The organism is Blastocatellia bacterium, from assembly GCA_025054955.1.
Taxonomy (GTDB): Bacteria; Acidobacteriota; Blastocatellia; order HR10; family J050; genus JANWZE01.
This window is the reverse complement of sequence record JANWZE010000076.1, coordinates 1-46854: the sequence shown is the minus strand read 5'-3', so window position 1 is coordinate 46854 and position 46854 is coordinate 1. Positions and strand designations below refer to the sequence as shown.

The following is a 46854-nucleotide window of genomic DNA, read 5'->3' as shown; positions in this document are numbered from 1 at the left end:
TGTGGTTGGAGACGCAGTCGGTGACGTTGCTGGCGGCACTGGCCGTGCAGATCACGCGGTATGCCCGACGGCCGGTCTTCAGTGGGTTTGGCCGCTTCAGCTGCGAGCAGGCGTATTATTATTGTTGTCGGTGTGGGCAGGAGCAGGCGCCGTCGGATGAGCAGTTGCAGATAAGCCATCGGCAGATGAGTCCTGGCCGCAACGCGTCATTGAGTGGTCATCTGTCGTTTTTGGCGTGAGCCGAAGGTATGAGACGAAGGTAGGGGTGATCTATGAGTTGTCGGATCGGGTCCAGAGTCTGAGGGGTCGGCACGAGTTGCGGTGGAGGGTGGGCCTCGGCTCATTGGCTGGCGCACCAACGGGTGTGGTCGTCGCTGGAGCTTGGCCGGGGGCGATGCCATCGTGGCGCTGCGGGTCGCCGTGCTCAATGATCGGCTGGAACTCTTGCATCTCCGACCATCCTTCCAGGCCAAAATCGCCGCTTGATCTACCAACTTCTGGTTGGCGCACCCGGTCACACGCCAAGTTGTTGCATCTTTCATAGTGTTATGATAATTTGACCGGGCTTACGAGGTTTGTATGAATCTAAGACTTTTATATCAAGGGCAACGACTGGACTTGCTTGTCCGGTTTAGGAAAAGCTTTGATGCTTTATTTAATAAGAAAGTGATTAAATATACTATTTTAATATTTCTTTGTTGTTACATACCACCTCGTTTTGAGACAAGAAGTTTAAGAGAACAGTCACTAGATTTGAGGTCAAAATTCAGAAGCCTTTTTGTTGAACCCGAGCAACTAGTTTCCATTGCTCTACCTGAGGCCATTTTATTATCTCAAGAGTCAGAACTCTCACGAGCCAGCCAAGAAATCATCGAAGTAATCTCTGACGACATAAAGTTCGCTGGCATAGCTAAAGTGGTCGACAGAAGCTTGTATCCAAACATCCAAAAGAATTCTTCAAAAACTGATTTCTCTCTTTGGAGAAAACCCCCTCTGTCGCTCAACTTTCTTATTCAACTTTACCTGTCATCCACTTCCCAACACCTAAAAGTCAGTATGCAAGTAGTTAACATCCACAGTGAAAAAATAGTGTTAAACAAAAGTTATCAAGGCCATAAAGAAAAAATACGCGCGCTCTCTCACCTCATAGCCAATGATCTGATCAAGGCTATAGCAAACATTAACGGAATTGCTCACTCAAAAATTGCTTTCATTTCCCCTCCCCTTGGCGCTCGCGATATTTTTCAAATGGATTATGACGGAAAAAATGTGCAGCGACTCACATACGAGCATGCGATTATCCTTTTTCCAACACTTTCGCCAGTTACAAAAAAGCTAGCCTATATCACGCTCACTCAAAAGGGACCACTTCTTCAAATACGCTCAACTGCTAATGGGTTATTGCTTGGCTCGCTAAGTTTCCCGCGCGGATCAATCAGCTCCCCATCCTTCTCCCCAGACGAAAACTTTATTACCTTTGCTTCAAGCAAGGATAGCCATTCCATGCAGCTTTATACTATCAACCTACAAACTAACCAAATCAATCAAATCACTGACAAAAGTTCTGCAATTCACACCTCTCCGCGGTGGAACCCGCAAAACGGCCGTGAGATAGCCTTCATTTCGGACGAAAGCGGAACCCCTCAAATCCACATCATTGATGTTGACCAGAAAAAACAAAGGAGACTATTACAAAATGGTGGATCAGCAGACTCCCCTGCTTGGTCTCCAAATGGGCAATACATCGCATTTTGCTGGAAACCCGAGCGATCGCCCCGCTTTGATATTTTCGTGATGGACATCACAAGCGGAGAAATCGTACAATTAACCAGCAACGCAGGAAACAACGAGCGTCCATCTTGGTCACCAGATGGACGGTATTTGGCATTTCAGTCTGATCGAACAGGAAGATTTGAAATATACACAATGCGAATTGACGGAACAAACCAAAGGCAGTTAACTACCCAGGGAGCTATTTCGCCTATCTGGTTTGAGTAGATCGCTATGGTAATCCGAGCATTACTAGAACCACGTCAAAGCGCGATTAAGGAGATATAAGCATGGCACACCGCACCAACTACGCGTGGATATTTTTGGTCTTCGTTGTGGCTGCCACGGCCTCTTGCCGTCCGCAAGTCACATTGCGAGCAGATCGAAACAAGATTGAGCAAGGGGAAGCTGCAACGTTAAAATGGGCTTCAAAAAACGCGAAAACAGTCACATTAAACGGCGAAACTGTTCCACCAGCGGGTACAAAACAAGTCACCCCAAGGCAGACGGCAACGTACGAAATCGTGGCAAAGCGAGGAAAAAAAGAAGCACGCGACTTCGCTCGCATTGAGGTTACCATTCCCACACCAGCACCAACTTTGACGTTTACAGCAGAACGAGACCGGCTGGTAAAAGGAGAAAAAACTAGGCTCCAGTGGTCTTCCACACATGCCGAGAGAGTAACGATTGACGATATAGGGCAATTCCCCGCTGCCGGCTCAATCGAGGTGTCCCCAAAGCAAACGACAACTTACACTGCCACAGCCATTGGACCGAGTGGGACTGATACAAAAAGTACTCGCATCATTGTTATTGAACCTGAAGCACCGTCCCGTTTTGGAACGCGGACAAGGAACATTGCTTCGGAAATGGCTATGCATGTAAAGACGATCTATTTTGCCTTTGATAGCGCAGAGCTCACTCAAGAATCAAAAGAAAAATTAACTCAGGCGGCTTTGTGGTTAAATCAACCTGAAAACAAAACGATCCGATTCAAGATTGAGGGCCATTGTGATGAGCGGGGTAGCCAAGAATACAACTTCGCTTTAGGTGACCGTCGAGCTAATGCCGTACGCGAGTTTCTCATAAGCCACAATGTGTCGCCCGACCGAATCGAAACCCAATCTTATGGAGAGGAAAAACCTGTTGCTGAAGGCCACGATGAGGAAAGTTGGCGCCTTAATAGGCGGGCTGAGTTTGTTTATCTTGAAGGTGGAGAAAAAGAAGTACCGTTGGAGCAGGAGCCGTAAGCTAAGCCCTGTGGCTGAACGCATTGTTCAGCACATATTCTGTTTGGACGTGGAGGAAGTTATGTCGTTTAACAAAATTTTCTTGATTGGAAATCTCGGGCGTGATCCCGAATTAAGGTATACCCCACAAGGAACGGCAGTCTGCAATTTCTCAGTTGCTGTGAATGAACGGTGGCAAGATAGTGGGGGCAATCAGCAAGAAAGAACGACCTGGTTTCGTGTTACTGTCTGGGGGAAAAGAGCTGAAATAGCTAACCAATACCTGAAAAAAGGAAGCCAAGTTTTCGTCGAAGGTCGCCTTTCTGTGCGCGAGTACAACGACAAATCAGGAGCTGTTAGAACGTCTCTTGACGTTAATGCCTCTGACTTTCAACTCCTCGACCGCAAAGTGACAGATGTTCCATACGAAACTATTTCGGAGCCTGGGCCAACGGAACCTATTCCCTCACCAATACCATCGGATGATGATGTCCCCTTCTAGCTTGAGAGAGGGCCTCATGCCTGGTGAAACTGCCCAAGCCCAAAGTTGACATCCGCAGCTTCTCGGAGGGAACTGCCCGCGTAGTGACACACGCTACGAGAAGGATTCGTGAATGAGTTAGGGGGCACAGAGACACTCTTTGTCGCTGTGCAGCTTCTGTGGCTATGGGGGTCTTCGCACAAGTTTCTCGTGTACAAAGAGTCTATAAAGAGAGAAAAAGTTATCGGACGTGAGCAAGTCTCTCACTGAATCAATTGTCCCGCGAAAGACCACGTTTCACAAAGGACACAGGAGAGCAAGACATGGCCTTATACGACTTTCAAATGCCTTTACCCGGGTAGCCCCGACCTTGCGGGCTCATGCCCGCTGGAGTGCGCGCTCCCAGGGTAGATTGATTCGCAAACCGCTCTAGCGAGCGACCATCTGCTTCAATCCGCCATTGGCACAACACCAATTGCGAAGGAAAAGACCACGTTCATGGAGCCAAAAAGCGCGGCAGAACCTGAACTGACTGAGCACAAATCCCGATCTTCACTTGACATCTACTTGTTGTTGGGGGGCGGCACCACCCACCAGAGAGTAGTCAGACATGCAACGTCTGGGAGCCGTTACTCCCCAACCCATCGCGCTTTCAACAAGCACCACCGCTCCTGCATCGGCCCGTTCATACTCCCGCTGGCCACAACCGCGCTACTCCGGCGCTTGTGCAACGCGCCACTGCTGCTCACACTGCTGTTCCAGAGGTTGCACGTCCGGCCACCTTCTCATGCACCGCCTGCGCAGCTCAACACAAACGAGCGTAGCATGAGTAGTGATACCAAATGTGAACAGAAAATCGTAGCCGCTTGAGGTGCTCTGCTGCTGCTTCCATGTCGCTTCGTCAAATATGGCCCTTCGCTGGACTTGGTATATAGCGATTTGCAGTTGCATTGATACTGAGTAATGATTGATGCGAAGCCGTCTTTTCTCTGGCCAATTTCGATGCCAACTATGTGGACAGTATCAGTCCATGTACAAACGCCAAATACCAACCAGGAATGTAAAGACCACGTTCATGGTGATCCATGACCATCAAGCGCGGTGAGAGCAGGAGGCTATACCAATTGTGGAGGGGAAGACCCGTTCATCAAGCTAAAAAGCGTGGCGAAACCTGAGCTGACTGAGCAGCAATGTGACGAGCTTCACCGGTCATTTGGTATAAGGCCGTGTTCCTCAACCTCCAAGTCAGCATATCCAACAACGTTTCCCACATAGTTTCCTACATAGATTCCACCACTCAGGGTCCCAACAAAAAGTCGCTGGCTGTTTCTGAAATCAAAGCAAAATGTCGAAACTCTACTGCTAGCAAATCCTACATCAATTCGATCCCAGCTCCGCCCAGCATCACTCGAAAGAAAGAGACCTCCGTACCTCTGGTCTCCGACAATTAGTTCGTGGCGGTAATGAGGATTGACAGCTATAACCGAAACGCTGATCAGAGGGAGCCCGCCGCCAACTCGTGTCCACGCAGAGTTGTCCTGGCTAGTGTCTAACCGAAAGGCGCCCAAGGTTGTTCCTACATAAAGCAAGTCGGTCGCTTCATCTTCAGCAACAGCTTGAACCGGATAGGACGCTCCATGAATAGATAGCTCACGCCAGGTTTTCCCATCATCATAAGAAAGCTTTAACCCTCGATTGGTCCCCATGTACAGCACAGATGGTCTTTTCTTCGAGGGAACCAAACACATGAGGGTCTCGCCCACCTCAGCCCGGTAGATCACCTGCCAATCTCCTTGAAGAACACTCCCTTTGATAACTGAGGACTCTGTCAAGCAATACACCTGTTCTGTCTCCTCTTTCACTCTCGATTGAAAATCCAGTTCGATGACTTTCACAGACGAGTTCAACGGCGCTATTTGCTCGCCGACAGCATTCTGCGTTCTTTGACGACGTAGCCTTTGACGTAACTCTCGATTTGTCCTGGGCGATTGTTGATTGAAAGCAACGAGAGACCAGTTTTCCCCTCTGTCCTTAGACCGAAATAGCCCTTTATTTGTCCCGACCATCATGATTTCAGGCTGAGTCGAAGATTGCGCGAGGCAATAGACATCCACACCTTGCAAGCCGTTACCATACGGTTCCCATGTGGAGCCCGAATCATGGCTAACAAAAAGACCGCTATAAACTCCTGGTGAGAGCACGCCAGCATAGACCCGCGAGTGGTTCTCAACGTCAATCTTCACGGTAGAAACCGTCCAATGCGAAAAGCCAGTATTCGAGGCAGAAAAGGGGGAATTATCTCGGCTTGTCATAATACCCTGATTGGTAGCGAGCATAACAATGCTGGGTCGTAAATGATGCACGACGATGTCATTGACGACTAAGCGGCGATCTGTGACCAACCGCCATCTTTGACCGTGATCCGATGACATCCAAAGCCCCTGTGTCGTGCCAGCATAAATAACCGATGAATTCAAAGGATGCTGACGTATGATCTGCGTTCTTCGACTGGATGCTGGTATACCTTGAATCTTCGTCCACGATTGGCCGGCGTTTTCTGAACGGTAGATCCCCGAACAGGCGCTCATATACACAACGCTTCGGTTGGAATGGTCAATGGCGATGCTAAAAATATCAGAATCGTCAATCATCCCAACAGAGCTATTGCCACACAATTTCCACGTTTGACCACCATCTGTGGTCTTCCAAGGAAGCCGCCAGGTGCCAACATAAATGACATTTGGGTCCTCAGGATCCACAGCCACGGACTCAATGTTTTTGAAGTCGGGATGATCGGGGGAAATCAACTGCCAGTCTGCCCCACCGTTGGTAGAGCGGTAGACACCGGTCAAGGCGCCAGCAATGAAGAGCTCCGGGTCTGGACTCGATTGGACAAGTGCACGGATAGGCAAACCTTGGAGCCCAACAATAGGGCGCCAAGTCTTTCCTTGGTCTTCCGAAACAAATAGCCCGCCGCCTGTTTGTCCTCGGACATACCAACCACCTAAAAAAATTCGATCAGCCCAGCGACGATCTACCACAATCGTTTGAATGGAGAATCCACGCTGATTGAAACCGGGAAGCACTAGATGCCAGGATTGACCCCCATCAATTGAGCGAAAAAACTGGCCGTCACCAGTGCCAAGGTAACAGATGTCAGGATTCTGGTGATCCACAGCGAGTCTCCTGGCCTCGCCGCCAAACGGACCGGCTAATCGCCATCGCAGCATTCCCGACCAACTCGTTGATGGCGCTGCTTTATCAGGTTCAACGCGACCACTCAGTGTGGCGAAAGACGGACTCGCCATCGCTACAAGCACGATAATACCGATGCTCATGACTCGTTGGGAAGCAGGTATACGAACGACAAACTCTCTACGCATAGATTCCACGCATCCGAATATCAGTAGCGACACGATCAATCGCCACCATGTAAGCAGCCGTTCTCATATCAACGTGGTAGGTTGTCGCATACTCATGGACGATGCGAAAACTGCGCGACATCACACCACTGAGCCGATGATTGACAACCCGTTCAGGCCAGAAGTAACCCAACCGGTTTTGTACCCACTCAAAGTAGCTCACAGTGACACCGCCGGCATTGGCCAGGATGTCAGGGATGACAAAAATATTTCTTTCTTCCAACTGCCTGTCTGCTTGCGCCGTTGTCGGACCGTTGGCGCCCTCGCAAACAATGCGACACTTGAGACGATGCGCATTCTCAGAAGTAATCTGATTATGGGTCGCAGCAGGAATTAAGATGTCACATTCCAATTCCAACAGCTCTCGGTTGGTAATGAAGTCCGCCGGCTGATAGCCTTCAAACGTCTTGTGTTCTCGCAAATAATCCAATGCCGCATCCACATCAAGGCCAGCCGGATGATAGATGCCGCCATTGATATCGGAGATAGCTAAGACTCGGTACCCAGCTCGATACATCAGTCGCGCGGCCACTCCACCCACATTACCAGCTCCCTGGATCACAACGGTTGTATCCTGCCGAGACATTCCGAACATCTTACAAGCTTCATTACAAACCACCAGCAAGCCACGCCCCGTTGCTTCACGTCGGCCATAAGAGCCGCCAAGCTCAATCGGCTTGCCAGTGACAATTGCCCTCACAGCATGGCCAGCATGCATCGAATATGTGTCCATAATCCAGGCCATCACCTGCTCATCGGTATTCATGTCTGGCGCAGGCACATCTTGCTCAGGCCCAATCACGTCGAGTAACTGCGCCGTGTATCGTCGCGTCAATCGTTCCAACTCGCCAGGAGAAAGCCGAGAAGGATCACATACAACCCCGCCTTTAGCGCCTCCGAACGGAATATCAACCACAGCACATTTCCAAGTCATCCAGGCGGCCAGAGCGCGCACCTCATCAAGTGTGACATCGGGCGCATAACGAATCCCGCCTTTAGCCGGACCACGAGCAAAATTGTGCTGGACGCGGTAACCAACAAACACTTTAATGCTGCCGTCATCCATGCGCACGGGAATGTAGACTGTAATCTCCCGACTCGGATAACTCATGAACGTGTAAAGATCAGGCTCGATATTGAGCAACTTTGCCGCTCGATCAAAATAAACAAACATGGATTGGTAGGGGCTCGTTTCCTCGGCCACAGGCGCCGTGATCGAGTTCATCATCTATTGCTCCTGCTAGTGTTCATTATGATGAAGCATGATGATTGATTGTAGCCAGAAATATCGCGCCTGACAACGTGTTGCCCGAGCCCTCATTCACTGCGATGCTTGACTTGCCGTTAGCCGCTACCTAACATGTTCTCTTTAACCAAACGTTGGAGACGATGATCATGTCTGGGATTGAAACAGATGTACAAGTGACTCCCTCATTAAGAGCCGGTGGCACGGTTATCAACGATTTCAGCATTGAGGTCGCAACCGTCAATGGCTCAGGCAGCCAGACGGCCAACACCGTTCTGCTACGGACGATCTTCCAGATGGGCGTGCCTGTCTCAGGAAAGAATTTGTTCCCTTCTAATATCTCCGGGCTCCCCACCTGGTTTACCATCCGCGTGAGCAAGCATGGCTACATCGGACGGAAAAAAGATGCGGACGTGCTGGTCGCCATGAACCCAGAAACGGCACCGGAAGACGTTGATAAGATGCGAGCCGGCACCCTCGTTGTGTATGACGAGCCGTTGAACCTGCGCTCACGGCGTAGCGACCTGATCTTTTATCCCGTCCCATTCGACAAACTTGTTGCGCCGGTCTGTTCCAAACCAAAGTTGCGGCCACTGGTTCGCAACATGATCTACGTTGGTGTCCTCGCCTATCTGCTCAACCTAGACATGGCTCAGGCCAAAGTGGCGCTCAACAAGCAACTGGGCAAAAAGGCCGCTGTCCTGGATATGAACGCGGCGGCATTACAGGTTGGATACGATTTTGCCTCAGAGCACTTCACCAAACAGGATCGCTATTTGGTTGCGCCGATGAACGAAAACCAGGGCAAAATCATCATTGACGGCAATGCGGCGGCTGCGCTGGGATGCATGTTCGCCGGGGTCACGGTCGTCGCCTGGTATCCCATCACGCCCTCGAGCTCGCTCTGCGAATCGCTGATTATGTACATGAAAAAATACCGCATGGACAAGCGGACCGGGAAAGCCACCTTCGCCATCATTCAAGCTGAAGATGAATTGGCGTCATTGGGGATTGTGTTAGGCGCGGGATGGGCGGGCGCGCGCGCGATGACCTCGACCTCCGGCCCTGGCATTTCCCTGATGTCGGAGTTCGCCGGGCTTGGTTACTATGCCGAAGTCCCCGGCGTCATTTTTGACATTCAACGTGTCGGACCATCAACTGGCTTGCCGACTCGTACCATGCAAGGCGATTTGTTACAAACAGCCTATCTCTCACATGGAGATACCAAGCACATTCTGCTCTTCCCCGGCTCGGTCGAAGAATGCTACACCATGGCCATCGAAGCATTCGACTTGGCCGAAGAATTCCAAACGCCTGTCTTCGTCATGTCGGACTTGGACCTGGGCATGAACAATTGGATGTCAGACCCGTTCCCCTATCCTGAGCAGCCGCCCAAGCGAGGCAAAGTCCTCACCGAACAAGACCTGCAACGCATAGGGCGCTTCGAACGATACCGAGACGTTGACGGCGATGGGATTCCTTATCGAACGATCCCAGGCTCATCCATGCCTGCTTACTTCTGTCGCGGCAGTGGGCACAATGAGCGGGCTCTTTACAGTGAGCGCCCTGATGATTACAAGCGAAACATGGACCGCATCGCCCGAAAATTTGAAACCGCTCGGCATCGCGTACCGGCGCCGGAACTGGTCAGGGACGGCGCCGACGACGTGGGGATCATCGCCTTCGGCTCAAGCCACTTTCCCACCATCGAATCGGTGGATCAACTTCGAACCGAAGCCGACATCAACGCTTCGTATCTCAGGATTCGCGCATTTCCCTTCAGCTCGGAAGTCGAATCATTCGTTCGTCGGCACGACCGCATATACGTGGTTGATCAGAACCGCGACGGACAGATGCGCGACCTGCTCCGGCTGGAGCTTGCCCCGGAGCTCGCGCCGAAGTTGCGCAGTGTCCGACACTATGATGGATTGCCAATTGACGCGCGTACCATTACCGATCAGATTCTCGCACAGGAAGGTATTACCTCATGAGCACGATGACAACAACATCATCACCCAGAAAACTCAATCGCATCGGACTCGACATCGCTATATACAAAGGCGGCAAAACAACGCTCTGCGCCGGATGTGGTCACAATGCCATCTCTGAGCGCATTATTGATGCATTCTTCGAGATGGGCGTTGATCCGCGTCGGGTCATTAAACTATCAGGCATCGGCTGCTCGAGCAAAACGCCGGCTTACTTTTTGGGCAGCTCATTCAGCTTCAATGGCGTTCACGGACGGATGCCGGCTCTGGCCACTGGCGCTCTGTTAGCCAACCGGCAGATGATCGCCATCGGCGTGAGTGGCGATGGCGACACCGCTTCGATTGGGATTGGTCACTTCGTGCATCTGATGCGCCGGAATCTGCCCATGATCTACATCATCGAAGACAACGGCTGCTATGGCCTCACCAAAGGGCAATTTTCCGCGACGGCTGATATTGGCTCGACACTGAAAAATGGCGTCGTCAATGACCTGCCTCCGATTGATACGTGCGCCCTGGCCATTGAGCTAGGTGCCACGTTTGTTGGCCGCTCATTCTCCGGCGATAAAAAACAGCTCCTCGCGTTGCTCAAAGCAGCCATCTCACACCGAGGCACGGTGATGCTCGACGTTATCTCGCCGTGCGTCACCTTCAATGACCATGATGGCTCCACTAAAAGCTATAGTTACGTCAAAGACCACGACGAACCTTTGAGTGATGTGAGCTTCATCCCTCATTTCGAGGATATGACGATTGACTACGAACCAGGAACGTCACGCGAAATTCAACTGCATGACGGGTCGAAGTTGGTACTATCAAAATTGAGCGAGCAATACGATCCGACCGACAAGCTGGCAGCCCTGCAAGTGCTTCACGAGGCCCAGAAACGAGGCGAGCTGGTCACGGGCTTAATCTACTATGAGCCTGGGCGAAAGGACTTCCTCGAGCTCATCAACCTAGTTGACGAACCGTTGGCCACACTTCCGCTTGACATGGTGAGACCGCCGCGTGAGGCGCTGGACGAAATTATGGAGAGCCTTAAGTGAGTGTTATACCAATCGAGGATAGAAGGCCGGAGATCGCCGCTTGGTAAGTGTTTTGGCCTCCTTTGTACATCGCGAAACGTAGTCTTATAGTCTTACGCAGGCCGATTGGTGTTAGTTAGCTTGACGAGCCGCTACCGGTTTCGCTCAGTCACAAACAGCGTCATCTCGATCAGGGCACGTTGACTGGAAGAGGGAGCAAAATCTTCGACCAAAGCTCTGGCCCGCATGGCATATTCACGAGCGACAGCCCGCGCGCGACTCAATGCGCCACACTTGTTCAACAAACGAACCACCTGGGAACGCTCAACCTGTTTGTAATCCCGCTCATGAATCACTGCCTCAATGATCCGTCGCTCTTGTGTAGACGCCTGCTCCAGCAGGTAAATCACCGGCAGCGTAATCTTCCCTTCACGCAGATCATTGCCGGCTGGTTTGCCCAACACATGATCGGTTGATGTGAAATCGAGCACATCATCAATCAATTGAAACGCCATTCCCAAGTTCAAACCGAAATCCCGCAGGGCTTGTCGTTGGAATCGCGTGGCCCCGCCCATCAGCGCGCCAATCTCTGTGCAAGCGCTGAATAAATAGGCCGTCTTCCTCCGAATGATCTCCAGATATTCGTCTATTGTTATGGCCATATTGCCGATGTGCGCAAGCTGAATCAGTTCGCCTTCGGTCATCTGGCGTGTCAGCGATGTGAGGATGTCCAACACTTCAAAGCGCCGCTCTTGCAAGGCCATCTCAAAGGCCGACATATAAAGCCAATCGCCCATCAGCACGGTGATTTCATTGCCCCATATCTGATTGACCGATGGTTGCCCACGCCGCAACTCTGCTTGATCAATCACATCGTCATGCACCAACGTTGCCATGTGCAGACATTCGACGACAGCGGCAAGGCGAATGACGGGGGCTGTCGCCGATTGCTTAAACAGCTTGTTGGACAACAGCAACAAGGCCGGACGAATGCGTTTCCCGCCGCCACGATGAAGATAGTGACCAATCTGCGCGATGAGTTGAATCGGGGAATGAAGCTGGCGCTGTAGTTCGCGCTCGACCTCAATCAATTCGCGCTGAACTGGATCGAACAGGTGCCGGGCGATTTGTTCAACCGTCGGCGGTGGATTGGTTGCGGCTTGTGTCATGAGCGAGGCCACACTTTATCATGTTTCTCTGAAGCGAACAATCTATGCAACTAAATTCCCATTCTGTCAATCCGTGTTGAGACCGAACAATCGTCGAAAGTTCGCGCTCGTCACTGCGGCGATCTGTTGCTCGCTCATCTGACGCGCGTGAGCGAGCTGTCGAGCGACGTAACGCACATACGATGGCTCATTGCGTCTGCCCCGCATTGGCGCCGGCGCAAGCAACGGGCAATCCGTCTCAATTAAGAGTCGCTCCAATGGCAGTTGTTGAGCGATAGCTCTCAAGTCAGCAGCGTTCTTGAAGGTGAGAATGCCTGAGAACGATACGTAAAATCCCATCTCGATACACGCCTCGGCCAAATCGAGCGTGCCCGTGAAACAGTGCAAAATGCCGCTTAGCCCGCTTCCCTGCCACTGCTCGCGCAAAATGCTTAGTGTATCTTGCTCAGCTTCTCGTGTGTGAATGATGACCGGTAAGCCGCGCTGTCGAGCGCATTGAAGCTGTCGGCGAAAGACGGCTCGCTGGACATCTCGCGGTGAATGGTTGTAATGATAATCCAAGCCGACTTCTCCCCAGGCTAACACCTTGGGATGCTCAGACAGTTGCAGCAATTTTTCTTCCCAGCCATTTTGATAAAGCGTCGCATCATGCGGATGAATGCCGAACGCTAGGTAGACACACTCATACGTCTCAGCTAACGAGAGGGCTGTCTCAATCGAAGTGTCCCGAACGTATCCTGCGCCAATGTTCAGCATCAGCTCAACGCCGGCATCACGCGCGCGCGCGATGACCTCATCACGGTCGTGTTGAAACTCAGGCGCGTCTAAGTGAGCATGAGAATCAATGAACATGTCTGCTCGAACCCAATCATCTCAACCGCGCGCCGTTGGGAACATCTTCGTGAAAACCGACCAACACAGGGCGCTCTTCGTCGCCAACCGAGGCTGCCACGATCATGCCTTGGGATTCATACCCTCGCACCTTGCGAGGCTGCAAATTTGCCACAACGACAACTTTCCGCCCAATCAACGATTCTGGCTCGTATGCTTGAGCGATGCCGGCCAGTAATTGGCGCGGCGTCGCTTCACCAATATCAACAGTCAGAAGCAACAACTTATCAGTTTTTTCGACCTTTCGCGCCGTCAACACCGTCCCGACGCGCAAATCAACCTTAGCGAAATCCTCAATGCTGATGTATTGTTGCTGCGCCGGCGGCGACTCCTTCACGGCTGCTTGAGGCGGAGTCGCAACAGGTTCGCCTCCAGGTTCGCCTGTGGTTTCCCTTTCTGCTTCAATGGCTGTCATGATTTTCTCCTTATTGAGTTTGGGGAATAGTGGCCGGACTTCGCCAATTCGGCAACCTTCAATCGGAGCATCGAACTCAAGCGCTTCCGGATCAACTCCGGCCGGCTCGCCTGATAATCCCATCTGTTGCCAGAGCTGCCGCGTGGCTTCCGGCAGCACGGGCGAAAGCAACACGGCGAGGTAGCGAAGTGTCTTACTGGCGGTATTCAACAACGTCACCAGTTGAGCGTGCCCGGTCTCGCGTTTGACCAGTTCCCACGGCTTGTTCTCCGAGATGTACTTATCAACACGGGTAATCAGTTCCCAGGCTGATTCCAAAGCGCGATTGAAGCGATACGTGTCAAATTCGCCAAGGAAAGCCCTCCGGGCTTGCTCAGCCTTAGCGCGGATTTCTTGCTCTTGATCTCCACTCTGGGCCGCAGCTGGAATGACGCTATCGCAGTATTTCTTGATCATCGTCAACGTGCGACTACACAAGTTGCCGAAACCATCGGCTAAGTCGGCATTGGAGCGATCAATCAATGCCTCAAACGTGCAATCGCCATCTTCGCCAAACACGATCTCGCGCAGGCAAAAATAGCGAATCATGTCGTTGGCAAAATATCGCTTCAATGTCGGCAGATCAATCACGTTGCCTAGCGTCTTGCTCATCTTTCGCCCGCCGGAGAGCAACATGCCGTGAGCGAAGATCATCTTGGGCAGCTCCAGCCCGGCCGCCATCAAAAACGCCGGCCACCAGACGGCATGAAATCGAATGATATCCTTTCCTATCAACTGCACATCCGCCGGCCAATACCGGCGCAACCTATCGGTATTTTCGCTGCCAAAACCCAGCGCCGTGATGTAATTGGAGAGCGCCTCGAACCACACATACATGACGTGCTTGGGATCATCCGGCACGGGCACGCCCCACCTGACCGATGTCCGACTGATTGAGATGTCGCGCAGCCCGCTACGAACAAAACTCACCACTTCATTGCGTCGCGCGTCAGGCTGAATGAATGAAGGATTCGCTTCGTAATGTTGCAGCAGCCGCTGCTCAAACGCGGACAATCGAAAGAAGTAGCTTTCTTCTTGAACGATCTCGGTGAGTCGCTCGTGCACGTCGCACACCGGCTGCTCTTGCGTCGCATCGGCTTTGAACTCGTTACAGTTGGGGCAATACCAACCGGCGTAATCGCTTTTGTAGATATAACCGGCATCGCGAATGCGCCGCCACAGCTCCTGAGCGCCACGATAATGATAGTCAGCTGTTGTGCGAATCCAATGGTCATACTCCAGGCCAAACTGCGGGAAGATTTGTTGCGTCTCAGCGACCACTTCATCCACGTGCTGCATGACCGGCACGCCGCGCTGTTGGGCCGCGCGTTCGATATTGACGCCGTGCTCATCGGTCCCTGTCAGAAAAAAAACGTCGTAGCCACGCTGACGCTTATAACGCTTCAACGTATCGGCCACAATCGTCGTGTAAAGATGACCCAAATGCAGTCGTGCATTCGCATAATAAATCGGCGTTGTTACGTAAAATGTTTTCATCGTCTCGTCGGCGTCATGTTACTGAATCGTTTTCATCGTCTCGTCGGCGTCATGTTACTGAATTGTGAGTTGAGCGCTGTAGTTGTGCGTTGAACGCTCCAATAGCATGTTCGATGACCTGCCGCAACGGAACCTGATGCTGCTCTGCGGCTGCCTTACAATCATCATATTCAGGCGCGAGGTTAACGACTGATTCATTCAGGTAGGCGACTTTGACACGAATCAAACCAAACGGTGTGGCGACTTGCACCCACTGACGATCTAACAGCCGTCGCTCGGCCTCATAAAATCGCAGCCCAATGGTTGTTGTCTCGCGGAAGATCAGCTCGGCCATCCGTTCACGCTCTGCGTCGCGGCAGATCACCGTGAGTTTGGTGGCCGGCCGGTTCTTCTTCATCTGAATCGGCGTGTAGAAAACGTCAAGCGCGCCGGCTTTTAACCCTTGTTCCATTAAGTAGCCAAGCAGCTCCGGACTGGAATCGTCAATGTTAGCTTCGATAACCGTGACCTTGTCTGTGTGAACAGACGCCGCCGGGCCAGGCGTTTCTCCCAGCATCAGGCGAAGCAGATTCGGGCGATCTGGCCACTGTTTTGTTCCCGCCCCGTAACCAACTTTTTCCAACTTGAACGGAGGAAGCGACCCATGAGTTTGAGTCACTGTCGAGATGATGGTTGCGCCGGTTGGCGTGACCAATTCAGCTTCTATGTCAGAGTTGTAGATGATAGCCCCCTTGAGCAGTTCAGCCGTGGCAACCACCGGCACCGGCATCTGGCCATGCGAACAATTGACCATGCCGCGCCCAACATTGATCGGCGAACAGATGAACCGCTCAATGCCTAATTCCTTGAACCCAATGCAAGCGCCGACAATATCAACAATCGCGTCCACGGCGCCGACCTCATGAAAGTGCACATCCTCGAGCGACACGCCATGCGCCTTTGCCTCAGCTTCACCGAGCCGAATGAACATCTGTTGTGATAGGCGCTTGACCGCGTCGGCCAGCGGCGCACTTTCAATCGCAGCCAAGATGTCCGAGAGCCGCCTCGCCGGTTGCGGCGACTGATCTACGTCAACGTCAAATTTGATCGCCCGCAATCCGGCTCGTCTCGTTTCAACGGCGCGAACCTGGTAACCACTCAACGGCAGCTTACTGAGTTCCTCTTGTAATCGCGAGAGACGAACTCCAAGGTCAATCAGCGCGCCGTTGATCATGTCGCCGCTCGCGCCCGAAAAGCAATCAAAATAGAGTGTCCGCATGACAACTCCTGGTTATCCGCTTGCGCCCGTCCTGTGCTGCTTCTCTCACTGATTCTTTCACTGATTGTCTGGCCGAGCTGAACTGTCGTGACATCATGAAAGCTACATCTTACCGAGCGCACTCACATTGTGCAAGCAGCCGAGCCGTAGACGGCAACAGTAAACCGCGCTACCATAAGACCTCACCATCACATTGAGGCGCTACCATGACGACAATTGATCGCTCACTGATCCGCGATATTACCGATGCGATCTTCGCTCGGCTGCGTGAAGCGGAGTGGCTCGACTGTCCCGGCCCAGACGAATGTTTCCTCAAACAACCCGACCAGATGCGCCACGTCATTGCCATGGGCGCCACCCGTTTGGGCGCCCGTCCGGCGCCGGCGCATTCAGCCGGCGACATGGCCCGTTACATTGATCACACGCTGCTCAAGCCTGACGCCACCCGCGACCAAATCGCCCAACTGTGCGATGAAGCCTTGCAATACGGCTTTGCCAGCGTTTGCGTCAATCCCATCTGGATTCACGAAGTAGCTCGGCGGCTGCGAAATTCTCCGGTCAAAGCGTGCAGTGTCGTCGGCTTTCCGCTGGGCGCTTCAACCACCGATGTCAAGGCATTTGAGGCGCGGCGAGCCATCTTCGATGGCGCGCAGGAAATTGATATGGTCATCAACATTGGCGCGCTGAAATCAGGCCTCGATGAGTGGGTGGAACGAGACATCCGCGCCGTGGTTGAGGCCTGTCACGAGCATGGAGCTCTGTGCAAGGTCATTATTGAAACGGCGCTGCTGGACGAAGCTGAGAAAGTCAAAGCCTGCGTCCTGGCCAAAGAGGCGCGCGCCGATTTTGTCAAAACCTCCACCGGCTTCAGCAAGGCTGGCGCTACTATTGAAGATGTCGCGCTGATGCGGCGTGTAGTCGGCCCGCAACTTGGCGTCAAAGCCGCCGGCGGCATTCGCAGTTTTCAACAGGCTCAACAGATGATTCAGGCCGGCGCCACGCGCATCGGCGCAAGCGTCGGCGTTCAAATTGTTCAGGAAGCGCCCGGCAGCGAATCTCAAGTCCCTTATTGAGACCCTGGATCAACAACCCGGTCGCTTGTCGCATGTAACCGTCATGATCAAATCCAAGCCAGTATCCGCAGCTCCCGCTCCAACATTTTCCTGGCGCGTCTTTCTGCTCATTGCGCCTTTGTGTTGGCTACTTTATGCCAACAGTTTGGGAAACGCTTTCGTCTTCGATGATCTCTACACAGTCGTCAACAATGACCTTGTCCGAAATTTTTCTCTCGGCGCTTTTCTCAACGAATGGTATCGGCCACTGCGCGACCTCAGTCTGGCATTCGATCATTGGTTGTGGGGCCTCAACCCGTCTGGATTTCGGTTGACCAATATCATGATTCACAGCGCCAACAGTTGCCTCGTCTACCTGTTGGCATTGCATCTGGCCAAGCAGCCGCAGACGGCGCTTCTGACGGCTCTTGTGTTTGCCACTCATCCGTTGCAGACCGATGCAGTCGCTTACATTTCTGGGCGACGCGATGTCCTATTCGCGTTTTTTTATTTGCTCAGCCTCTACGCCTTTATTCGCTATCGGCAGACGGAACGACCGGTGATGGCCATTGGCTCACTGGTGGCCTTTGCATTGAGTCTGCTCACCAAAGAAATGGCCGTCACCTTGCCTCTGATTGTCTTGCTGTGGGACTTTCATACACGATGGGAAAGTCATGAGCATCAGCCGCTCTTTCCCGCGCTGCTCAAGCAGACGTGGGATGTACTCAAAGCCAATCGCTGGCTGGTACTGACTGGTCTCTTGATCGGACTCGTCGTTATCGGACGCCAAATCGGCCAGGGCCGCGGCCTCGGCTCACCACGCGCGCTCCGATTCGAATACTGGGGTGGTTCCTTCTGGACTAACTTCCTCACCGTGTTGACTGTCCATGCTCACTACCTGAAATTGCTGCTCGCGCCAGTCACGCTAATCGCTTCGTATCAAGACGCCTTTCCTCTTGCTCAATCTCTCTGGCAGCCGCGCGTCCTCATAGCCATCATCGTGTTGCTGGGCGTAGCTGGAGTGATGCTCTACGGCTTCAAACGAGATAAGCTCATCGGCTTCGCCATCGCTTTCTACCTCATCACACTGCTGCCCGTTAGCCAGATCATTCCTCACCACGAGCTCATGGCCGAACACTACCTCTATCTGCCCTTGTTTGGTTATGCCCTGTTGTTCGCACATCTGGTTGTTAAACTGGCGGCCTGGCGGCCGACTTGGAAATGGGCAATCTACGCCCTAGCCGGCCTCGTAATCATCGCGCTGAGCGCGCGAACCATCCTGCGCAATCGCGATTGGAAAGATTCATTCACATTATGGAGTGTCACATACCGCGCTGTCCCTCATTCAACACGAGCCGTCTACAATCTCGGCGTTGAATACATGAAGAAAAACCAAGTAGACCAAGCTATTCCCCTGCTTGAACGGGCGATTGAACTCAATCCAAATCACGTCCTGGCCTACAACAATCTGGCAGCCGCTTATCTGGCTAAAGGCGAGCCGCAACGCGCCCTCGCCCTCCTGCAACATGCGCTCACGCTCAAACCGGACAACCGTGACCGAATCGTCTGGGCCAAACGAGACCAAACCTACCGAATGATCCTCCGCAACATCGCAAAATCCTATCTGGCGCTCAACCAGCCGGCTCGCGCACTGGAATATGTTCGTCAAGCTCTGGACATCTCGCCCAACGATCCGTCCACTTATGCCTTGCAAGCCCTCATCTACCAAAAAACTGGACAACCCGAAGCTGCTCTGCAAGCTTGCCAGCAAGGCCTTCAACTTGACCCGTCGTCAGTGGAACTTAGAACGATGATGGCAGAGCTGCTCGAATCACAAGGTCGGATGGAAGACGCGCAGACTCATTGGGAACAACTCTTGAGCGCGTCGCCGACTCATCCGGCAGCCAACATTCGACTGGCCGTCTCCTACATCAATCGCGACCAAGTGGAGTCCGCCGCTCAACATCTTCGTCAGGCCTTCACACAGCCCATAACACAGCCACAGTTGAACGCATTGATCCAACAAGCGACGAGGCTCTATCCGCCGCCTCGTTCGTTTCTGTTGGCGGCTCGACTCTACCACTTGATCCAAGAGACCGAGCAGGCCATCGTGGTGTGCCAGCAGGGGCTTGAGCAATTTCCTCGGGACCGAGACCTGCGCAATCAACTCGCCTTCCTCTATGCTGACAGCCGGCAACTGGACAAAGCAGCAGCCGAATGGAATCGAGTGCTGCAAATCGCCCCCAACGATTTTCTCGCCAACTTGAATCTAGGCTCCTACCACCTGAACAAACGTGATCCCGCATCGGCACAAAAATATCTGGACATTGCGCTGGCCAATGCAGCCGATGAAACGAGCCGGCAGCGTGTCCTTGAAATACTCACGCACATGAAAAACCAGCAAGCTGACTCAAGCAGTAGCCCTGAACCAAACCGATAACCTGCTCTGAAAATCGCCCACGAAACACGCGAACCTCACGAAAGAATTCTATTTTCATCGTTCGTGGCAGGCGATGGCACATGGGCGATTCCTAACTCTATCTTGGAGTGCGCCGGCAAAGCGAAGCGGCGACGGCGCTTTCTCCCTTGAATAACCATTTTCATGCTTCGTGGCGAGCGCGGCGCTCATGAGCGATTCCTCTGAAAATAGCCCACGAAACACGCGAACCTCACGAAAGAATTCTATTTTCATCGTTCGTGGCAGGCCTCACACCTGAGCAATTCCTCGGAAAGTGTCCAAGCGCAGCTTGCGCTGGAGGCGCAAACAGCAGGTAGCTAGACGTGCAACGTCTGGAGCAGCAGACCAAACAATCATGGCGCGTCTGCCGCGCGCCGAGTTGTGCGCGTGCGTGGCCAGCAATTGAACAGCGTAAACGAGTTTCGATGAGAACGAGGTGCGCGCCTCTTCAAGGCGCGAGGGATTTGGGATGACGCCCACCCAGACGTTTCACGTCTGGCTACCCTCTTGCAGCGTCTAACGACGCCGCGTCCCCAAGATCGCTCCTTTGAGAATAACCATTTTCAGTCATCGTGGCGTGCCGTTGCTCATGGATGATTCCCTTGAAAATCCCTTGGGAGCGCAGGCATCTTGCCTGCCAAACAAGCACGCGAGCAGCGCCCCTCCCGGCCATGAAAATCTTCGCGAGACTTCCCGCCCATTCCCCGCATGGCGTGAACAAGCTCGTCTACGTCCGCGTTGGCCACAGACGCTTCATAGCTCTCAACTCAACTGCGCCGATTTCTTTGACCGCCACCAACAAACCGACAAAGACCAGCGCCTGAATGCTCAGCTTGAGCAACATCAACACGCCAGTCGCTTGAATCAATTGCGACGCAACCAATACGATGACGGCTACAGCAGCGATTCGCAGCAACGACATCCAACCGATGTGCGCTTCAAACTGCCAATGAACGTACGCAGCGCCCAATGCAACGCCGACGCTCATCCCGATCAACGTTGCCGCAGCAGCCCCAACCAACCCCCACACGGGAATGAACAGAGCGTTTAACAGAGCGTCAGCCACGCACGTGACTGCCGCCAACCACACTGCCACGCGCGGATGCCCACTGCCGGAGATCAAGCTGCACAAGACCGAGAACCAACCAAACATCAACATGCCGAACGGCGCGATGCGCAAGGCGTCCGTTCCGGCAAGATATTCTGGCCGATAGATCAACGCTAATAGCCCGCCCGCATTGCCGACAAACAGCGTCGCCAGACAGGCCATCACCATCAGGCTGAAGCGCGTCGTCTGGGTCATATATTGTTTGATCGCGTCACGATTCGCCCCCGATGCGGCCTGCGCGACGAAAGGAAACGCGACCGAGGTGATCGCCACGACTGATTGAAATACCACGTTCGCAATGGTCATCACAGCATTGTAATAGCCCGCCTGCTCACTGGCGATGATCGGATCAGGCGATGACAACGCTTTGACTAATAACAGGTCAACCTTCTGCAGCAGGTTGATGACCAACGTGTAGATCAACAACCACGATTGAAACTGAAGTAATTCTCTGGCTTGAACTCGACCGGCCGATGCTGTGCGTCCAACCAGCACAATTGAGATCGCCAGCGCAACTAGACCAGCAATTAACCACCCGACCAACGCGCCCATCACAGCGTGGCTGAGCCATGCCAAGCCAACAACAAACGTCACCTTGAATGTTGAATACATCGAATCGAGAAATGCCTGCCGCAAAAACTGCCGACGACCGTTGAGCGTTCCCATGAACACGGCATAGAACGCGTATGTCAGCGTTATTAGGGCCATCAGTTGAAAATAGGTGGTCAGCCGCGCGTCACGAAGGGCACTTGCCAGCCAAGGAGCCGCACCATAATAGACCAACGCGATGCCGCCACCGATCAGCATCTGCAATTGCAAGGCCCTGTTCCTGACAGCGCCAGCGCGCGTGACGTCCTGGGCGACAAACCTGGAGACGGTCAGCACCGTTCCATTCATCACCACCGCGTTGATCACCGACGTCACGCCGACGACCACGCTATAGAGACCAAACTGCTCGACGGTCAGCAGACGAGGTAAAACGACGTAGATGATCAAACCGGTCGCCATGAAGTAGGCCTTCGCTGCGCTGATGTAGATCGTGCCACGACCGGCCTGCTGAACCACATCGGTTGGGTTGAGCGCCCCTTGTATCACGCAGCCACCTCGTGAATCAGTCGGCAATAGCGTTGTCCAATTCGCGGCCAAGCAAACTGTTGAGCTGTTCGACGAGCTTGCAGACCAACGCGGCGCCGCAATCGCTCATCGCCGAGCACGCGCTCCAGCGTTTGCCTCAGCGCTTCCACCGACGCCGGCTCAACAAGAAAGCCATTCACTCCATCGCGGATCACCTCAGGGATACCTCCGACACGTGAGGCAATGATTGCTTTGCCGGCAGCCATTGCTTCCAGACATACGACCGGCGTCCCTTCTGTCTGACCATCAGCGAGCGCCACCGAGGGGATCACCACAACATCACATGCCCGCAGCAGCTCCCGCTTTTGATCGGCATCAACCCAACCGACAAACTCAATCGGCGTGCCACTCTCCCGCGACAATGCTTGCAGCGACGCTCGTGCCTCACCATCGCCAGCGACAATCAACGCAGCCTCGGAGATTCGACGCATCGCCCTGATCAGATAAGCTACACCTTTCACATCGGTGAGTCGCCCAAGGTACAACACGCGGCCTCCTTCTGGTTCAACAGTCAAATCATCCTTCTTGGCTTCACCCGGCCTCATCTGCCCATCCACATCAACACCCATCGGGATGGTCTCGGATTTCGCTTCAGCTTCGGGAACCAGCTCAATCAGCCGCTGGCGCAATTCCTCGCTCACGGTCACGACCCGACAGCTATGGGCAATGATGAAGCGAGCGATCCAGCAGCCACCGGGCATCGTGCTGAGCAACCGCAATGCTCCTGAATGCTCAATGGCCACGTGGGGTTTCTTATTCAACCAACTGATGGCAGCGCCGATCAATCCCGACGGCACCAGCCAATGAGAGACAATCACATCCGCTTGACGCGCCAACCGCCAGGCCTGCCAGAAAAAACAAATCAGATACAAAGGCAGCATGCCCACCGCTATCCACCGACGTCGCATGACTGACCAACTATCGCTCCCTGACTGGATCACCTCTGCCCAACGAAACAAGCCGTAACGAAAGCGAATGATTGAGACGTGATTTTGAGATTCGATTGACGCGGCTCCCTGACTCGGCGGAGTCAGCACGGTGACGGCAAACTCCTTGGCCAGTTGCTCGGCAAAATGCCGTAAGTACTCGCACGTTGAATCGCCCGGCCAGCGTGGATATGAGCTGGTTAACATGAGCACGCGGCGTGATGACGTCATGCCAAATATCCCAAGCTTCTTAATCGTGCCTCGACCTCAGCTTGTTCTTCGGGGGTAAATTCAACGGATTGCCTTTGGGCCTGCGAGGAAACGGCCTGCTGATAGCGTGGCGGATGCGCACACAGATACTGCGGCTCAAACAATTCGGCAATCAGTTGTCCGTCAATGTCCGTCGGGATGCTCAGACCCATCGAGTACAACAGACTGGGAAGCACGTCATAGATTTTTGCTTGGCCAAGCTCGACGCCGGAACGAATATGCTCACCCTGCGCCAGCAACACTCCATGCAACCGGTGTCCACCTGAGTTTCCAAACGCGCCGGTGATAAATCGCCTGGAGGTGAAGTCGGTGTTGCCAAGCGCCAGATAGCGCATGTCATGGGGCAGAAAACAGATGTCCGGCGCGTGCTCCACGTGCGGTCCGGCATAAAGTTCTTCTCGCTTCCAGATCGGCCCGATGAGCCGCTGGCCACTGACCGGATCAACCACGTCGCGCAACCGGGCGATCAGGCGTTCTCTGACGTCTTCATACTCGCGTCCGGGCGCGACAATGCCGTGCGGCTCTCGCCCGCGGAGATTGACAAACATCTGGCCATAGTTCCCTTTGCTATAGACGGTCGTGCGCTTCCAATCCACATCGGAAAACGAGAGGAAGCAACGGCTCAACCAACCAACGGAGCGCGGGTCGAGGCTCATGCCGCGCGGCGGACGAATCCGATGGAACAACCAATGACGGCTCGCCCGATAGGCCAGCTCTGGTGTTATGCCCAACTGAAATAATGCCCATTTGATCCGACTCAACGCATCAGTTTTCAATGTCAAGAATCCCTGCTGGAGCAACCAGAGATTGAACGAACAGTACCAGTGTATCGGCCCAAATCCATGATCGGAGACGATCCAAACAGACGTACCTGGTCCAGCTTCTTGGATCATTCGATCAATCTGCCGATCCACTTCTTGCCAGTAGGCGAGGATTTTGGGCCGGTAGTGGCGTGATTCAACCACATCGTGACGCGGATGTGCGGGATCGGTAATGTGCCAGAGTTCATGCTGGATTCGATCCGTTCCCCAAAGATGCGTAATGAACAGGTCCCATTGAAACCGTCGCATCAGGTAGCGATTGACACGCGATTTGTACTGCGCCTCCGCGATTAACTCATCAATGACGGCATCCACCTGACCACGCGCATAGGTCTGCGTCAGATAGAGGCGATACGGCCCAAGGTTTGTCTCAATCTCATTCAGTAGCTCAGGCGGTGAAACAAAATCGCGCCGACCACGCGGCGTCATGAAGTCAGCAATCATCACGCCATTGAGGGCAACGGGCGGATATGTGCATGGGAAATTGGTCACAATCACCCTGAGACCAGCCCGATGCGCGATCTCCCAAATCGCTTCACCATCCCGCGCGGTCGCATTGGCCAGCATGGGCTGGCGATCCCCACGACGCGAGACCATGAACTCAAAGATGCCGTGTTTGCCCGGATTCTTGCCGGTTGCTAATGATGTCCAGGCAACGGTGGTGATCGGGGGAAACGTGGACTCCAGTTGACAACATGCCCCGTTCTGCATCAATCGTCCCAGCGTGGGACATTGTCGCTCAGCAACTAATCGGCGCAGTCCATCAAACCCGACACCATCTAACCCAATGATCAACGTTTTGTTCATGATGATCGCAGAATGGCCGGATTGTAGGTGAAAGGCTCATGACACGCAAGGTAGAGAGACTTCGCCTGGCCTTGCTTTTGACGGCTGATAGAGGCTGTTTGCGCGCGCCATCGCCATCGAACGTGGACCCGCGCTCACGCGTGCAATGTCAGACGCTCTGCTACACAGAGGCTGTTTCGTGCGCCATCGCCATCGAACGTGGACCTACGCGTGCGATCTGAGACACCTCTGCTACGCCGACATCTCACCTCATGATAAATGACTCAATGCCCATGTTTGCTTGTCAGACCCTAGCGCCTGAGCTAGAATTCACCGCCGTGAAGATGTCAGACCCAGCGCGCGCAACAGAAGACCGGAGGAGTCCATGATCGCTCGATGGCTGGCTCTTGTCTTGGCTCTGCTACAGCTATTCCCTGCCACAACGATGTGTCAAGCAACGCCTCGCGTGCTTGCTACTGGTCTTCAATCGCCAACCAAGATTATCGTTTTGACTGACGGTCTGGTGGTCGTCGCTGAAAGCGGTAGCGGTAAAAATGACGGACGCATTTCATTGCTCAACGCCGCTGGTCAGCGTCGCACGTTGATTGATGGATTGCCATCGGGGATCGAACCTGTCGGGCCAACGGGCAATGTCTCGGGACCAAATAGCATGGCTGTGGCCGGCCGCACCCTGTACGTCAGCATTGGCATCGGCGACTCGCTAGCGGGTCGCTCAATGCAACCGGGCACGGCGAGCGAATTTAATCCATTTCCTTCGTCGCCGTTGTTCAGCTCTGTTTTGCAACTGGATTTCCAGCGCGAGCTGGACTTCGACCTAGGCCCTTTTTCGCTCAACCGACTTCACCACATCGCGCTCGCTGGCGGCGCTTCCCTCACCATTCGAAGCGATGACGATGAACAGGTCACCATACGGACGCTCACCAACTTCCTACCGGATCACCTCGCCGATCCGACGCTGCCCGGCTACCGCGGCCCAAACCCGTTCGACTTGGTGATTGATGCTCGTCGCCCCACGACGATGTATGTGACTGACGGCGGACTCGGACGCATCGTCAAGATTGATCTGGCCAATCAGACCACGAAGGATTTTGTTACGTTCGCCAAAATCCCGCGGCCGCCCGGCACGCTCATCGGACCGTTTATGATTGACCCGTTTCCCACCGGCGCGCGTCAGCATGGTGATCACCTCTACGTCGCCTTGCTGACGGGCTTTCCCTTTGCTCAGCGCGCGTCGCAGATTCAACGAATCAACCTGGAGACAGGCGCGACAGAAACCGTGCTGCGCGACCTGACATCCTGCGTGGACGTCGAGCCCCTGAGCGGCAACAGGCTGCTCGTGCTGCAACTGAGCACTAACTTGTTTGCGCTTCCACCCAATCTGCCGCGACCTGGACGATTATTGCGTTTTGATTCATTCGCCTCAACCAATCCGGCCATTCTGGCTGATGGGCTTATGTTGCCCAACAGCATGGCCTATCATCGGCCTGATAACGAACTGTTCATCGTCGAAATCGCTGCCGGTCGAATTCTTCAACTGAGCCTGCCCTGATGATTGCGCGCAAAGGCAACTTCCGCGTCGGCATTTTCATGGCGCTGCTCTGTGCGGCAACCGCTGTCGGTCAGACGATTACAGGTCAGCTCTCCGGCGTTGTGACCGACCCGATGGGCGCCGTGATCGTCAATGCCACTGTCTCGCTGCGCCACCTCACCACCAATGCCACACGCGCCACGACGACCGACGCCGCAGGCCGCTATCTTTTCACCAACCTCGAACCCGGCCTCTATCAAATGACCGTTTCCGCTGCTGGCTTCAAAACCGCCATGTTCGATTCGATCAGCATTCAAGTGGCCACACACCGCGCACTCGACGTGGCGTTGGAAGTCGGATCGCTCACCGAAGTCTTTCCGCTGGATGCACTAGCGCCGCTGCTGGAATACACAACCTCCGATGTGGGCGCGATCATGACCGGTCAATGGACGCGCAACCTGCCGCTCAATGGCCGAGATTTCGCTCAACTGACACGATTGACCGCCGGCGCTACCACCGATGCCGAAGGCGGCGCGGCCGCATTCGTCGTCAATGGCCAACGCGCTTCGGCCAATAATTTCTTAGTGGATGGCATCGAAGCAAACGACCCGCTGCTGCAAATCAACGCAGCCGGCTCCAGTGGAACCAGCGCCGCTTATGCTTCCGTGGATACCATCCTCGAATTCAAAGTGCAAACGTCCAACTTTTCCGCTGAATTCGGCCGTTACGCCGGCGCTGTCGTCAACGTGATCACACGCGCCGGCACGAACGATTTTCATGGATCGCTCTTCGAGTTCTTGCGCAATGACGCGCTTGATGCCAATAACTACTTCAACAATGCGGCTGGGCTGCCCCGCCCGCCGTTGCGCAGCCATCAATTTGGCGGCGTCATCGGCGGCCCGATCAAGAAAGATGCGCTCTTTTTCTTCGCCTCTTACGAAGGCATCCGGCAAAGCTTCGGCGCAATTTCCAACGGCACGGTTGCTTCGCTGCTGGCTCGACAACGCGCCGACGCACGCATTCGTCCGGTCATCAATCAAATTGTCCTGCCGACCGGCCCGCCGCTGCCTGAGAATCCATTGCTGGCCACGTTCACCGGCATTACGCCGTCACGCCTGCGCGAAGATAATGTGTCGCTCCGGCTGGACGCCAACATTGACACATCCGACCGTTTCTTCATCCGCTATGCCGGCAGTGATGGCCGCCGCCGCTTTGGCGGCTCATCGGCCGCCGCCGCGCCTAACGTTGTAGATGATGGCGTCAGCCGCCTTCAGCATCTGACCTTCAGCCATACGCACATCTTTAGCTCGACGCTCATCAACGAATTTCGTCTGGGACTGGGCCGCATCAAACGTCATGAACAGAGCATCCCGCTGCCGCTGGCCGGCGCCCAGCCGGCGCTCGATCAGCATGGTCATCCGACATTGCCGCTGGTCATCGTTTCTGATCAAACGCTCAACAACAATATCGTCGGCGGCGTCGTCGGCCCGCAGGGCGACGCTTTCAATACGTTTCAGTACATGAACCACCTGAGCTATCTTCACGGGCGTCACAACATCAAGCTCGGCGCAGATGTTCGCCGCGTGCAGCTCAACCGATTTAATGAAGGCGCCAACGGCGGACAGAGCGGCGTGATCGTTTTTGCCACCACGGACGACTTGATTGCCAATGTGCCACAAGCTTTCATCAATCAGGTTGGCATTCGTCGGCGCGGCTTCCGTTTCACCAATCTGGGCGTTTACGCGCAGGAAGATTTTCACGCTGCGCAAGGCTTGAGCTGGAACATCGGCCTCCGCTATGAACTCAACACAGTGCTCAAAGAAGTCAATCGCCTCCAATCCAATATCGTGTTCGGTCCCGACGGACAGTTGCAATTGACGCCACTGGGCGCGCCTCTTTATCGAGGCGATTATAACAACCTGGCGCCCCGCGTCGGTTTTGCCTTTGCCCCACCCAAACAACTGCGATGGGTGCTTCGTGGCGGGTTCGGCGTCTATTTTGATCAGCTTACACAAATCGCCACCAACCTGATGAGCAATCCGCCTGTCACACTCACCAATACGGCGTTCTTGCCCGGCCCATATCCCGACTTCCTGCCATTTTTGCCAACCACTCCGCCAAGCGAGCCGCCATTCGGCGGAGGAACCATGATCCCACTGAATGCGCGGACACCGTATAGCTACCAATACAATCTCAACCTCCAATTGCAACTGAGCGCGACGATGCGCGCACAGATCGCCTACGTCGGCAGCCGCGGCATTAAATTGTTACGCGAACGAATCATCAATTTCCTCTTCCCCTTTGGCACTGTGCCCGGTCCCATTACCGGATTTCAAGACACCAATTTCGGCCTCATCCAAGTCAATGAACCGTCGGCTCAATCGGTGTATAGCAGCATGCAACTGACGTTTGAACGTCGGCTGCGCCAAGGCTTCAGCGTGTTGGCCAACTACACGTGGTCACATAGCATTGACGATGCTTCCACCTTGGGATTGTTTGGCACGCAAATCCTGGGCGCACGTTCGGCCTCGCCATTTCCCAGCAATCCCAACAACGCCAAAGCTGACCGTGGCAATTCCAATTTTGATGTTCGCCATATCTTCAACTTGAGTTATAGCTGGGAACTGCCGTTGAAACGCATTTTGAAATCGCCTGACCGATTGATAGATGGCTGGGCCTTTCACGGCATCATCAGCTCACGCACAGGCCAGCCGTTCACCGTCGCTGTCGGCTCCGATGCTGCCGGCATCGGCGATGCCACGCCGTTTTTTTCACAACGTCCCAACCTGGTGCCCGGTGTTCCGCTCACGCTTGGACGACGCCGAGGCCCTCGTTTACCGCTCAATCCAGCGGCATTCAGCGTTCCCACGTTCGGCACATTCGGCAATCTCGGCAGGAATACATTTCGGGGTCCTTCATTCAGTCAGTATGACATTGCCCTGTCAAAGACAATCGCGCTCGGAGAGCAATGGCGACTTCAATTGCGCGTGGAAGCATTCAATCTGTTCAACCGCGCCAACTTTTCCTTGCCCACAGAGACGGCCAATCTGAACGTTGCACAGAAGTCACCCGAAGCGTTCGGGACTTCCACTTCAACCGTCAATTCGCAGAACCTCAACGTTGGGCCGATCTTCGGTCCGGGCGGCCCCCGGAGTTTCCAAATTGGCATCAAGATTCTGCGCGGAGGAAACTGAATAACGTGACAAAAGTTCGTGGCCTTTTTGGAGTGCTGCGACGTGTCGCCGCTTGGGCCGGAAAGCGGTGACACGTCACCGCACTCCAAAACGTCCCGTTGCCCAAAATGCCCCAGAACGTTTGTCCACCTACTTAGAGCGGTTTGCGAATCAATCCACCCTGGGGCGCGCACTTGCAGCGTGCACGAGCCCGCAGGCAGGCGCTGCCCGGGCAAAGACAATTGAAAATGGCTATAAGTTAACGAGAAGCTCATGGAAGGCGGATGACACGGATTCGGCTGATCAACGCGGATCAATCCGCGAAAATCCGCCGCATCCGCCTCATCCGCGTTCTATCCAAACTCCACGAACCTAGAGCGGTTTGTGGATGAGTTTACCCTGGGAACGCACGGCTCCAGCATGCATTAGGGCGCAAGATGTGGGGCCCCAGGTAAACGCAACTGAAAATCGCTCTAACCTCGCTGTGAGACCCCCTGATTCAACCGCCCATGGTCTCACTCGATTTTCACCACAGTGCGCGCGCTGGCCATATTGCCGGCTCCATCGCTGACGCGCACGGTAATCGCGCGCTCGCCTCGTTGCAGCCCACTGATGATGAATTCAAATCGCTCTTGTTCAGAATCAAGAATTCCATCAGTGGAAATCAATTTCTTGGGATCATGGTGATCAACGAGAAAATCAGCGTCAGTGATTGGTGTGGCCCCGTCTTGAGCAGTGAACCGAACACGCACGTTCTGTCCCGGCTCAATCGTGGCCGTTAACCCCTCAATGCGCGGCGGTGAATTATCCACTTGAAACCATTCGGTCAATCGCTCAGACGTTAGCGCGCGTTCAGGCGTATTGGAGCGCGCATCGCTGGCCACCAGTCGGACGATATAATCGCCGTCGGGCATCTGAGTGGTGTCCCATGAGTAGAAATTATCCTCAATATTCTCTTTCAGCAGCTTCCACTCGGTTTCGCCGGTGCCGCGAATGTACACGCTGTAAACTAGATCATCATCGTTCACATCGCTGGCTTGCCAGGTAATCGTCCGATAGCCGCGTTTGAGCACTTGACGTGGCGGTGCTTGCCCGCTCGTTTGTTGCCAGCGTCGAACACGATTGGTTTGTGCTTGCGCAGCGACGCTGCTGCCGCCGGAAGCGCCAGCCGAACTGAACGGTTGCGTCACACCATAGGACGGCACTTGCTCAAACGCCACATCCGGCGGCTGGAGCGTCAACGCATCAATTTTAGGAGCGACATTGCGCGGTAGGTAGGCAAGCTCGATGCTATCCACCACCGGCGACTGCCCTGTCGGACTGCCGGTTAATGTCAATTTCCATTGAATGAACCGAGCATCAGGGCTGGCGACCGTGCCGGCGGCAGTCAGCTCAACCCAGTCGCTCCATGTATTATCAGGTTCGGCTGTGTTACCACTACGCGTCATGAGCTTGGCCACCGCGCCAGAAACCGGTTGATGCCGGAAAAAGACTCGACCCCATTTGGAGAACGTCGCCGTATCTTTCACCTGAGAGATGAGCGTGCCTTCACGCGCGAGCTCCGAGCTGAGCGCATAGAGCTTAGCTAAGTTGCTCGTCGCAGCGTAGACAAGCGGCTGCCGCGCGCTCCGCAACAAAGCCGTCACTTGAGCCGGTTCAACATTATTCAGCAACGCGCTGCCCGTGCCATCAGGCCGAATCAGATAAACGCCGCCTTTGTCGCCTGTGCCGGCCAACAGTTGCCCATCCGAACGAAGCGCCAATGAGTAAATCGTTGTTTTATCCGACCGCCAAATCTCCTGTGGATGCCCGTCCGGAGCAATCCGATAGACGGCGCTGCCAGGCGGCGCTGGCTTGGCCTTGTCGGTTGCCTCTTTGCTGCTCTCTTGGCTGGCTGAGCCGGCGTCACCTGCCGTGATCGTAACAACGCCCAGCACAACGCCAGCCGAAGCCGTGGTGCGACTGCCAGACGGCGCCGCCGCTGTGCCATCGCTTGAGCCAATACCAGAGACATACAAGGAGCCGTCCGGCCCGGTGACGATGGCAGTGATTTCTTTGGCCGGCGCATCGTACAAAACGAACGGTTTCCCTGCCGGCGAAAGACGAAAGACGCGAGCGCGACTTTCACTGCCAGCCAGGATGTTGCCTTGAGCATCCATCGCGAGGCATCGGATATGCTTTTCGTCACTATCAAAAAACAACGAGCCGCGACCCGCCGCGTCAACACGAAAGATTTTGCCTTCATCGCCAGTGGCGACATAAAGCGAGCCGCGGCCATCAGACATCAATGCCCAGATGTACTTGACGCCAGGCTCATAGAAGACTTGACTGCTCCCATCCGGACTGATCCGATAGACCTTACCATCAGGCGACGTGCCGACATACAAATTATCTTGACGGTCTACAGCTAACGCATGCACCTCCATCTCGACTGCATCGAAATAGACGCGGCCTTGCCCATTGGCATACACGTAGACCTTGCCCTGGCGACCGCTGCCGATGAAGATGCGACCTTTGGAATCTTCAGCCACAGACCAGAAGTGCGCATCCGTCGCCTCGAAGAGCTTATTCATCTGCGGAGCAAGCTGAATATAGCCATCTGAACGAATCGTGACGTTGGTGGCTGTGCCCTGCTCAAAATCATCACGACTATCCTGTCGCCACACCTGTGTGGTACTAGAGAAAACCCTGCCGACGAACGTCACAGGAAGCGCTGACAACGCGGCCATACAAAGACCAACAACCAAGAGCGCCCGACGACGCCGGCGGGTCGCTTCATTTGACATCCTCCAAAAACGATGCTGATTCTTCATGATCTACTCCAAGAAGCTCTCTTCTGATCCTCGTCTCCGGTCAGTTCATCTCACCGTCAAGGCTAATTCCTTCTTGCCGGTTACGACATAATCAGTTGCCGCAGAATCAAGCAACATCACCCTCTCTGCGACTTGTCGAACTGGCTGATCAGCGCGGAGGCTGTCCATCACAGACATCACCGACAACGGTAAAGACGGCAGGACACGATCCTCAACGACATACCCAGGCGAGGCTTGTGATAAGCGCAGATAAATCGCTCGATTACTGCGTTGGCGGTTCAGCCAATCAATCATCGCTCGCAACGACGGATTCGTATGACTGAGTTCTTGTTCTTCCATCGCTCTCAATGTTGATCCATCACAAACGACCAACGTCAACTTCTCGCCACGACGCACGCTCGCCGGAATGGTCACTTTCAACGGCATGATGAGTGGCTCAGCGCGAAATGGGCGCAACACAGCGTAAACATCAATCTGATCACCAGGGCTCACCACTTGCTTCGAGATGCGTAGCTCTTCCAGCGTCGCGGCGCGACGTTGCTCGCTCAACTTGAATTCCAAGCGTAGGCCGGTGATCTTCGCCGCCTCCACGGGATTGCTAAACAGCCGAGCAAACACACTGCCAATCCGCCCTGCCGTGGTGATGGCCACAGGTTGGAAGAAACTACGGTCAAACGAGGTAACAGAATCCCTAATGACCACATCTCGGTGACCATCAATCTGAATCGTCGCTGTGTAATCAATCGTCAATTCGTCATTCTGCTCCAGCGTATTGAACACTGACTGAGCAAGCGTCACATTGATAAGCAGGGGCGTGAGCGCCGGGTGCTGAAACACTTCAAATTGCATTGGCACAACGCCTCGGCTGGGACTATGCACATTGATCGTGATAGGAATCATCGAAGGCGAGACGCCAATCAGACCGCAGATGGCCGTCAACCGATCCTGACTGATGGTTCCCACCGTTTCGCCAAGTTGCGAAATCTTGAAAGAACCGAGCGAACTGGGCAACGTCGCCAGGATGCGCGATTTGGCCATCGGCATATTGACACTGCCGATTTGAAATAGCGGATGCCCGAATGCCAGAATGCGATCCCCCGCGCGATAGGAAACTGTTCCTGTCGCGTACAAGCCCAAATCGCCACGGACGAGCACAGCCGAAATCGGCGCGCCCGGCACCAAATCGGCAGCGCTCTCCGGCTTGAATTGAAGGCTGGCAGCACCGCCGCTACCAGCAAGCATTGGCACAAGATGATACGAGCCAAAGACCGGCGCAAAATGGTCAACAATGCTTTGACTGAAGCCACTGAAGAACAACGGCGTCGGTATCGGCTCCAATAACGAGACGGCGCTCGAGGAGCTCGTCGCGCTGGTTTGAGCCACGCTTGCCGGTTTATCTGTAGCTTGAATGTCTGCTGGCACAGCGGCGCGCTGCTGGCGGGCCGGCCACGGCATCTCAAATAACGGCAACATAGATTCAATCGGCGTCAGACCGCCAATTGGCTCCTTGGCGAAAGCGCCAAAACGTAACGACAACGCGCCGACCAATCGCCCATCAATCATCGCTGGACTGCCGCTCATGCCAGCAACCACGCCGGTATACTCAGGCTTGGCGCCAATCAACCTCACCAGAATGATGTCAGTCTTTGGGCCTAAGACGCTTTGCATCGTGCCGAGCACCTCAAATTGGAACTCTTCAATCTGATCCCCCTGAAACACCGTCCGAATCGTTCCCTTCATGCCCGCTTTCACCTCGCGCAGCGGCATGATAGAAACCGGCGCGTTCTCCGATTCGCCGCTGGCCGGCGCTCCAAGCAAAGCGACGATCATCAATCCGACCATCATCGCCATGCTCATAATTCGTAGAATTGTTCGAGAGAACATTGCATCCCTCCTCATCAACGTCATTTTGACGAACTCAACCTGGATTGTGTACACGCCGTTCGTTGAACTCGGTTCCACTCACGCTCCATTTCGCTTGATCAATGTCGGTCAAGATTTAATGTCAGTCAAGGTTTAATCATGAAACAGTATGATTGTCAACGCAATCATCCTGTTGCCCGATCGCTTCGATCGCCTGAACGATCGGCGCCCACGTGAACCGCGATCGTTGGCGCTTGATCTGCTCAACCATGTAATCGCCACGATGATGATCAAAAAAATCAATCACGGCTTCCGCAATCGCCGTCGGCGAGGCTGGCTCGACCAAGTAGCCTGTTTGCCCATCTGTGACGACATCGAGCAAGCCCCCAACGCGCGTGGCCACCACCGGCACTTCCTGCGCGTAGGCAATCTGAGCAATCCCGCTCTGTGTGGCGCTCAGGTACGGCAACAGCAACAAATCAGCCGCCGAAAAATAGAGGCCGATCTCTTCATTGGCAATATAACGATCCTCGATGCGCACGTGGGCTTCCAGTCCCAATTGACTGATCAACTTTTTGATTTCTCGTCGGCCCGACCATATCTCGCCAGCAACGATCAACGTCACTTGATGCTTAGACAAAATCAACGGAAGACTGCGGATGGCATATTCCAGGCCCTTATATGGCCGCACGAACCCGAAAAAGAGCAACACCTTCTCTCCAACATTCAGTTTGCGGCGAGCCTCTTGGCGCGCTAGCCGAGTCGGCGCCAGCTCAGCATAGCTCGGATGAAATGCTTGATAAATCGGCCGCCCCGGACACATCGTAGCCAGACTCGCGCGATCTTGCGTCGAATGCACAATGAAGGCGTCACCGGTTTGCAGAACGAGCTGTGTGCAAAATTGCTTGATCAGATTCGTCTCGTGCTCAATGACGTTATGACAGATAAACACAACCGTCGTGGCGCTGGCTCGTTTGACCCATGAGGAAACCGTCCAAAATGCCGGCGTCCAGAACGACGTCCACCAAGGTAAAATCAACAGCCGCGGTTGCTCACGACAGATTCGCCGAGCCGTCTGCATCCACGTCCACGGGTTGAGCGAATCGAGCACGCGAATGTACTCGTCGGTCAACGCGGCTTGGCTCGGATCGCGGTCTGTTTGGCCGGGATAGAGCCACTGCGGATACTGGCGAGTGAAGCCGAAAAAAACGACGTGATGACGGCGGCGAAGTTCTCTCGCCAGCAACGTCATGTAGTGCGCAATGCCGCCACGATAGGGATAACTCGGCCCCAATAGACAAATCTTCATAGACGAATCACGCATGACCAGACCGTGGCGCAACCACCTTCAGCAGCCTGCCCATTCTGTAACTCACACAAGCGCGCAGCACTGTCCAAGCTGATTGGGCAACGTAATGAGCTGTGCTTTTGATGAGCCGCGAGGGGCGCAACGGCGGATTCACACCGATGGGAACATGCGCGAATGCGACTCCCTGATGAGCCGCTTGAATGATTGATTCTAACACGTAGGTGTGCCGCGACACGATATGAAGTTTCATCGCAGCGTCACGACTATAGGCGCGGAATCCACTCGTTGGGTCGGGAATCGCCTGTCCAATCAATCGTGAGATCAGCCAGCTTCCCAGCCGATGAAGCGCTTTTTTCAACGGCGGAAAGTACCGACGATCATCCAACGGGCGCACGCCGATGACCATGCCCGCGCGTCCAGCCAGTATCGGCGCAATAAGCCGCGCAATATCCTCAGCGCGAAAAGCATGATCACCATCCATGTTGACAATAACATCGGCGCCCCGTTGCAACCCGGCACGTAAGCCGGCATTAAACGCCGCTGCCAATCCTCGATGCGGCGTCAACCGGACAACGTGATGCACGTTCCGGGACCGAGCCACTTCGACTGTATCATCTGAACTGCCGTCATCAATGACGAGAATTTCGATCTGATCAATCCCCTCAATCTGCCGAGGCAGATCATCCAACGTCAGCGGCAGCGTCTCCGCTTCGTTATAGCAAGGAATTTGAATGATGAGTTTCATGCCGGGTGGTCGGCGAGCCGCATTCTTGCTCGCCGACGCGCGATGGCCTGTCTCACGGATTTACTCAGGCGTTGACTGCTCATCGGGCTGCGCCAGCGGCAACGGCTTTCGCGGCAATTTCTCGTCTCGCATGGCAGCGTGATAGACGAACGACGCTATGATGACCGATGCCTGCATCAGGTCCCCCTTCAACGCGCGGTCATAGACATCCATATTCGTGTGATGTGTTCGCGTGCCGTACTCAATCGGGTCCTGAATGAATTGAAAGCCGGGCAAGCCAACGGCATCGAACGAAAGGTGATCCGTGCCGCCTGTGTTGCGGATCGTCAGCGTCGTCGCCCCCAGATCATGAAATGGTTTGAGCCAGGCTTCAAATATCGGGCGAACGGCGTCATTGCCTTGTAGGTAGACGCCACGAATCTTGCCCGTGCCGTTATCCAGATTGAAATAACACGAGAGCTTGCTATGCGCCGGTTTCAATTGCATCGTTTTCGGATCAGCGAAATGCGTTTTGACGTACTCCTGCGAGCCTAACAATCCTTGCTCTTCGCCGCTCCACAGCGCCAGACGAATCGTGCGCCGGGGCCGCGCGCCGATGGCCGTCAGGATACGCACGGCCTCCATCACCACAGCCGAGCCAGCGCCATTATCGGTTGTCCCTGTGCCGGCATGCCACGAATCCAGATGCGCCCCCAGCATGACCAATTCATCTTTGAGCTTCGGGTCCGTGCCGGGAATTTCAGCGATCACGTTGTAGGCTTGCAAATCCTCATCATGAAACTTTGCCCGCAACTCAATGTTTAATCTGACCGGCTGCTTGCGCTCCAGATGTCGAACGATCCGCGCGTAGTGCTCAATCGCAACGACGAAGGCAGGCACACCAGGCTCGCCATCCTTCTTATAATCCCCACCGCCGGCGACAAAAATCGTGCCGTGTTCGCCGCGACTCGGCTCCAGCAGCACAGCGACGCCCTCCTGGCGGAAGAAATTTCCTATTTTCTCCTGCAAGGCGCGTCGCGCGCGAAATTCCTGGCGCTGCTGAGCGCGACCTGGCACGCTTGCCGGTTCCGGCGCGCCGGCCAGCCGTTGCAAGTCTTGATCCGAATGGCGTCGAGCGTCGGCTTCAAAACGAGGCTCGACTTGACGCGGCGATTCATTCATGACGATCGCCCCTTTGAGCTTGCCGCGATACTTCTCAAAATCGGCTTCCGACCGAATTTCAACCAGTACTGGCGTGCCACTCACGACGCCGTTGGTACTGGCCGTCCATGCCTTCGGATAGGCGATAATCGGCATGAAATGCGGCTCAACCATCTCAATGGAAAACCGCTCAACCGACCAGCCACGACCAAAAATGCCCCACGGCTCCAGCCGCGCGTTCACCAGCCCCCACTCGGTCAGTTTCTTCACACACCACTGGCTGGCCTGCTTCAGTTGCGGCGAATTCGTCAATCGCGGCCCGGCATGCTCGGTCAAATACCAGAGCGTATCCATGACCTTTGATCGCTCAAACCCTTCCGCCTTGATGCGCATCACCATCCCCAGATCAACAGGTTCTTGCGCCCGAACAAGCGCCACCGATAAACAAACTACAATGAGAGACAATGCAATCTGTTTTTTCATTGAATCCTCCTTACATGAGCAGGCATAAGCTACACAACCTCGCCACCAAACTCAAGCACTCATGCAACGAAGCCGCGCCATCACGACCTTACGTCCCGAACCCGCGTCGTGGCGTTTGACTTGAAAAATGGACTGATATTTTGTAATCTGCCGCCCTCTTATGCAAAAGTTGAAAGCTGGAGTGGAGATCCATGAAACGAACGTTTTCCCTTATGCTGATTGGTGTATGGTGGCTTGGCTGGACGTCTCCCCTTCATCACGACATCAACGGCGCGGCCAGCCTCAACTCTGCGCTATCTGCCCGCGCAGCGACGCTGACCTCCTGGGTCAACACACGTTTCGCGCAACAACCATTGAGCTTTGAATCGAATCAAGGACAGTGTGATCCTCGCGTCAAGTTCCTGGCGCGCGGGCCTGGCTACGACGTGTATTTCGCTGCCACCGAGGCTGTCTTACACCTGCGAGCAACGAACGCTCGCGAGTCCAAGCAAGATCGTTCAACCGCCCGAGCAGACGCCGGCGAACCCGAAACCAACCTCCAAGAGTCACAATCGGCTACACTGCGCCTGAAGCTGATCGGCGCTAGGACTACACCTCAGATTGTCGGCTTAGAGCCAATAGCCGCGCGAAAGCATTACTTCATCGGCAACGACCCGCAGCAATGGCGCACAGACATTCCCATGTACGCCAAGATCAAATATGCTCAGGTCTATCCCGGCGTGGACCTCATTTACTATGGCAATCAGAACCAATTGGAATACGACTTCGTCGTTGCGCCGGGAATTGATCCTAACGTCATCAGAATTGGCATTGAGGGTGGTGATCACCTGAACATAGATGCCCAAGGTGATCTCGTCATCCACATCGGCCGCCAACAGCTTCGCCAGCGGCGACCGTTCATCTATCAAGACATTAACGGCCAACGAGTGCACGTCGCTGGCTCATTCAAATTCCTATCCCAATCGTCCACGGGCAGCCAACTGATGGAAGCGCCGCGCTCGATCATCGGCTTTCAGGTGGAACGCTACGACACCAGTCACCCGCTCATCATTGATCCTGTGTTGAGCTACTCGACGTACTTAGGAGGCGACAATAATGATCGAAGCTATGCCATCGCTGTAGACGCCACCGGCAGCGTCTATGTGACCGGCGAAACCATTTCTTCCGATTTCCCGACAAGGAATGCTTATGAAACTTCAGGCCCGTTTGATGCCATTGTGGCCAAGTTTAGCCCCAGCGGCGCGCTTGTCTACTCAACCTATCTGGGCGGCTCCGATAGCGAGACTGGCTACGGCATCGCTGTGGACGCGATGGGTCATGCCTATGTAACAGGGTTGACCGGTTCCAGCAACTTTCCAACGACGGCAGGCGCGTTTCAGCGCACGTTCGGCGGCGGCCAGTATGACGCTTTCGTGACGAAGCTCAGTCCGACGGGCTCATCGCTCATCTACTCCACCTACATTGGCACGGCTGAGCGTGACTTCGGTTATGGGATTGCGCTGGACGCCACCAACAGCGCGTATATCGTCGGCCGGTCGTATCGCCCTGCCAATGTCTCCTATGATGTGCTCGTGGCAAAACTGAATCCGACAGGCTCGACGCTCAATTACGGCGTGACGTTCGGCGGCAATCCATTAGATGATGAAGGCTACGCCATCGCCGTAGATAGCGCCGGTAATGCCTATGTGACGGGCTGTACCAAGTCTCCTGATTTTCCGGCAACGCCGGGCGTCTTTCAGCCAACTCACACCGATACCGGTTGTGGGGTCGTCGGCTGCTTCGAGTGTGAGGCGTTTGTGACCAAGGTGAATGCTGGCGGGACGGCGCTCGTTTACTCAACCTTCCTGGGGGGCGATCGGCCTGATGTTGGTCGCGGCATCGTTGTGGATAGCGCCGGCAACGCCTATGTGACCGGCTGGACTCTGTCCACAGATCGTTCACCTCCTTTGAAACCCTTCCCGGTAACGAGCGGCGCTTTTCAGCGAACACATGGCGGCTTCAGGGACGGCTTCATCGCTAAGCTTAACGCCAGTGGCACAGCGCTTGTTTACTCAACCTTTCTAGGCGGCAACAGTGATGATCTTGCCTACGCAATTGCCCTGGACCAAGCCGGCAACGTCTATGTAACTGGGCAAACTACGTCGGCCAACTTTCCTGTCCTTGATGCGCTGCCGGGGCAAAGCACGTTTTTGGGGTCCAGCACCTATCCCAATGCCTTTGTCACGAAACTGAATCCGTCCGGGGCAGGCCTTGTCTACTCAACCTACCTGGGTGGCAGCGAAAACATCTTGCTGGGTGTTGACAGCGGCGACGCGGGGTATGGCATTGCGGTGGATTCAACGGGTGCAGCGTATGTAACCGGTATCACCACGTCCAACAACTTCCCTACGGCGAGCGCATTTCAGCGGGAGCGGGCTGGCGCAATTGATGTATTCGTCGCCAAGCTCGCTGCACAAGCTGCCCCGCCTCCACAGGTTCCGGTGATCATGCTCACCTCCGGCGTGCCGCACACGGGTTCGATTCCAGCGCCTCAACCGGGCAGCGGCATTCTCAACTCAACACAATACACGATTCAAGTTCCGAGTGGCGCAACGCGATTGAGAGTTGATCTCAGTGGCAATCAAGATGTTGATCTCTTCGTCCGTTTCGGTCAGCCTATTCAAATTCAAGGTGGCCAAGCTGTGGCGGATTATCGCTCAACGTCCGCTGGGGGCACAGAGACGATCACTATCACGACGACGAGTTCGCCTCCGTTGCGAGCTGGCACGTATTATATTGCCGTCGCTAATTTCGGACCGGGCGCAGCCACATTCACGCTGACGGCAACAGTAACGCCATAACAATTGCTCATCTGTGAGCGGACACAACGGAGGATGAAAAACAGCACCGCCAAGATGGAGAGGTGAAGCAAGTGCCATTGTCAAGGAGTTTGTCGGCCACGCTTCTTCTCTGCTAGATTGCCAGCATGAACCCTATATTGCCTTCGGATTGTCAAGGAGTTTGTTGGCCACGCTTCTTCTCTGCGTTCTTTGTGTCTTTGTGGTGATTTTCAGAAAAACCGCTGAGATGCGTTGCCGCACACTACGAATGCTGGAAAAGACATTCTTTCGCGTCGCTCGCGCGCTTCATGAGCTAATTCTTTCTCGCCACTCATCGGTGTGTGAACCCACACAGGGGAAGGCTCTGAGCAACGAAAATCTTTACTCTGGCTCCCTGCCTAGTTGTCGCAGGCGCTCTGTCAGTTGGGCAACGCGTTGGCGTTCCAACTCAAGTTGCTCACGTAATGCTTCCTTCTCCGCTCGCTCCTGCTCGGCCCGTTGCCGCTCCTGCTCGGCCCGCTCCCGCTCCGCCTCAGCCCGCTCCCGCTCCGCCTCAGCCCGCTCCCGCTCCGCCTCAGCCCGCTCCTTACCGGTCAGGATAATTCGTCCCTGCTCGTCGGTCCATCGTAGCCATACATCCTGCCTACCTTCGTATTCCCCTTCCCACAGCGTTAAACCAAGCTTGAGATCAGGAAAGCGCGGCTCCGCCTGTAAGACATACGTATGCCCACGCAATTGATAAATCGTCAACGGCTCTGGCATGACCTGCTGCAACGGATCGTAAATCACGTAATACCCAACCTTGATCCGCGCGTACTTCTGTTTCTTCTCGTCAGCCTCCCCGCCTTCCCGATTCGAGACAATCTCAATGACGACTTCCGGCGGCTTGCCAAACTCCCACAGAAAGTATGACCGGTGCTCCTTCTGCCACCAATCGGGCGCAACCTCTACGTCCAAACTGAGGAACACGTCCGGCACAATCGCCGCTGCGCGGGGCGTGTAGAAAATTCCTACATTAGCAGCCACCAGAAATGATCGCCCTTGGCCGGGGCCTGCCCATGAGCTGTAGAGCGGTTCGGTCAGCAGCCGTTGCTGTTTTTCAGAGGCAAAATTGTCCACAGGAGTATCGTCCTCCGTGATGATGTGGCGAATATCCGGCATGAACTCTGTCAGTGGTTGAGACATAATCGTCCTCGTCGTGATTATTGATCATCAGCATTCTAGCATAAGCCACCGTAATCCCACAGGGACAGCTACCATCTTCATCAATGTCCGCTGCCGTCTCAATCAGGCTCACTCGCACATGGCGGGCTGTAGTGAACACGCTACGGGTAGCAGGTCAAAAAGGTGTGGGGAGTCGTGGGAGGTTGTACCTTCTGCCCTCTCAGTCACCATTTTCAAAACGCTTACTGTCAAGCCGTACTCGCTTATCGCAGCTCAAAATTGAGAAGGGTATGCCCATACGATTTAAGTTGAACACCGGTTTCTTCAAACACGCGACCCCAGAATTTCCTGACAGCCCGATACCGCTCGTCAGTCGGCGCGCGAGCGCCCGCAACATAAACTTCTACTCCATCAAGTCGTGGTAGGCGATCCTCCCGCTTCAACCTGTCAATTGTCGCCTCAATGTATTCATCGGTGATGTTGACTTTCTCCAGGTCAAAGTCCGATGAGCTATGTAACATATCTGAAAGCAGCACGAGAACACGGCGCTTGGAATCTGGAAATACCTGCTTAACTAAAGAAAGAGCTGATACGATGTTCGTCCAGGGACTGAGTGTCGGGTTCTGAAAAGCCTCCTCGCAGCGCGTTTCGAATCTTTTTCTGATGGCCTCTTTCTCATCAGCAACATCCTGAGGGTTGGTTGTCCAAAAATCTTCATCAGGGAACGTTTCGTTAATGAAGGGATCAAAGGTAGCCTCAGTGGTCTCTCCGATTTTACCGACAACGAGACGACTGTCTGCGGGCATTTCGTTCAGGATGACGGAAAGATATTTCCGATAATCAGGCAGGTCTGGACGCGCGCTCACTGAAAAATCAACCATCACCAGAACACCCAGCGTCTCAATCTTTGTCTTGTTACATCCAATGCACAAGATTGTCACGCAGAGGAAAAGAAGCCATCTCATGACTTAGCCTCCTTGAAGGCTCGATCTATTTTCCCGATCAACTCTTGCCCATTCTTTATAGCCTCTTCGTTATCCGTCAGGTTCTTCTCATAATCACGCACCGGCTCATCTGAATCAAGATATTTCCTTATTTCTTGGGGCACTTCACTGGTTACTTTGAAGCTCGCATCAACAAAATACTTTGGTATCTCCTCCTGAGGCACGTTGCCTCGCGCTCTTCTGTTAGCCTCGCGATAAACCACACCAAGTTGTTGCGCCGTGGCGAGCTTCTCCCGCACATGGCTAAGAGCACCGATGAACGCCTCATTCAAGCGGGCACGTCTGTTCATGTATTGGCGCTTCCGACGCCTCAGCTCCTCATACGCTTTCTGCAAGCGGGGATAGACGTATCCTGAAAAATAGCCATCCCCAAAAGCGATCCCGAAGAGCAAGATATTCAGAAGCAGAAAAATTAAGAACGCTTCTTCGACAATTTTGGGATCGTGTTTACGCGCCTCGATTCCGATCCGCCGTCCTTGTGCCACAACAAAGATCAGGGCGGCTGCACTCAAGACTAACAGCACGGCGACAACCCACTCCACAAATCCTTTCTCCTTGGCTTTCAGAATTCGACCCGCATAGAATCCCGAGAAGGGGATGAGAACTGCCAATGCCAGGCCAATGACAACAGTGGTGATGCCGGGCTCACGCAGGAAGCGGAACGTGAAGATATTGACGCCTCCTTCGAAGAGGAAAAGGAGAACAAGGACAGCAATGGCTACTTTCCCATAACGATGGGGTGGCTCAGGGGCAACATCTCGGCTAAATTGGCGCCTGTGGGTTTCCAGAGTATCCTCGAAGCGGTGGAGCGATGCCTGTAATTCGGGAACCATGGTCCTGAGCTCCTTCAGCACCTCGTTTTCCCTTTGACGCCATTTTTCAACGGCATCCGCTATCTCTTTTTTAGTGACAGTGGCCACTTGCTTCTCAAAGTCCGAAATGCGACCGTCTTGGCCATCAAAGTCGCTTGGAGGATAATTCCTTCTTGCATCCTCTGCCCCTGCCTCGCGTGCGCTGCGTTCTGTGATGCGTGCCATAAGCGATCTCCAAATCAAAAGATTTTCAATCAACAATTAAAGATTTCAAGCAACCCCAAAGCTCGTCGGGAACAGCCAAGCGTTCTCCTCGTTCTAACTTGCCTAAGCGTATGCGAAGAGGCGAAGAAGAAAGCACTTCAGCGCAGGAATTGGTGAGGGATTCTACTTCCGCCAGGATTTCCAGCTCACTGGAGAACGCCGCTCCTCGCCAGAGGGGGATTTCCTCAGGATGGCGCGACACGATGACGGCGTGTGTGCACCGGTTGAGGATGCGCTGGTTCTTTCTGTCAATCTTGCCACCGCAGTCGACGAGCAATAGTTGCTTTTGTTGGCGGAGCTGCTCTAGGGCTTGGCAGATTTGATTCACAAACTCATCGTCAAAGCGGTTCTTATAGCGTAGCGTCATTGCGACCTCTTGGGGAATTTCGTTGAACCAATCCCCCTCGCCGTCAGGGCAGGCGCGAAGAACGTAGAAATCACGTTGAAATTTCTCAGCAGGGAGTACCTCTTGCATCTTGATTCGAAGTGCGTTCATCAACACCGACTTTCCACTGTGCGGCGGTCCCAGGAAAGCAATCGCTTTGGAGCCGATTCCAGGCTTTGGCTCCTCTTGGTTGGATGGCCCCGAATGCTTGGGCAAATAGCAGAATACCTTTTCCTTCGGAATGACATCACCCACTTGTGGCCGATCCACCGAGCGACGGACAACAATGATAGCTCCAGCCTTTGGGTCATACGTGGCGACCCATGGGGCGTTCAAACATAGGTGAACTAAACGGGCATATAACCAAATTGGTGCTCTCCCACTAATGACGACTCCCTTGGCAGGATCGATGTTCGAGGGAAGGCTCAGAGAGCGGATGACATCGGGTCGAATCCGCCCAGCTTCCATGAAGATGTCGAGGATCTGAAAATCCTCTTCGGTAGGAATCAGCGTTACGGTTACATCACGCGTGTTCATCTCTGATCTCTCCTTTGAACCAGATAGTTTTTAGGTTAGAAAAGATATGTGCGTCAAACTAACACCACGGGTTCATCTACTTCCACCCCTTAAATAGTGCACGGCGTGCTTTTCCCTCTTCCCTCGTGACGTCAGCGCGACAGCGCGTTCCCGCCGTTCCCTTCGGATATGGAGGGAAATTACTGCAGACGGTAATCTCACCGTCATCGGTTTGAGCTGCCGGTTTGTCACTTCTGTCATCTCCCATCGGAGTAACTGACTCCCGTCTTGTTATCGGTTTGGCCTCTTCCGCTTTCGTTTTTTCGCTTTTCGACCGGATGGATTAGAGACGACCTTCAAGGATGATGGCAGTGAAGGAGTCGAGCCACTGGAGGTACTGGGTTGAGCTGATGCACTTGCAGGTGCATCCGAGCTGTTTGAAGCTGACTCAGCGAGAGTGCAGATACTGGAATCGAAGGCACAAGGATCGGGCAACACGGGACGGTCACGGTATTCATTTCTCCCTGATCCTGAAACACCCGGCAGTTCAATCATCATGTAGCGCGTATTGGGGCGCTGGACTCCATTTTCGGTAATAACACAATTGTTGGGCGCAGGCTGACCGGGAATAGGCGGCACTGCCCGGAAGCCTGGCCATTCCATCAGCTTGAGCAACATTCCAATGCGCTTCACTTCAGAGAGATGATGGCCTGTTGCGCTGTGGCCGAGCGTTTCGAGGACATGCTGCTCAAAATCTTTGACGCGTGCTTCCAGCGTTCCGCGGTCGGACAACGACTCACTACTTGCTGTTGCTCCTGTCTGCCAATTATCACCATCAAACAGTGTACCGTAGCGCGTGGACCGATTGGTCAGATGCAGGGTTGCCTCCAGCTTCACCGCACCCATGCCCAGCGGCTTGCCCATGCCGAGATGGTGACAATATTCTTTGCTCGAATCTCCCAACGGATGCAGCGTCCAGCACAGTGCGCCCAGCTCGCGGTCGCAGAGGTTCTCGAAGTAAACACGGAACGTGAATTTCACACCTGGTTTTACCGGTTTGAATTGCGTGTGCTGCGTACTCGTTTCTGCTAACTGGTGGAGTCGCGCTCTCTCGTCCTCGATCAGTTCCCGAATTCGATCGAGCGTCAACCCTTCGTCTGAGCTCAGACCCTGGTGCCAGTAGCGTTTGTGTCCGCGAATGATGGTGTCCTGTGGAGTTGGACTGCCGTAGTGCTTTAGTTGGCTTTTATTGTCCCCGGTTTGCACAAGGTAGTGTTGAAAGGCAGTCGGTTTCGGCGTGGCGAGAATCTTTGGAGTGATTGGATCAGGAGATAGCCAGTAGTCGCTCTGCCCATCTTCTAACACGGCGTCTGTTACAAACACCCGACCAGCATAAGCCCGACGCTTATCGCCCTGCTTCGGGATTTCCTGGATGACACCGCGTTGTTTCATCTCTGCCAGCTCTTTCTTGGTTCGCACAAAGCCGAACAACGCTTCCGCATAGTCAATGTCTTCAGGTCGGCGCAATTCTGGCGGAACAAGGTCTATGGGGCGTTGCGTGTAGGGCAGGCGGAACATCTGGGCCCGCCCGAAGAAAGTAAGTTGCTCGTTTTCTCGCAAGAAGAACACAGGATCACCAGGCTCTGGTGGGTTCTTGCGAACCATCCCATTGCGGTCACGACAATTCGGGTCAGGCTTATCCTTTGGAAAGGCTCTTTCTTGCCATTGCGTAATTTGGTCGTCATCCTGGAATCGTTCGATCATCTCATCAGGCACGGAGATTTCTTCCGCATGATCAGCAGGCAAAAAGAAAATGAATTCTTTGCTCTT

The 46854-nt window shown here is 54.2% G+C and carries 31 protein-coding genes; 12 read left to right on the top strand and 19 right to left on the bottom strand.

The annotated features are described in order from the left end of the window. From NZ823_10395 to NZ823_10375, 5 genes are all read left to right on the top strand, one after another. Positions 1-239 (top strand): hypothetical protein (locus tag NZ823_10395; GenBank protein MCS6805534.1); only part of this gene is annotated, 239 nt, incomplete at its 5' end. An 82-nt stretch (positions 240-321) separates the two neighbouring features. Then, positions 322-486, top strand: coding sequence for a hypothetical protein (locus NZ823_10390; protein ID MCS6805533.1), 165 nt, complete (start codon positions 322-324; stop codon positions 484-486). Positions 487-579: 93 nt separating this feature from the next. After that, positions 580-1998, top strand: a complete 1419-nt coding sequence (locus tag NZ823_10385; GenBank protein ID MCS6805532.1) for a hypothetical protein — start codon at positions 580-582, stop codon at positions 1996-1998. Between the two features lie 62 nt (positions 1999-2060). Then, on the top strand, positions 2061-3020 hold the full coding sequence (locus NZ823_10380; protein ID MCS6805531.1) for an OmpA family protein: 960 nt from the start codon (positions 2061-2063) through the stop codon (positions 3018-3020). Between the two features lie 61 nt (positions 3021-3081). Beyond that, a complete protein-coding gene (locus NZ823_10375) occupies positions 3082-3501 on the top strand; it encodes a single-stranded DNA-binding protein (protein MCS6805530.1) in 420 nt (139 codons plus the stop codon). Positions 3502-4682: 1181 nt separating this feature from the next. On the opposite strand, the gene NZ823_10370 is transcribed toward NZ823_10375, so the two are convergent. Next, entirely contained in the window at positions 4683-6863 is a 2181-nt protein-coding gene (locus NZ823_10370) for a hypothetical protein (protein ID MCS6805529.1), read from the bottom strand. Continuing rightward, on the bottom strand, positions 6856-8127 hold the full coding sequence (locus tag NZ823_10365; protein MCS6805528.1) for a Glu/Leu/Phe/Val dehydrogenase: 1272 nt from the start codon (positions 8125-8127) through the stop codon (positions 6856-6858). The genes NZ823_10370 and NZ823_10365 overlap by 8 nt, the downstream gene beginning before the upstream one ends. Positions 8128-8297: 170 nt before the next feature. Here NZ823_10365 and NZ823_10360 point away from each other — a divergent pair, with 170 nt between their 5' ends. Together NZ823_10360 and NZ823_10355 are read left to right on the top strand one after the other, a co-directional pair. Then, positions 8298-10139, top strand: a complete 1842-nt coding sequence (locus NZ823_10360; protein ID MCS6805527.1) for a 2-oxoacid:acceptor oxidoreductase subunit alpha — start codon at positions 8298-8300, stop codon at positions 10137-10139. Beyond that, a complete protein-coding gene (locus NZ823_10355) occupies positions 10136-11182 on the top strand; it encodes a 2-oxoacid:ferredoxin oxidoreductase subunit beta (protein MCS6805526.1) in 1047 nt (348 codons plus the stop codon). The genes NZ823_10360 and NZ823_10355 overlap by 4 nt, the downstream gene beginning before the upstream one ends. Positions 11183-11313: 131 nt before the next feature. On the opposite strand, the gene NZ823_10350 is transcribed toward NZ823_10355, so the two are convergent. The 4 genes from NZ823_10350 to larC form a co-directional block, all read right to left on the bottom strand. Then, a complete protein-coding gene (locus NZ823_10350) occupies positions 11314-12330 on the bottom strand; it encodes a polyprenyl synthetase family protein (GenBank protein ID MCS6805525.1) in 1017 nt (338 codons plus the stop codon). 66 nt (positions 12331-12396) lie between these two features. Continuing rightward, positions 12397-13182: a TatD family hydrolase gene (locus NZ823_10345; protein MCS6805524.1), complete on the bottom strand. Its 786-nt coding sequence runs from the start codon at positions 13180-13182 to the stop codon at positions 12397-12399. A gap of 16 nt (positions 13183-13198) precedes the next feature. Then, a complete protein-coding gene (metG, locus tag NZ823_10340; protein ID MCS6805523.1) occupies positions 13199-15172 on the bottom strand; it encodes a methionine--tRNA ligase in 1974 nt (657 codons plus the stop codon). 49 nt (positions 15173-15221) lie between these two features. Next, positions 15222-16430 (bottom strand): nickel pincer cofactor biosynthesis protein LarC, encoded by a 1209-nt coding sequence (larC, locus tag NZ823_10335; protein MCS6805522.1) that lies wholly within the window; start codon positions 16428-16430, stop codon positions 15222-15224. Between the two features lie 347 nt (positions 16431-16777). On the opposite strand from larC, the gene deoC reads away from it, so the two are divergent. Beyond that, positions 16778-17503, top strand: coding sequence for a deoxyribose-phosphate aldolase (gene deoC / locus NZ823_10330; protein MCS6805521.1), 726 nt, complete (start codon positions 16778-16780; stop codon positions 17501-17503). 43 nt (positions 17504-17546) lie between these two features. Beyond that, on the top strand, positions 17547-19922 hold the full coding sequence (locus NZ823_10325) for a tetratricopeptide repeat protein (GenBank protein MCS6805520.1): 2376 nt from the start codon (positions 17547-17549) through the stop codon (positions 19920-19922). 745 nt (positions 19923-20667) lie between these two features. Here NZ823_10325 and NZ823_10320 read toward each other — a convergent pair. The 3 genes from NZ823_10320 to NZ823_10310 are packed head-to-tail and all read right to left on the bottom strand — an operon-like array spanning position 20668 to position 25006. Continuing rightward, the gene (locus NZ823_10320) at positions 20668-22143 is read right to left on the bottom strand and encodes an oligosaccharide flippase family protein (GenBank protein ID MCS6805519.1); all 1476 of its coding nucleotides are present in this window, start codon (positions 22141-22143) and stop codon (positions 20668-20670) included. After that, a complete protein-coding gene (locus tag NZ823_10315) occupies positions 22140-23339 on the bottom strand; it encodes a glycosyltransferase family 4 protein (GenBank protein ID MCS6805518.1) in 1200 nt (399 codons plus the stop codon). The genes NZ823_10320 and NZ823_10315 overlap by 4 nt, the downstream gene beginning before the upstream one ends. Further along, positions 23336-25006, bottom strand: a complete 1671-nt coding sequence (locus NZ823_10310) for an alkaline phosphatase family protein (protein ID MCS6805517.1) — start codon at positions 25004-25006, stop codon at positions 23336-23338. Before NZ823_10310 ends, NZ823_10315 begins: the two co-directional genes overlap by 4 nt. A gap of 364 nt (positions 25007-25370) precedes the next feature. On the opposite strand from NZ823_10310, the gene NZ823_10305 reads away from it, so the two are divergent. Both NZ823_10305 and NZ823_10300 read left to right on the top strand, forming a co-directional pair. After that, positions 25371-26555, top strand: coding sequence for a ScyD/ScyE family protein (locus NZ823_10305; GenBank protein ID MCS6805516.1), 1185 nt, complete (start codon positions 25371-25373; stop codon positions 26553-26555). Then, entirely contained in the window at positions 26555-29728 is a 3174-nt protein-coding gene (locus NZ823_10300; protein ID MCS6805515.1) for a carboxypeptidase regulatory-like domain-containing protein, read from the top strand. The genes NZ823_10305 and NZ823_10300 overlap by 1 nt, the downstream gene beginning before the upstream one ends. Before the next feature lie 494 nt (positions 29729-30222). On the opposite strand, the gene NZ823_10295 is transcribed toward NZ823_10300, so the two are convergent. The 5 genes from NZ823_10295 to NZ823_10275 all read right to left on the bottom strand — a co-directional run bounded on the left by NZ823_10295 (position 30223) and on the right by NZ823_10275 (position 38060). After that, complete coding sequence (locus tag NZ823_10295; protein MCS6805514.1) at positions 30223-32520, bottom strand: hypothetical protein; 2298 nt, start codon at positions 32518-32520, stop codon at positions 30223-30225. 45 nt (positions 32521-32565) lie between these two features. After that, positions 32566-34404 (bottom strand): hypothetical protein, encoded by a 1839-nt coding sequence (locus NZ823_10290; protein ID MCS6805513.1) that lies wholly within the window; start codon positions 34402-34404, stop codon positions 32566-32568. 136 nt (positions 34405-34540) lie between these two features. Beyond that, positions 34541-35692 (bottom strand): glycosyltransferase, encoded by a 1152-nt coding sequence (locus NZ823_10285; GenBank protein ID MCS6805512.1) that lies wholly within the window; start codon positions 35690-35692, stop codon positions 34541-34543. Positions 35693-35699: 7 nt separating this feature from the next. Further along, positions 35700-36437 carry a glycosyltransferase family 2 protein gene (locus NZ823_10280; GenBank protein ID MCS6805511.1) on the bottom strand — a complete coding sequence of 246 codons (738 nt, stop codon included), beginning with the start codon at positions 36435-36437 and terminating at the stop codon, positions 35700-35702. Positions 36438-36497: 60 nt separating this feature from the next. Next, entirely contained in the window at positions 36498-38060 is a 1563-nt protein-coding gene (locus tag NZ823_10275; GenBank protein ID MCS6805510.1) for a M20/M25/M40 family metallo-hydrolase, read from the bottom strand. Positions 38061-38251: 191 nt separating this feature from the next. On the opposite strand from NZ823_10275, the gene NZ823_10270 reads away from it, so the two are divergent. Next, on the top strand, positions 38252-40900 hold the full coding sequence (locus NZ823_10270; GenBank protein MCS6805509.1) for an SBBP repeat-containing protein: 2649 nt from the start codon (positions 38252-38254) through the stop codon (positions 40898-40900). A 360-nt stretch (positions 40901-41260) separates the two neighbouring features. On the opposite strand, the gene NZ823_10265 is transcribed toward NZ823_10270, so the two are convergent. The 5 genes from NZ823_10265 to NZ823_10245 form a co-directional block, all read right to left on the bottom strand. After that, on the bottom strand, positions 41261-42064 hold the full coding sequence (locus NZ823_10265) for a Uma2 family endonuclease (GenBank protein MCS6805508.1): 804 nt from the start codon (positions 42062-42064) through the stop codon (positions 41261-41263). Positions 42065-42306: 242 nt separating this feature from the next. Further along, the gene (locus NZ823_10260; protein MCS6805507.1) at positions 42307-43008 is read right to left on the bottom strand and encodes a hypothetical protein; all 702 of its coding nucleotides are present in this window, start codon (positions 43006-43008) and stop codon (positions 42307-42309) included. Next, on the bottom strand, positions 43005-44084 hold the full coding sequence (locus NZ823_10255) for a hypothetical protein (GenBank protein ID MCS6805506.1): 1080 nt from the start codon (positions 44082-44084) through the stop codon (positions 43005-43007). Before NZ823_10255 ends, NZ823_10260 begins: the two co-directional genes overlap by 4 nt. 25 nt (positions 44085-44109) lie before the next feature. After that, positions 44110-45045, bottom strand: a complete 936-nt coding sequence (crn3, locus tag NZ823_10250; GenBank protein MCS6805505.1) for a CRISPR-associated ring nuclease Crn3/Csx3 — start codon at positions 45043-45045, stop codon at positions 44110-44112. A gap of 270 nt (positions 45046-45315) precedes the next feature. Beyond that, positions 45316-46854 (bottom strand): TIGR03986 family CRISPR-associated RAMP protein (locus tag NZ823_10245; protein MCS6805504.1); only part of this gene is annotated, 1539 nt, incomplete at its 5' end.

What these genes read in the sequence shown, in the direction of transcription:
- NZ823_10260 (MCS6805507.1), bottom strand. Translation starts at nt 43,008, where the DNA reads ATGAGATGGCTTCTTTTCCTCTGCGTGACAATCTTGTGCATTGGATGT.
- NZ823_10370 (MCS6805529.1), bottom strand. Translation starts at nt 6,863, where the DNA reads ATGCGTAGAGAGTTTGTCGTTCGTATACCTGCTTCCCAACGAGTCATG.
- NZ823_10255 (MCS6805506.1), bottom strand. Translation starts at nt 44,084, where the DNA reads ATGGCACGCATCACAGAACGCAGCGCACGCGAGGCAGGGGCAGAGGAT.
- NZ823_10355 (MCS6805526.1), top strand. Translation starts at nt 10,136, where the DNA reads ATGAGCACGATGACAACAACATCATCACCCAGAAAACTCAATCGCATC.
- NZ823_10380 (MCS6805531.1), top strand. Translation starts at nt 2,061, where the DNA reads ATGGCACACCGCACCAACTACGCGTGGATATTTTTGGTCTTCGTTGTG.
- NZ823_10270 (MCS6805509.1), top strand. Translation starts at nt 38,252, where the DNA reads ATGAAACGAACGTTTTCCCTTATGCTGATTGGTGTATGGTGGCTTGGC.
- NZ823_10385 (MCS6805532.1), top strand. Translation starts at nt 580, where the DNA reads ATGAATCTAAGACTTTTATATCAAGGGCAACGACTGGACTTGCTTGTC.
- deoC (MCS6805521.1), top strand. Translation starts at nt 16,778, where the DNA reads ATGGGCGCCACCCGTTTGGGCGCCCGTCCGGCGCCGGCGCATTCAGCC.
- NZ823_10295 (MCS6805514.1), bottom strand. Translation starts at nt 32,520, where the DNA reads ATGAAGAATCAGCATCGTTTTTGGAGGATGTCAAATGAAGCGACCCGC.
- NZ823_10280 (MCS6805511.1), bottom strand. Translation starts at nt 36,437, where the DNA reads ATGAAACTCATCATTCAAATTCCTTGCTATAACGAAGCGGAGACGCTG.
- metG (MCS6805523.1), bottom strand. Translation starts at nt 15,172, where the DNA reads ATGAAAACATTTTACGTAACAACGCCGATTTATTATGCGAATGCACGA.
- NZ823_10345 (MCS6805524.1), bottom strand. Translation starts at nt 13,182, where the DNA reads ATGTTCATTGATTCTCATGCTCACTTAGACGCGCCTGAGTTTCAACAC.
- NZ823_10325 (MCS6805520.1), top strand. Translation starts at nt 17,547, where the DNA reads ATGATCAAATCCAAGCCAGTATCCGCAGCTCCCGCTCCAACATTTTCC.
- NZ823_10305 (MCS6805516.1), top strand. Translation starts at nt 25,371, where the DNA reads ATGATCGCTCGATGGCTGGCTCTTGTCTTGGCTCTGCTACAGCTATTC.
- NZ823_10375 (MCS6805530.1), top strand. Translation starts at nt 3,082, where the DNA reads ATGTCGTTTAACAAAATTTTCTTGATTGGAAATCTCGGGCGTGATCCC.
- NZ823_10365 (MCS6805528.1), bottom strand. Translation starts at nt 8,127, where the DNA reads ATGAACTCGATCACGGCGCCTGTGGCCGAGGAAACGAGCCCCTACCAA.
- larC (MCS6805522.1), bottom strand. Translation starts at nt 16,430, where the DNA reads ATGCGGACACTCTATTTTGATTGCTTTTCGGGCGCGAGCGGCGACATG.
- crn3 (MCS6805505.1), bottom strand. Translation starts at nt 45,045, where the DNA reads ATGAACACGCGTGATGTAACCGTAACGCTGATTCCTACCGAAGAGGAT.
- NZ823_10315 (MCS6805518.1), bottom strand. Translation starts at nt 23,339, where the DNA reads ATGACGTCATCACGCCGCGTGCTCATGTTAACCAGCTCATATCCACGC.
- NZ823_10300 (MCS6805515.1), top strand. Translation starts at nt 26,555, where the DNA reads ATGATTGCGCGCAAAGGCAACTTCCGCGTCGGCATTTTCATGGCGCTG.
- NZ823_10290 (MCS6805513.1), bottom strand. Translation starts at nt 34,404, where the DNA reads ATGTTCTCTCGAACAATTCTACGAATTATGAGCATGGCGATGATGGTC.
- NZ823_10360 (MCS6805527.1), top strand. Translation starts at nt 8,298, where the DNA reads ATGTCTGGGATTGAAACAGATGTACAAGTGACTCCCTCATTAAGAGCC.
- NZ823_10265 (MCS6805508.1), bottom strand. Translation starts at nt 42,064, where the DNA reads ATGTCTCAACCACTGACAGAGTTCATGCCGGATATTCGCCACATCATC.
- NZ823_10285 (MCS6805512.1), bottom strand. Translation starts at nt 35,692, where the DNA reads ATGAAGATTTGTCTATTGGGGCCGAGTTATCCCTATCGTGGCGGCATT.
- NZ823_10310 (MCS6805517.1), bottom strand. Translation starts at nt 25,006, where the DNA reads ATGAACAAAACGTTGATCATTGGGTTAGATGGTGTCGGGTTTGATGGA.
- NZ823_10275 (MCS6805510.1), bottom strand. Translation starts at nt 38,060, where the DNA reads ATGAAAAAACAGATTGCATTGTCTCTCATTGTAGTTTGTTTATCGGTG.
- NZ823_10350 (MCS6805525.1), bottom strand. Translation starts at nt 12,330, where the DNA reads ATGACACAAGCCGCAACCAATCCACCGCCGACGGTTGAACAAATCGCC.